The 45,678-nt window shown below is 61.3% G+C and carries 43 protein-coding genes; 20 read left to right on the forward strand and 23 right to left on the reverse strand.

The window, feature by feature from the left end; all coding sequences use genetic code 11:
• From Q7C33_RS28120 to Q7C33_RS28150, 7 genes are all read right to left on the reverse strand, one after another.
• A partial coding sequence (locus Q7C33_RS28120) for an MJ0042-type zinc finger domain-containing protein (RefSeq protein ID WP_407684559.1) occupies positions 1-178 on the reverse strand: 178 nt, incomplete at its 3' end.
• Positions 179-208: 30 nt separating this feature from the next.
• Positions 209-1,087 (reverse strand): 50S ribosomal protein L11 methyltransferase, encoded by an 879-nt coding sequence (prmA, locus tag Q7C33_RS28125; protein ID WP_407684546.1) that lies wholly within the window; start codon positions 1,085-1,087, stop codon positions 209-211.
• Positions 1,088-1,277: 190 nt separating this feature from the next.
• Positions 1,278-2,633 carry an acetyl-CoA carboxylase biotin carboxylase subunit gene (gene accC, locus Q7C33_RS28130; protein ID WP_030138028.1) on the reverse strand — a complete coding sequence of 452 codons (1,356 nt, stop codon included), beginning with the start codon at positions 2,631-2,633 and terminating at the stop codon, positions 1,278-1,280.
• Between the two features lie 17 nt (positions 2,634-2,650).
• A complete protein-coding gene (gene accB / locus Q7C33_RS28135) occupies positions 2,651-3,115 on the reverse strand; it encodes an acetyl-CoA carboxylase biotin carboxyl carrier protein (protein WP_198797868.1) in 465 nt (154 codons plus the stop codon).
• Between the two features lie 48 nt (positions 3,116-3,163).
• The gene (aroQ, locus tag Q7C33_RS28140) at positions 3,164-3,616 is read right to left on the reverse strand and encodes a type II 3-dehydroquinate dehydratase (RefSeq protein WP_018605716.1); all 453 of its coding nucleotides are present in this window, start codon (positions 3,614-3,616) and stop codon (positions 3,164-3,166) included.
• Between the two features lie 324 nt (positions 3,617-3,940).
• A complete protein-coding gene (locus Q7C33_RS28145) occupies positions 3,941-5,887 on the reverse strand; it encodes a methyl-accepting chemotaxis protein (protein WP_407684547.1) in 1,947 nt (648 codons plus the stop codon).
• A 52-nt stretch (positions 5,888-5,939) separates the two neighbouring features.
• Positions 5,940-7,610 carry a diguanylate cyclase gene (locus tag Q7C33_RS28150; RefSeq protein ID WP_407684548.1) on the reverse strand — a complete coding sequence of 557 codons (1,671 nt, stop codon included), beginning with the start codon at positions 7,608-7,610 and terminating at the stop codon, positions 5,940-5,942.
• A 426-nt stretch (positions 7,611-8,036) separates the two neighbouring features.
• Between Q7C33_RS28150 and Q7C33_RS28155 the strand changes: the two genes are divergently transcribed.
• The 6 genes from Q7C33_RS28155 (at position 8,037) to Q7C33_RS28180 (ending at position 14,660) form a co-directional block, all read left to right on the forward strand.
• Positions 8,037-9,104 carry a DUF2333 family protein gene (locus tag Q7C33_RS28155; RefSeq protein ID WP_030138032.1) on the forward strand — a complete coding sequence of 356 codons (1,068 nt, stop codon included), beginning with the start codon at positions 8,037-8,039 and terminating at the stop codon, positions 9,102-9,104.
• 3 nt (positions 9,105-9,107) lie between these two features.
• Positions 9,108-9,665, forward strand: a complete 558-nt coding sequence (locus Q7C33_RS28160) for an NUDIX hydrolase (RefSeq protein ID WP_030138033.1) — start codon at positions 9,108-9,110, stop codon at positions 9,663-9,665.
• A gap of 171 nt (positions 9,666-9,836) precedes the next feature.
• Positions 9,837-10,208 carry a translation initiation factor Sui1 gene (locus Q7C33_RS28165; protein ID WP_334598746.1) on the forward strand — a complete coding sequence of 124 codons (372 nt, stop codon included), beginning with the start codon at positions 9,837-9,839 and terminating at the stop codon, positions 10,206-10,208.
• A 209-nt stretch (positions 10,209-10,417) separates the two neighbouring features.
• Complete coding sequence (speA, locus tag Q7C33_RS28170; RefSeq protein WP_198797871.1) at positions 10,418-12,331, forward strand: arginine decarboxylase; 1,914 nt, start codon at positions 10,418-10,420, stop codon at positions 12,329-12,331.
• A 227-nt stretch (positions 12,332-12,558) separates the two neighbouring features.
• Positions 12,559-13,866 (forward strand): contractile injection system protein, VgrG/Pvc8 family, encoded by a 1,308-nt coding sequence (locus tag Q7C33_RS28175; RefSeq protein ID WP_407684549.1) that lies wholly within the window; start codon positions 12,559-12,561, stop codon positions 13,864-13,866.
• A complete protein-coding gene (locus tag Q7C33_RS28180) occupies positions 13,863-14,660 on the forward strand; it encodes a DUF4123 domain-containing protein (protein WP_030138037.1) in 798 nt (265 codons plus the stop codon). Before Q7C33_RS28175 ends, Q7C33_RS28180 begins: the two co-directional genes overlap by 4 nt.
• Positions 14,661-14,663: 3 nt before the next feature.
• Here Q7C33_RS28180 and Q7C33_RS28185 read toward each other — a convergent pair whose 3' ends face one another.
• Positions 14,664-16,013, reverse strand: a complete 1,350-nt coding sequence (locus Q7C33_RS28185; protein WP_323154801.1) for an MATE family efflux transporter — start codon at positions 16,011-16,013, stop codon at positions 14,664-14,666.
• A gap of 211 nt (positions 16,014-16,224) precedes the next feature.
• Positions 16,225-16,518 (reverse strand): hypothetical protein, encoded by a 294-nt coding sequence (locus Q7C33_RS28190; RefSeq protein ID WP_030138039.1) that lies wholly within the window; start codon positions 16,516-16,518, stop codon positions 16,225-16,227.
• Between the two features lie 164 nt (positions 16,519-16,682).
• On the opposite strand from Q7C33_RS28190, the gene Q7C33_RS28195 reads away from it, so the two are divergent.
• The 4 genes from Q7C33_RS28195 to Q7C33_RS28210 are packed head-to-tail and all read left to right on the forward strand — an operon-like array spanning position 16,683 to position 18,944.
• The gene (locus Q7C33_RS28195; RefSeq protein WP_323154802.1) at positions 16,683-16,991 is read left to right on the forward strand and encodes a MazG-like family protein; all 309 of its coding nucleotides are present in this window, start codon (positions 16,683-16,685) and stop codon (positions 16,989-16,991) included.
• Complete coding sequence (locus Q7C33_RS28200; RefSeq protein ID WP_198797874.1) at positions 16,984-17,733, forward strand: methyltransferase; 750 nt, start codon at positions 16,984-16,986, stop codon at positions 17,731-17,733. The genes Q7C33_RS28195 and Q7C33_RS28200 overlap by 8 nt, the downstream gene beginning before the upstream one ends.
• 24 nt (positions 17,734-17,757) lie before the next feature.
• Complete coding sequence (locus Q7C33_RS28205) at positions 17,758-18,366, forward strand: DUF4136 domain-containing protein (protein ID WP_407684550.1); 609 nt, start codon at positions 17,758-17,760, stop codon at positions 18,364-18,366.
• A 20-nt stretch (positions 18,367-18,386) separates the two neighbouring features.
• Positions 18,387-18,944, forward strand: a complete 558-nt coding sequence (locus Q7C33_RS28210; RefSeq protein ID WP_334598751.1) for a DUF4136 domain-containing protein — start codon at positions 18,387-18,389, stop codon at positions 18,942-18,944.
• A gap of 105 nt (positions 18,945-19,049) precedes the next feature.
• On the opposite strand, the gene Q7C33_RS28215 is transcribed toward Q7C33_RS28210, so the two are convergent.
• Entirely contained in the window at positions 19,050-19,904 is an 855-nt protein-coding gene (locus tag Q7C33_RS28215) for a MaoC family dehydratase (protein WP_407684551.1), read from the reverse strand.
• Positions 19,905-19,906: 2 nt separating this feature from the next.
• Positions 19,907-21,259, reverse strand: a complete 1,353-nt coding sequence (locus Q7C33_RS28220; RefSeq protein ID WP_407684552.1) for a 3-oxoacyl-ACP reductase — start codon at positions 21,257-21,259, stop codon at positions 19,907-19,909.
• 146 nt (positions 21,260-21,405) lie between these two features.
• On the opposite strand from Q7C33_RS28220, the gene Q7C33_RS28225 reads away from it, so the two are divergent.
• Positions 21,406-22,683, forward strand: a complete 1,278-nt coding sequence (locus Q7C33_RS28225) for an acetyl-CoA C-acetyltransferase (protein ID WP_030138046.1) — start codon at positions 21,406-21,408, stop codon at positions 22,681-22,683.
• On the opposite strand, the gene Q7C33_RS28230 is transcribed toward Q7C33_RS28225, so the two are convergent.
• Entirely contained in the window at positions 22,670-23,698 is a 1,029-nt protein-coding gene (locus Q7C33_RS28230; protein WP_198797877.1) for a bile acid:sodium symporter family protein, read from the reverse strand. The two genes, Q7C33_RS28225 and Q7C33_RS28230, sit on opposite strands and share 14 nt — an antisense overlap.
• A gap of 79 nt (positions 23,699-23,777) precedes the next feature.
• Between Q7C33_RS28230 and Q7C33_RS28235 the strand changes: the two genes are divergently transcribed.
• Together Q7C33_RS28235 and Q7C33_RS28240 are read left to right on the forward strand one after the other, a co-directional pair.
• Entirely contained in the window at positions 23,778-24,569 is a 792-nt protein-coding gene (locus Q7C33_RS28235) for an AraC family transcriptional regulator (protein ID WP_407684553.1), read from the forward strand.
• Between the two features lie 209 nt (positions 24,570-24,778).
• On the forward strand, positions 24,779-25,672 hold the full coding sequence (locus Q7C33_RS28240) for a PA4780 family RIO1-like protein kinase (RefSeq protein WP_030138049.1): 894 nt from the start codon (positions 24,779-24,781) through the stop codon (positions 25,670-25,672).
• 284 nt (positions 25,673-25,956) lie between these two features.
• Here the strand turns inward: Q7C33_RS28240 and cueR are convergent, their stop codons facing one another.
• From cueR to Q7C33_RS28255, 3 genes are all read right to left on the reverse strand, one after another.
• Entirely contained in the window at positions 25,957-26,358 is a 402-nt protein-coding gene (cueR, locus tag Q7C33_RS28245) for a Cu(I)-responsive transcriptional regulator (protein WP_407684554.1), read from the reverse strand.
• The gene (locus Q7C33_RS28250) at positions 26,355-28,748 is read right to left on the reverse strand and encodes a heavy metal translocating P-type ATPase (protein WP_407684555.1); all 2,394 of its coding nucleotides are present in this window, start codon (positions 28,746-28,748) and stop codon (positions 26,355-26,357) included. Before Q7C33_RS28250 ends, cueR begins: the two co-directional genes overlap by 4 nt.
• Before the next feature lie 192 nt (positions 28,749-28,940).
• Positions 28,941-29,324, reverse strand: a complete 384-nt coding sequence (locus Q7C33_RS28255; protein WP_030138052.1) for a hypothetical protein — start codon at positions 29,322-29,324, stop codon at positions 28,941-28,943.
• Between the two features lie 147 nt (positions 29,325-29,471).
• Here Q7C33_RS28255 and Q7C33_RS28260 point away from each other — a divergent pair, with 147 nt between their 5' ends.
• Both Q7C33_RS28260 and Q7C33_RS28265 read left to right on the forward strand, forming a co-directional pair.
• The gene (locus Q7C33_RS28260; protein ID WP_030138053.1) at positions 29,472-29,669 is read left to right on the forward strand and encodes a heavy-metal-associated domain-containing protein; all 198 of its coding nucleotides are present in this window, start codon (positions 29,472-29,474) and stop codon (positions 29,667-29,669) included.
• A gap of 94 nt (positions 29,670-29,763) precedes the next feature.
• Entirely contained in the window at positions 29,764-30,966 is a 1,203-nt protein-coding gene (locus Q7C33_RS28265) for a multidrug effflux MFS transporter (RefSeq protein ID WP_407684556.1), read from the forward strand.
• Position 30,967: 1 nt separating this feature from the next.
• Here Q7C33_RS28265 and Q7C33_RS28270 read toward each other — a convergent pair whose 3' ends face one another.
• Together Q7C33_RS28270 and Q7C33_RS28275 are read right to left on the reverse strand one after the other, a co-directional pair.
• Entirely contained in the window at positions 30,968-31,138 is a 171-nt protein-coding gene (locus Q7C33_RS28270; protein ID WP_181287283.1) for a hypothetical protein, read from the reverse strand.
• Between the two features lie 156 nt (positions 31,139-31,294).
• Positions 31,295-32,308, reverse strand: a complete 1,014-nt coding sequence (locus Q7C33_RS28275; RefSeq protein WP_030138055.1) for a zinc-binding alcohol dehydrogenase family protein — start codon at positions 32,306-32,308, stop codon at positions 31,295-31,297.
• A gap of 398 nt (positions 32,309-32,706) precedes the next feature.
• On the opposite strand from Q7C33_RS28275, the gene Q7C33_RS28280 reads away from it, so the two are divergent.
• Together Q7C33_RS28280 and Q7C33_RS28285 are read left to right on the forward strand one after the other, a co-directional pair.
• Positions 32,707-33,441, forward strand: coding sequence for an ArsR/SmtB family transcription factor (locus Q7C33_RS28280; RefSeq protein WP_198797882.1), 735 nt, complete (start codon positions 32,707-32,709; stop codon positions 33,439-33,441).
• 86 nt (positions 33,442-33,527) lie between these two features.
• The gene (locus tag Q7C33_RS28285) at positions 33,528-34,910 is read left to right on the forward strand and encodes an MFS transporter (RefSeq protein WP_198797883.1); all 1,383 of its coding nucleotides are present in this window, start codon (positions 33,528-33,530) and stop codon (positions 34,908-34,910) included.
• A gap of 118 nt (positions 34,911-35,028) precedes the next feature.
• On the opposite strand, the gene Q7C33_RS28290 is transcribed toward Q7C33_RS28285, so the two are convergent.
• Positions 35,029-35,982 (reverse strand): adenosine deaminase, encoded by a 954-nt coding sequence (locus Q7C33_RS28290; RefSeq protein WP_030138058.1) that lies wholly within the window; start codon positions 35,980-35,982, stop codon positions 35,029-35,031.
• A gap of 199 nt (positions 35,983-36,181) precedes the next feature.
• On the opposite strand from Q7C33_RS28290, the gene Q7C33_RS28295 reads away from it, so the two are divergent.
• On the forward strand, positions 36,182-37,273 hold the full coding sequence (locus Q7C33_RS28295) for a calcium:proton antiporter (protein ID WP_334598830.1): 1,092 nt from the start codon (positions 36,182-36,184) through the stop codon (positions 37,271-37,273).
• 115 nt (positions 37,274-37,388) lie between these two features.
• Here the strand turns inward: Q7C33_RS28295 and Q7C33_RS28300 are convergent, their stop codons facing one another.
• The 5 genes from Q7C33_RS28300 to Q7C33_RS28320 form a co-directional block, all read right to left on the reverse strand.
• Positions 37,389-38,747, reverse strand: coding sequence for an 8-oxoguanine deaminase (locus Q7C33_RS28300; RefSeq protein ID WP_407684557.1), 1,359 nt, complete (start codon positions 38,745-38,747; stop codon positions 37,389-37,391).
• A gap of 210 nt (positions 38,748-38,957) precedes the next feature.
• Positions 38,958-39,644: an SDR family oxidoreductase gene (locus tag Q7C33_RS28305; RefSeq protein ID WP_198797885.1), complete on the reverse strand. Its 687-nt coding sequence runs from the start codon at positions 39,642-39,644 to the stop codon at positions 38,958-38,960.
• Positions 39,645-40,073: 429 nt separating this feature from the next.
• On the reverse strand, positions 40,074-40,664 hold the full coding sequence (locus Q7C33_RS28310) for an IMPACT family protein (RefSeq protein WP_198797886.1): 591 nt from the start codon (positions 40,662-40,664) through the stop codon (positions 40,074-40,076).
• Positions 40,665-40,670: 6 nt separating this feature from the next.
• On the reverse strand, positions 40,671-41,321 hold the full coding sequence (locus Q7C33_RS28315) for a TetR/AcrR family transcriptional regulator (RefSeq protein WP_030138063.1): 651 nt from the start codon (positions 41,319-41,321) through the stop codon (positions 40,671-40,673).
• 104 nt (positions 41,322-41,425) lie between these two features.
• On the reverse strand, positions 41,426-42,346 hold the full coding sequence (locus Q7C33_RS28320; protein WP_030138064.1) for a LysR family transcriptional regulator: 921 nt from the start codon (positions 42,344-42,346) through the stop codon (positions 41,426-41,428).
• 122 nt (positions 42,347-42,468) lie between these two features.
• On the opposite strand from Q7C33_RS28320, the gene Q7C33_RS28325 reads away from it, so the two are divergent.
• Both Q7C33_RS28325 and Q7C33_RS28330 read left to right on the forward strand, forming a co-directional pair.
• A complete protein-coding gene (locus Q7C33_RS28325) occupies positions 42,469-43,818 on the forward strand; it encodes an aspartate aminotransferase family protein (protein WP_407684558.1) in 1,350 nt (449 codons plus the stop codon).
• A 61-nt stretch (positions 43,819-43,879) separates the two neighbouring features.
• The gene (locus tag Q7C33_RS28330) at positions 43,880-45,373 is read left to right on the forward strand and encodes a CoA-acylating methylmalonate-semialdehyde dehydrogenase (protein WP_323154812.1); all 1,494 of its coding nucleotides are present in this window, start codon (positions 43,880-43,882) and stop codon (positions 45,371-45,373) included.
• The last annotated feature ends 305 nt before the right edge of the window (positions 45,374-45,678 follow it).

Genomic DNA, 45,678 nt, shown 5'->3' on the forward strand with positions numbered 1-45,678 from the left:
GGGCCAGGGGGGGCGCGCCGTTATTGCCCGTGCGTTGCTCCAGCAGTTGCCGCGCGGCATTGAACACTTGCAGGCACGAGCCACAGCGAACCACCCCGCGGGCCACGCTCAATTGAGCATGGCTGACGCGAAAACTGGTGTGGCAATGCGGGCACTGGGTGACGAAGCTGTCGGTCATGCGGCAATCCGGTTGATACAGGCGGCCATTCTAGCGCCGACGTCCGGTGATGCGCACCCAGCCATCACGATTGGCGATCGGGTCCAGGTCAAAGTCCGCAGCATAAGCGGCGGCGACTTCTTCGCCCTGTTCGGCGAGGATGCCCGACAACGCCAAGCGTCCGCCGGGCTTGACCAGGCCCGACAATTGCGGCGCCAGCGACACCAGCGGGCCAGCGAGAATGTTGGCCACCAGTACGTCGGCCTGCACGTTCGGCAGATCCTGCGGCAGGTACAGCGGGAACAGATCTTCGGCAATGTTGTTGCGCCCGGCGTTGTCGCGGGATGCTTCCAAGGCCTGGACATCGATGTCGGTGCCGACCGCTTCCTTGGCGCCCAGCAGCAGTGCGGCGATGGCCAGGATTCCCGAGCCGCAGCCGAAGTCCAGCACATTGCAGCCCTTGAGGTCCTGGCCGTCGAGCCATTCCAGGCACAGCGCGGTGGTGGGGTGGGTGCCGGTGCCGAACGCCAGGCCCGGGTCCAGCAGCAGGTTCACTGCGTCAGGTTCCGGCGCGGCATGCCAGCTCGGCACGATCCACAGGCGCTGGCCGAAACGCATCGGCTGGAAGTTATCCATCCAGCTGCGTTCCCAATCCTGGTCTTCGATCACTTCGCTGTGATGCTCGGGCAACGGGCTGCCGGTCAGCAGCGCCAGGTGGGCGAGCACGCTGGCCGCCTCGGTGCCGCCTTCGAACAACGCCAGCAAGTGGGTGTGGGACCACAGTGGGGTGGTATTGAGCTCAGGCTCGAAGATCGGCTGGTCTTCGGCGTCCATGAAAGTCACCGACACGGCACCGACTTCAAGGAGCGCATCTTCGTAGGTTTCGGCTTGTTCCGGGCTGATGGCCAGGCGTACTTGCAGCCAAGGCATGGCGGGCACCTTTGAAAAAATCGACAGGGGGCAGCGCGCAGCTGCAAAGGCGCGCAGTGTACGCCAGGTCGTCATCAAAGTGGATAAGCGAGTCGTGTGCTGTCCGAAGGGGTGGATGCGTATCGTGAAGCACACAAAAAAAGACCCCGGGCCAAAACGGACCAGGGTCTTTTTTACATCCTTTGAAACATCAGTGCTGGTTACCCAGCTTGTGTTCCAGGTAATGGATGTTGACGCCACCTTTGCAGAAGCCTTCGTCGCGGACGAGGTCGCGGTGCAGCGGGATGTTGGTCTTGATCCCGTCTACCACGATTTCGTCCAGCGCATTGCGCATGCGCGCCATGGCTTCGTCACGGGTCGCCCCGTAGGTGATCAGCTTGCCGATCAACGAGTCGTAGTTCGGCGGAACCGCATAACCGCTGTACAGGTGCGAATCGACGCGAACGCCGTTGCCGCCTGGGGCATGGAAATGCTTGACCGTGCCTGGGCTTGGCATGAAGGTCTTCGGGTCTTCGGCGTTGATCCGGCACTCCAGCGAGTGACCGCGGATGACCACGTCATCCTGGGTGAACGACAGCTTGTTGCCGGCGGCGATGCTGAGCATCTCCTTGACGATGTCGATACCGGTGACCATTTCCGAAACCGGGTGCTCCACCTGAACACGGGTGTTCATTTCGATGAAATAGAAACGACCGTTTTCGTAGAGGAACTCGAAGGTGCCGGCGCCACGGTAGCCGATGTCGATACAGGCCTTGACGCAGCGAGCCAGGACTTCCTGGCGAGCCTGCTCGTCGATGCCCGGTGCCGGTGCTTCTTCGAGGACCTTCTGGTGACGGCGTTGCAGCGAGCAATCGCGGTCGCCCAGGTGGATGGCATGGCCTTGACCGTCAGACAGTACCTGGACTTCGACGTGACGTGGGTTGGTCAGGAATTTTTCCAGATAGACCATCGGGTTGCCGAACGCCGCGCCTGCTTCGGAGCGGGTCAGTTTGGCCGAGGAAATCAGGTCTTCTTCCTTGTGCACCACACGCATGCCGCGACCACCGCCGCCGCCAGCGGCCTTGATGATCACCGGATAACCGACTTCGCGACCAATGCGCAAAGCAGTTTCTTCGTCTTCAGGCAGCGGACCGTCGGAACCCGGAACGGTCGGTACGCCGGCAGCAATCATGGCGTGCTTGGCCGAAACCTTGTCGCCCATCAGGCGGATGGTGTCGGCTTTCGGACCAATGAAGGCAAAGCCGGAGTTTTCGACCTGTTCGGCGAAGTCGGCGTTTTCCGCGAGGAAACCGTAGCCAGGGTGAATGGCGGTGGCACCGGTCACTTCGGCGGCGGCGATGATCGCCGGGATGTGCAGGTAGGAATGCGCAGCCGACGCCGGACCGATGCAGACGGACTCGTCCGCCAGGCCCAGGTGCATCAGTTCTTTGTCGGCCTTGGAGTAAACGGCGACGGTCTTGATGCCCATCTCTTTGCAGGCACGCAGAATCCGCAGGGCGATCTCACCGCGGTTAGCGATCAGAACTTTTTCCAACTTCGCAGTCATCAAAGGCTCTCCGCGGTTCAAACGATGGTGAACAGCGGTTGGTCGTACTCAACCGGCTGGCCGTCTTCAACGAGGATGGATTCGATCACACCGCTGGTTTCAGCTTCGATGTGGTTCATCATCTTCATGGCTTCGACGATGCACAAGGTGTCGCCTTTCTTCACGGTCTGGCCGACTTCAACGAACGACGGCGAGGATGGCGAAGACTTGCGATAGAACGTACCCACCATTGGTGAACGAGCGACGGTGCCGTTCAGCGCTGGCGCCGCAGGTGCGGCTGGTGCGGCAGCGGCTACTGGCGCGACGGCCGGAGCCGGTGCGGCAGCCGGGGCTTGCATCGGGGCCGGTGCATAGAACTGCTGGGCCGGGGTCTTGCTGTGGCGGCTGATGCGTACGGACTCTTCGCCTTCCTTGATCTCGAGCTCGTCGATGCCGGACTCTTCCAGCAATTCGATCAATTTCTTAACTTTACGGATATCCATGAATCATCAACTCCCAAGGGTCGGTCAGGGGCGTTTAACGCTTGTTGTTCAAGCTGTTGCCTGTTTTTCAAGCTGCTCTAGAGCGGCCTCCAGGGCCAGTCGGTAACCGCTGGCGCCAAGGCCGCAGATCACTCCCACCGCTACATCCGAGAAGTAAGAGTGATGGCGGAAAGGTTCGCGTTTGTGCACGTTGGACAAATGCACTTCGATGAATGGGATGCTCACCGCCAGCAGCGCGTCACGTAATGCGACACTTGTGTGTGTAAAAGCTGCTGGATTGATCAAAATGAAATCCACGCCTTCGCCACGCGCGGCATGGATGCGGTCGATCAGCTCATATTCGGCGTTGCTTTGCAGATAGAGCAAATGGTGGCCGGCATTGCGGGCCCGCTGCTCCAGGTCCTGGTTGATCTGGGCCAGTGTCACCGCGCCGTAGACGCCCGGTTCGCGGGTGCCCAGCAGGTTCAGGTTGGGTCCGTGCAGGACCAAGAGGGTCGCCATCTGCTGTTCCTTGTTATCCGTGAGCAGGTGTCAGAACCCGGAGACTATGCCGCAAAGCCTTAATGACTGTCCAGTTCTCGGCAATAGCCAGCACGTTGACCGATGTTTGCGCGAAATTTATGACCGAGGTTTCTGATCTGGTCATACGGTTGGAAGCCGAACCCACACCGGAATCAATGTGGACATTCACCCTGCGATCAACCGGATTACTGTGGGAGCGAGCTTGCTCGCGAAGACGGCGGTACACCCAACATCAAGGCAAGCTGATCTACCGCTTTCGCGAGCAGGTTCGCTCCCACAATGGATGTGTGGTGTTTGTTGAAGTCACACCCGAAACGCCTGCACCGCGGTATGCAGCCGTCCGCCGAGCACCAGCAGGTTGTCGCCCTGTTCTCGCCCCTGGCCGATGCGCTGCAGATTGTCTCCACCCAGTTGATGTATCCGCTCGCTGTGGTCGCGTATCTCGCTGACGGCGTCGCTTTGCTGGGCGGTGACATCGGCGATGCGCACGGCCGTATCGGCAATGGTCTGGATGGCCCCGACGATGGTGTCCAGCGCGCCGTCGGCCGCTTGTGCCTGGTTAGCGGTGGCTTCGGCGTGTTCGACCTGGGCACGCATGCCGTCCACCGACTGGCGCGCGGCCAGTTGCAAGCGGGCGATCAGCGCCTGGATTTCCGAGGTGGCGCCAGCCGTGCGCTGGGCCAGGGAGCGGACTTCCTCGGCCACCACCGCAAAGCCGCGGCCCATCTCCCCGGCGCGGGCGGCTTCGATGGCGGCGTTGAGGGCCAAGAGGTTGGTCTGGTCGGCAATCGAGCGAATGACCGTCAGCACGCCGCCAATGGTCGCCGATTCCTCGGCCAGTTGTTCGATCATCTGCGCGTTGCCTTGCACCTCGCCCACCAGCGCATGGAGGCCGGCGAGGCTCTGGCCGATGACTTTCTGCCCGTGCTCCACCGCATTCCCGGCGCTGCGACTGGCATCGGCGGCCTGGCTGGCATCGCCGGCCACCTGTTGGATGGTCGCCTCGAGTTCGCTGAGGGAGTCACGAATCAACGCAGTATCGCCCGCCTGGTGTTCGGCGCCGCTGTGCAGCTCGCCGCTCAGTTCGGCCAAGGCCCGGCTGCTGCCGGCCACTTGCTCGGCGTTCTGGCGGATGGCGCCCACCAGGTCCACCAGATAAGCCCGCAGGCGGTTGAGAGAGGCTTCGATATCCTTCAGTTCACGGTTGCTGGCGCCCACGTGGATATCGCCGCTGAAATCTCCTTCTGCCCAGGTCGACAAGGCTGGAGCAAGGCGGGTCAACGTCCGGGCCAGGCGCCGCTGCAGGGTATCGATCAGCAGTGCGATCAGCAGGATCAGGCCGATCATCACGCCCTGGATCATGCGTACCTCGCCCTGGATTCGTCCGTGCTGGGCGCGCACCGCGGGCTCCATGGCATCGATCGCTTGTTGTACATTGGTGGTTTTCAGGTGCGAAGCATCGCTCAGTTCGGTGCGTTTCTGAATCAATTCGCGGGTGCGGGCCAGTTCCGCCGGGTAACGTCCGAGCAGGCTGTTGAGCTCACGCTTGAGCGCGATACCGGCGTCTTCGGTAGCGGCCTTTTCCTGGGACTCCAAACCCATCATGGCGGCGAAATCATCACTGCCCGATTCGCTGCTGGCGGTGACGCCGAGCAATGGCAGGCTATCGAGCTGTTGGGCCTGGGCGCGGATACTGACAAGTTCCCTTTCGACGTCGGCGGCCAATTCGCTACGGCCACTGCTGACGAGTTTGTCTCGGGCGAGGGACAAACGGCCCAGATGCTGCGACGCGGCGAACAGCGGCGGCAGATAAGCGGGCGCGCCGTTGGCGTACTGGGCCAACTGATCGAGGCTGGCGCTCAGTTCCCGTTCGGCTTGCAACAACAGGGCCTGGGGGTCGCCGGCCAATTTGCCGGCGGCCAGCAGGTCGGTCTTGCTGAAGCTGTCGAGGTTCGCCAGGCTCGGGCGCAGGGTCTTGGCCAGGTCCGGGGGGAACTGGTCCAGTTCGTTTTGCAAGCTTTCCAGCGCTTGGGTGGCCGCGCTGAGGCGCAGGGCGTCGCCGCTGGCCAGGTAATCCTCGATATTGCGTGCCACTTCGCCCTGGAACTGCCGCGACAGGCCCAGGTAGCGTTCCATGAGTAGATACGGACGTTCCAAGGCGATCTGCGACCACCAAAGGGTGGCGCCAAGGCCAAGGCACACGGCAACTAAAAGAAGGGTGTTGAGATTGGTCAGCAGCTTCAGGCGCATCAAGGGTCTACCGGGGGCAGAATCGTAAGTGCCTGAAGTTATTGCGTTTACGTTACAAGTTTATGACCGAATCGGTGGATTCCGATGAAAAGGTGGCACTTTGCTTTGATTGCCTGGCGCTCTGTACCCGGTTGCGCCCTGCGTGCTTGGCGCGGTACAGCGCTTCGTCCGCCTGGCTGGCCATCATCAGGCTGTCGGACTCCTCGCTCATCTCCACCACCCCGGCGCTGAAAGTGCACCACAGGTCTTGCGGTTGGGCTGGGTAATGGATTTCGGCAAAACGCTGGCGGATTTCGTCCAGTACCTTGCAGGCCGCATCGATGTCGGTATCGGGCATGACGATGGCGAATTCTTCGCCGCCATAGCGCCCGATGAAATCGGTCTTGCGCAGCCGCTGTTTGAGAAACAGCGCCAGGCTCTTGATCACCCGGTCGCCCATGGGGTGGCCGTGGCTGTCATTGACTCGCTTGAAATGATCGATGTCCAGCATCGCGAAGCTCAGCGGCTTGCCCTCGCGGCGGGCGCGGAAGCTGCAGTCTTCGAGCAATTGCAGGATGTGGGTGTGGTTGTAGAGGCCGGTGAGGCTGTCGCGGACCATCCGCGCCTTGAGATTGCGCGCCCGGGCTGCGCGGTTGCGCACTGTGGTGATCAGGTGCCGGGGCTTGATCGGTTTGGTCAGGAAGTCATCGCCGCCTTCGCTCATGGCGTCGAGCTGCTTGTCCAGATCGTCTTCGGCGGACAGGTAGATGATCGGCACGCTGACATAGCGGTCGTTGTGGCGAATCACCTTGGCCAGTTCCGTGCCGGTGCAGGCGGGCATGTACATGTCGAGAATGATCAGGTCGGGCTGGAAATCCGCCAGTTCGGCCATGGCCTGGATCGGCTCGATGAGTGTGCGGGTGACGATGCCTGCGCTGTTGAGCAGGCGCTCGGTGTGCAAGGCCTGGGCGCGGGAGTCATCGATGATCAGCACTTTATAAGGTTCGTACTGGGCGACGCAGGTCAGCACTTCGATCTTTTCCAACAGGCTCGAGGCTTCGAGCGTGCCGGTGAGAAATTCCTGGCCACCGGCGCGCACCGCTGCCAGGCGGGTGGGTGTGTCGGTTTCGAGCAGGCTGAAGAAAAGCAATGGAATGGCCTGGTCGAGTCCTTCCTGGGCTTGGGCCGCTAAGGTCAGGCCCGCGCCGGGGCCGCTGAAATCCACATCCATGACGATCGCCGCGGGCAGGCGCTCGATCATCGAGGCCCGGAACGCCGCGACACTGTCCAGCGCCTGGGCACTGAGGCCGAAGAATTCCAGTTGCTTGGCCAGCCGTTCGGCGCGGTCGTGGTCTTGCAGCATCACGTAGATCGGCTTGCGCAGCGGCGGCAAGAAGGTCTGCTCGAGCTGGTCGCCGTGGCGCAGGCCGGTGCGGGACAGGCGTTGCATCAAGCGATTGATCTCGGTGATCAAATGGCTGCTGAGGCGCCCACGATTGGCGTCCACCGCCTGCAGCGACTGGCTGATGCCTTGGGCGAGCTGGCAATGCTCGGGCTGTTCGAAACGCTCGGCAAAGCGCAGCAGGCGCAAATTGGCTTCGCTGAGCTCGGACAGGTCGTTACTCGACCACTCGCTGCGTTGCAGGCGCTGCCATATCTCGAGGATCTGGCGAGCCTGGTGAATTACCCGCTGGGCAAAGTGGTGCTTGAGGCGCTCACGGCTGGGGTCTTCTGACTCGGTCATATCCTGACTACTAGTTAGGGGGCATGCTGAGATCGACTGGTGGCTCTATGCTAGCACCTCTTTTCCCTTACATGAGTGTCGTACGTCAATAAACTGCCAAGAGATGCCATTCAGTTTCTGACCGAGCGGTTTTCAATCGGCTGGCCTCTGTCCTTCAATGCCCTGAAATCAACAGGTGCAGCGGTTTTTTGGATCCTATTTGCATGCCTGCTCCGCTGTGTAAAAAGAACCGATCTGCCCGCACGCAGGCGTATGTGGAGATGACCGCCCTGAATTTTCGGCCGGCAGAGTTAAGGGAAACCCTTAGGAGTCACTTGGCTTCCTGGTGGTAATTCTCCGATAAGCCCAACGACGGATGCCGGCCAAGGCACGTTGATGTAAGGTTGTGGTCGAACCGTGAACTCAAGTGATTGAAGGGACATCGCCATGCTGGACTGGAAAAACCGCGCGGGCAGCGCGCCTGAACGCGCCGCCGAGCCGAAATCGGACACCCGCAGCTACCTGGGCGGGCTGTTTTTCAGCCGGGCACTGGCCACGCTCATCGGTCTCTATTTGCTGGTGACCATTGCGGTGGGTTGGTATTGGAGCCAGGAGCCTGCGCTGTTTCCGGTGCAGCAGAATGCCCAGGCAGCGGCCGAGAAGGATGGCAAACAAATGGTGGTCGGCTACACCACCGTCGAAACCCTCAAGACCGTGGCCGGAACTTTGCTGACCAAGCAGGGCGGCTACATCTCCAACGACCGTTTCCCCCCAGGCCTTTGGATGGACAACATGCCGAGTTGGGAATACGGCGTCCTGGTCCAGGTTCGCGACTTGAGTCGCGCCCTGCGCAAGGATTTCGCCCGTTCCCAATCGCAGTCCGCAGAGGACGCCGACCTTGCCAAGGCCGAGCCGCGCTTCAACTTCGACAACCGCAGTTGGGTGCTGCCCTCCAGTGAGTCGGAATACCAGGAAGGCATCAATTCCCTGAGCCGTTATCAGGCGCGTCTCTCCGATCCGGCCCAAAAGAGCGCTTTGTTCTATGCCCGCGCCGACAACCTGAACAACTGGCTGGGCGATGTCGGCACTCGCCTGGGCTCGCTGTCCCAGCGGTTGTCTGCCAGCGTGGGCCGGGTGAAGCTCAACACTTCGCTGAAAACCGAGGTCCCGGCTCCAGGCCAGGTACCGCAGGTGGATGAAGAAGTGGTCGAGACGCCATGGCTGCAAATCGATAACGTGTTCTATGAAGCACGTGGCCAGGCTTGGGCGCTGTCCCATTTGCTGCGCGCCATTGAAGTGGATTTCGCCGATGTATTGGCGAAGAAAAACGCCACGGTCAGTGTGCGGCAGATCATTCGCGAGCTTGAGGCTTCCCAGGAACCGGTCTGGAGCCCGATGATCCTCAACGGCAGCGGTTTCGGTGTGTTGGCAAACCATTCGCTGGTCATGGCCAATTACATCTCCCGCGCCAACGCAGCGGTAATCGACTTGCGGCAATTGCTGAACCAGGGCTGACCGATGGACGAAAGCACCCGGGAGGTCGCTCACCGAGCGGCCTCGGATGCCGAGCTGATCGCTTGGGTCGATGAGCATGACAACCTGCTCGGCAGCCTGGTGCGTTCAGACTTGCGCGAGCGCGGCCTGATCGGACGCGGCACCTACATCATGCTGTTCAATTCGGCCGGTGACTTGTGCGTTCATCGCAGGACGTTGAGCAAAGCCATCTATCCCGGCTATTGGGACGTCGCGGCCGGTGGCATGGTGCAGGCGCACGAGACCTACGCCGAGTCGGCAGCCCGTGAGCTTGAGGAGGAACTGGGTGTAAGCGGGGTGGATCTGGTTGCCCATGACCATTTCTATTTCGAGGACACCGGCAGTCGCTTGTGGTGCTCGGCGTTTTCGGCCGTGTGGGACGGTCCGTTGATCCTGCAGCCGGAAGAAGTGCTGGAGGCGCGTTTTTTGCCCGTCGAACAGGTGCTGGAGGAAATCCGCCACAAGCCTTATTGCCCGGACTCCCTGGCGGCGCTCGGACGTTATTTGCGAGCCCGGGAGGGCGGTGTCGCAAAGAAGCTGTAAATTGGCGCCGATTGGCCCTTAGCAAGTCGCCTTTTTGTCGTTACACTGCGCGACTTTTCAAGCTTGGCCGACATCGTTCGGCCCAGTTGCGCTGCCCCTGCCTGAGTGGGGCTTCGCGGTCGAGGCACTTTCGCCCCTCGACCAGTCTTTGTCCTCCCAAGAGGATTGCCGGTGGCCAAAAAAGCCGCATCCTTCGCCGCCCTGGGCGGCCTGGTATTTTCTACCGACGCCGGTCGTCATTGCCCTGATTGCCGCCAGCCGGTGGATGCCTGCATCTGCAGACAGACCGCCATTCCCGCCGGCGACGGTATCGCGCGCGTGCGCCGCGAAAGCAAAGGTCGCGGTGGCAAGACAGTGACTACGATTACTGGCGTGCCGCTGGCCGAAGACGCCCTCAAGGAACTGGCGACGACGTTGAAGAAACGTTGCGGTACGGGTGGCGCGTTGAAGGACGGCGTCATCGAGATCCAGGGCGATCACGTCGAGCTGCTGTTGGCGGAACTCACCAAACACGGCTTCAAGGCAAGGAAATCCGGCGGCTAGCAGCCTCTGTGAAAACCACCCCGGCTTGATCCGAACCCCGGTTCGCCAGTCGCCCGCATGGTTTTCACAGAGCCTGTTCTGAACGGGTTTTAAACTCAGCGCTGCGGGCAGGGTCTACCTTGCTTACAGGCAAATCGTCATTTCCATTCTCTAGACTGCGCCAGCCTCCGACCGGATGGTGCATTTTGACTTCTTTATAGGGGACTTCGATGTCCGTACGACGCACACGCAAAGACGATGGCAGCCAATGGACAGTTGCGGACAGCCGCAGTGTTTACGGGATCCGCCATTGGGGGGCCGGGTATTTCGCGATCAATGAAGCCGGTCGCGTCGAAGTCCGTCCGAATGGCCCCGACAGCTCGCCTATCGATTTGTACGAGCAAGTCGACCAGCTGCGCCAGAGCGGCCTTTCGCTGCCCTTGCTGGTGCGCTTCCCCGACATCCTGCAAGACCGGGTGCGTCAGCTCACCGGCGCGTTCGACAGCAACATCGCGCGCCTGGAATACCAGAGCCAGTACACCGCGCTCTATCCGATCAAGGTGAACCAGCAGGAAGCGGTGATCGAGAACATCATCGCGACCCAGAACGTCTCCATCGGCCTTGAGGCTGGCTCCAAGCCCGAGCTGTTGGCGGTGCTGGCCCTGGCGCCGAAGGGCGGGACCATCGTCTGCAACGGCTACAAGGACCGTGAGTTCATCCGCCTCGCGCTGATGGGCCAGAAGCTCGGCCACAATGTCTTCATCGTGATTGAAAAAGAATCCGAAGTCGGCCTGGTGATCGAAGAAGCCGCCTCGCTCAAGGTCAAGCCACAGGTGGGCCTGCGGGTGCGCCTGTCGTCCCTGGCGTCGAGCAAATGGGCTGATACCGGTGGTGAAAAATCCAAGTTCGGCTTGTCGGCCGCGCAATTGCTCTCGGTGGTTGAGCGTTTCCGCGACGCCGGCCTGGACCAGGGTATTCGCCTGCTGCATTTCCACATGGGTTCGCAGATCGCCAACTTGGCGGACTACCAGCATGGCTTCAAGGAAGCGATCCGTTACTACGGCGAGCTGCGCAACCTTGGCCTGCCGGTGGATCACATCGACGTCGGCGGTGGCCTGGGCGTGGACTACGACGGTACGCACTCGCGCAACGCCAGCTCGATCAACTACGACATGGACGATTACGCCGGTGTCGTGGTGGGCATGCTCAAGGAGTTCTGCGACGCCCAGAGCCTGCCGCATCCGCACATCTTCTCCGAAAGTGGCCGCTCGCTGACCGCCCACCACGCCATGCTGGTGGTGCAGGTGACCGACGTCGAGAAACATCACGATGACGTGCCGGTGATCGAAAACAAGGAAAGCCTGCCGGAAACCGTGCAATGGCTGGTGGACCTGTTAGGGCCGACCGACATCGAGATGGTCACCGAGACCTACTGGCGCGCCACCCACTACATGAGCGATGTGGCTGCCCAGTACGCCGACGGCAAGCTGACCCTGGCAGAAAAAGCCCTGGCCGAGCAGTGCTACTTTGCTGTGTGCCGCCGCCTGCACAACTCGCTGAAGGCCCGTCAGCGCTCGCACCGCCAGGTGCTGGACGAGCTCAATGACAAGCTGGCCGACAAGTACATCTGCAACTTCTCGGTGTTCCAGAGCCTGCCGGATACTTGGGCCATCGGCCAGGTGTTGCCGATCCTGCCGCTGCATCGCCTTGACGAAGAGCCATTGCGCCGTGCCGTGCTGCAAGACCTGACCTGCGACTCCGACGGCAAGATCAAGCAGTACGTCGACGAACAGAGCATCGAGACCAGCTTGCCGGTCCACTCGCTCAATCCGGGTGAAGACTATCTGCTGGGTATTTTCCTGGTGGGTGCCTACCAGGAAATTCTCGGCGACATGCACAACCTGTTCGGCGACACCGACTCGGTGAACATCTACCAGAACGCCGACGGTAGCGTGTATCACGCCGGTATCGAAACCCACGACACCATCGAAGACATGCTGCGCTACGTGCACCTGTCGCCGGAGGAGCTGATGACGCATTACCGCGACAAGTGCGCCAGTGCCCGTATCACCGCCGCCGAGCGCACGCAATTCCTGGATGCGCTGCGCCTGGGGCTGACGCGTTCGTCCTATCTGTCTTCCTGACAGGGTCGCGCAGCGGTTGCGTTAATGAATATGGCGAGGGAGCGTGCTCCCTCGCCATATTGTTTGCGTGGAAGGATTTTTCTCGCATTCGGCTACGTACTTTGCTGCGTTTGACCGGGCGAGGTCCTTATTTCATGTAGTCCCTTTCCTAATCTGTCCTTGAGCTCTCTACTCGACCAAGGCTCTCAGCGAGAATGCCCGGTCGCCCCTCCTGTAGAGAAACGCCGATGTCCGATCCAGCCTGCGAGCTGTCATTTCGTCTGGAGATAGCCGGTCTGCCTGAACCCTTCGTCGTCGTGGCCTTCACGGGCAGTGAAGCCATCAGCGAGCCGTTCGTTTTTGAGGCGCAGGTGCTGACCGGCGACCCGGCCCTGGATTTGGCGGGTCTGTTGTACCGAAGCGCCTGGTTGAGTTTTGGCCCCCCCGGTCGAGGCATTCACGGGCAGCTTCATGAGCTCGTGCAAGACCGACATGGCATCGGTTGCCGCGTGCGTATCGGGCCGAAGCTGGCATGCCTTGCACTGCGCTTCAGCCAGCGCGTGTTCAGCGCACGCTCGGTACCGCAGATCATCCGCCAGGTGCTCAAGGAGCACGGCATCAACGGCCGCGACGTTTGCCTGGACCTGAGTCGCGACTATCCCGTGCAGGATTTCTGTACCCAATATCGTGAATCCGACCTGCAGTTTCTCCAGCGGGTGTGCGCCCAAGCGGGCATTCATTTTCATTTCGAGCAGGGCCGAGACGGACACGGCGTGGTGTTCGCCGATACCGTGGGCAGCGCTTCTCCTGCTGGCAAGGCTGTTTACAGCAGTGGAATACAGGCTTCGGCAGTGCATGCGTTCAGGGTCGACATCGACGCTTCGAGAGGGCTCGTCGCTCGTGGGAGCAGCGATCTGACACATCTGTACGGCGGCCAGATCCTGTCGTTGACGGCGCATCCCTATAAAGAGTGGAATCAGCGTTGGTTATTGACCGAGGTTGAACATCGTGGACAGGGTGGGGCGTACACCAATCAGTTTCGAGGCGTCCCGTGGGGGTTGCCGTTCGTGGCGGGCAGGGTTCCCGAAAAACCTGTCATGGTGAGTCGGCAACGTGGATGGGTGGTGGAAGTCGAGGCTCCGGCAGAACAGGTGGCCGGGCGGCTGGCGGTGCAGTTCGACTGGGTTTATCAGGGAGAAGGTGCCAGCCCCAGCCATTGCTGGTTGCCCTTGGCGCCGGAGCTGGCAGGGTGTGCGGTGGAGGGCATCCGCGAGGGCACCGAGGTGGTGGTGAGCTTCATCGAGGGTGATCCGGATCGTCCTCTGATCAGTGCTTTCCTCGGTTCCCCCGCCAGCGCGGAGATTGCCTGCGACCCGCTTCCGAGCGAAACGCTGGAGGACATGCGCTTGCCGCCCGGCGTCGATTCGCCGTTGCTCTCCGCGATCCAGAAGGGTGAGCCGCTGGTCCTGCTCTGCCTGCTGCCCGGAGGGGGGCGCTTCAGTCACTGTACCCAGTCGATATGCACCTGCCGCATGGTCACGGACGCGGCGCCATGAATGCCGCCGTCATGCCTGGCCCCGCGCCTCAATGGTTACTGCTCGACGTGTCGGACGCCCCCGACGCCGCGCCGCGTCTGCAGGCGCAATTTGCCGAAGCCCGGCGCTTAGCCCTGTTCGAAGATACCGAATTCCATGGACTGCGGGCACACGGTCCGCTGCTGGTGGATCTGCGGCAGTCGCCTGCGCTGGCCAGCCTGTGTCATCTGGATGCGCGGTCCTGGCCGGGTTTGCTGTTGTTCACCGCCACGCCCGCCGAGCATCTCCTGGTACACCTTCGAAGAATGTTGACGGTGACGCTGGGCCTGCACCACAAAGCCTTGCTGAGTTACTACAACCCCCATACCGCCAGTTATTTCTTCGATGGTTGCGATCCTCGGGAACTCAGTCGCTGGCTGGGGCCGATCAACCAGTTGCGCTGGTTCGGCGGTACCTGGGCTGATCGGTCGACGGGGTGTCAGGGCTGGCAACAACTCTCCAACCCCGGGCTGCCGGTGCCGGCACTGGACAATGAACAGGGTCTCAGCGACAGGCAGCAGGGCAAGTTGCAGGCCTGTCTGCTGGAGCGCCACGTCTGGCGATGGTCGCGCTCCACGGGGCGCGACTATTGGTTGCTCTGGGGGTATTTGCAGCAGGGCTTGGCCCTTGGCTTCAGCGAACAGGCTGTACTCGACGGCTGGCTGTGGCTGCGCTTGCAATACCCTGACGCCCGGCCAGTGTCGAGCTTGCCAGGAGAGTCGCAGCGCGAACGCCTCGATCATCTGCGACGGCTATGGCAGGGCAAGCATCGCTGAACGTCATGTGCTGCGGGGTTCGAGCCAGCCGTCATTGCGTTGCAAACGCCAGGCGACGGTACCCAGGGTCAGGCTGCGCAATGACATGAACAGCAGGAAGGTGATCCACAAGCCGTGATTGCCCAAACCTTGCAAAATCCAGGCGAACGGCAGCGTGAGCAACAACGTCAGGAGCATGCCGTTGCGCATTTCCCGAGCGCGGGTGGCGCCGATGAACAGGCCGTCGAGCAAATAGCTCCAGACCGCAATCAGCGGCAGGGCCGCAAGGTAAGGCAGGTAACGGTAGGCGGTGTCGCGCACATCGGCGATGTCGGTTTGCAGGTCGATGAACAGGTGGCCTGCGAGCAGGAACAGCAGGGCAAACCCCACACTGGCGATCAAGGACCAACCGCAAGCGACCACCAGCGAACGGCGCAAGGCCAGACGATCGCGGGCGCCGATAGCGTGGCCGCACAGCGCTTCGACAGCATGGGCCAGGCCGTCCAGTGCATGGGCGGTCAGCAGCAGGCCGTTCAGCAACAAGGCGTTGGCCGCCACGGTTGCATCCCCCAGGCGCGCGCCCTGCACCGTGATCAGGAAAAACACCGATTGCAGCACCAGGCTGCGAATGAAGATGTCCCGGTTAACCGCCAGCAGCGGCTGCCAGCTTTTCCATAAGCCCAAGGCTGCCCAGGCTATTTGCCCCGGCCAGGCGCGCAGTGTGTTGCGCGCCAGGGCCAGGCCGACTAGCGCACCGGTCCACTCGGCGATTACCGACGCCCGGGCCGAACCGACCACGCCCCAGTCCAGGCCAATCACGAACCAGAGGTTGAGGGCGATGTTCACCAGGTTGGTCACCAACAGGATCGCAAGCGGCGCCCGGGCGTTCTGGGCGCCGAGGAACCATCCGACCAGTGCGTAACTGGCCAGGGCCGCGGGCAAACCGAAGAGGCGGGTGTGGAAGAAGTCCCGGGTCAGTTGATTGAGTTCTACCGACGGCTGCATGAAATGCAGCGCCACATCGCTCAAGGGCACCCCGACAGCCCCGAGCGTCACCGCCAGCCCCATCGCCAGCAGCAATCCTTGCAGCAAGACCTGTCGCAATGCCGCGCCGTCACCCCGACCGGCGGCCTGGGCGGCGAACCCGGTGGAGCCCATGCGCAAGAACCCCATGGCCCACGCCAGGACCGTATACAGACTTGCGCCGACCGCCACCGCGCCCAGTTGATGGGCGTGAGGCAAGTGGCCGATGACGGTGCTGTCGACCAACGCCACCAACGGCACGGAAATGTTGGAGAGAATCATCGGTGCGGCGACCGCCCAGACCCGGCGATGGGTGAAGCGGTCGCGCCAGTCGGCGATCAGGTTGGACATGCGGGCTCCTTGATGGAGCGCGATTGTAGCGGGTTATTGTTTGGTCGTTCCCTGCGGAACTTGGATTCATTGTGGCGAGGGAGCTTGCTCCCGCTGGACTGCGCAGCAGTCCCCCCCAAAAGCAGGGCCGCTGCGCGCTGGAGCGCCAGCCCGGCCCAGCGGGAGCAAGCTCCCTCGCCACAGGGTGTCAGGAAAGGGGACGAAGGAGACTTTAGTGAATGATCCAACTCAACAACCACAACCCGAGCACCAGCCAGATAATGCCCATGACGATCGACGCCCGCATGAAGGCGCGGATCGCCGAGTACAACAGCATCAGCCCGAGGATCAGCGCGACGATGCTGATGATCGAGGTGTCCATGCCCAGCGTGCGGGACAATCCGTCGACAAAATTGCCGCCCGCATTGGCCAAGGTGTTGAACAGGCCGCTGAGCAGGTCGACGATGAAACGGATCACCGAACCGAGCGCCTGGCCGAGCCATTCGAAAAAGCTTTCTGCCTGCATGTGTGCATCCTGATGAAGAGGAATCGAAATCGAGCCGTTGGCTCCTGATTGTAGGAGCTGCGACGGCTGCGATCGTTCGATTATGAGGCAATTCGCCGCTTCGTACCGAGACGCTTGCCTTCCCCCGTCATCCCCCCGAAGCTATGCGCATTCAGGAGAGCCCGATGAACCTTGTTGAACTGACCGAACGCCTGCATGCCATTCGTGACCGTAACGACTGGCGGCAATTCCACAGCCCGAAGAATCTCGCCATGGCCGCCAGCGTGGAGATGGCCGAGCTGGTCGAGATTTTCCAATGGTTGACCGAGGACCAATCGCGGCAGTTGTCGGCGGATAAACTGGCCCACGCGGGTCAGGAGGTGGGTGACATCGTGTTGTACCTGTTGCTGCTGTGCAGTGAGTTGGGCCTGGATATGGACGCCGTGGTGCGCAGCAAATTAGCCGACAGCGAACGGCGGTTCGTCCATGAGTGACCGTCATTTCGATCAGCTCGCCACGCGCTTCGCGGAAAAGATCTATGGCGGGGCCAAGGGGGCGATCCGCCTGGCCGTGCTCCAGGCCGATTTGCTGGAAAGCCTGCCGGAGCGGCCGCTGCGCGTACTGGACATCGGTGCGGGCCTGGGCCATATGTCGCTGTGGCTGGCCGAGCGCGGTCATCAGGTCACCTTGGCCGAGCCGGCCGAACCCATGCTCGAAGGCGCCCGTCAGCGCTTCGCCGAGGCCGGCCGGCACGCAACGTTCATCCAGGCGCCTTGGCAGGATCTGCTTGGCCAGCTCACCGAACCTTACGACCTGGTGCTGTGCCACGCAGTGCTCGAATGGCTGGCCGAGCCCCACGCGATCCTGCCGGTGCTGCATCAGCTCACGAAGCCTGGCGGCTGGTTGTCGCTGGCGTTCTACAACCGCGACGCGCTGGTCTATCGCAACCTGCTCAAAGGGCATTTCCGCAAGCTGCGCAAAAATGACATGGCCGGCGAGAAACAAAGCCTGACGCCGCAACAACCCCTTGATCCGCGGGAATTGGCGGCGCAACTTGAAGACCTGTGGCAGGTCGAAAGCCAGAGTGGCGTGCGGGTTTTCCACGACTACATGCCAGTGGAATTCCAAGGCCGCGTAGAACTTGCGCAGCTGTTGGAAATGGAACTGGCCCACCGTCGCCATCCGGCCTTTGCCGGTTTGGGACGTTATCTACACTGGGTGTGTCGGCCGCTCTGACCTGAAGAACCATCGGAGAGCGAAATGAAAGGTCGTTCAGGATTATTGGCGTTATGCCTCGGGCTCGCAGCCTGCCAGGGCAGCAACCCGTACGTCGCCACGTCCAATCCGTTGCCGCCGGCACCGCCCGAAGCCGCCACGGTGTTCGATCGCAGCGCCTACCCGGCGCCGCCCCGTGACTATGGACGCTATCGCAGTTGGGCCTGGCTCAACGGCCGGCTGCCACCGGGCACCGCCTGGGCGGATTCGGCCCAGGTCGCCGAAGCGGTGAGCGAGGCCTTGGACCAGCGTGGGTTGCGTCCACTGCATGACAACCGCCCAGCGGACCTCTTCGTCAGTGCCGAGCTGCGCCTGGAGACTCGCATCCGCCAGGTCCGGGACGATTACGACTCGGGGTACTACGGCGGCTACAACCGCTACGGACCGGGTTACGGCATGTACAACAGCGTTCCGATGGTACGGACTTACCAGGAGCAAGTGGTGGTGGTTCGAGTGGATCTGTTCGATGCCCGCAACGGCCAGCCGGTGTGGAGCACCAGTGCCGAGACCAGTCAGCGGGGCCATCAGAGCGAGCGCACCGATGCCATTCGTGAGGCCGTGGAAAAGGCCATGTCGGCTTATCCTCCCAGTTGATTACGCAACGGAGAAAAACCATGTTCCGCCGTCTTGTCCCGTTTGCCCTTGTCCTGCTGCTCGGCGCCTGCGCCAATAACCAGGTCAACCATGACTTCGACACCAGTCGGGATTTCGCGGCCTACCGCAGTTGGAGCTGGAAAGAGCCGGCCCTGCAATATCGCCCGGATGACCCGCGTATCAAGAGCGACCTGACCGAGCAGCGGATCCGCCAGGCGGTTGCCGATCAGCTTGACCAGCGCGGCTTGCGCCCGGCGCAGGCGGGGGCTCGGGGCGACGTGCAGGTCCAGGCCTATCTGATCGTCGAAGACCGCCAGCAGCAAGTGACGACAAACTATGGCGGCGGTTGGGGTGGCCCGTGGAATGGCTATTGGGGCGGGCCGATGTACAACGAGACCCGCAACGTCAGCTACAAGGTCGCCACGGTGCAGATCGACCTGCTCGATGGCAAGGACGGCAAGCTGGTGTGGCGTGGCAGCGACGAGCAACTGCTCAGCGATTCGCCCAACCCGGCGGAACGCAGCACGAAGGTGCGTGAGACGGTGGGGCGGATCCTGTCCAATTATCCTCCCCGCTGACGGCGCCATAACTGATGCAAGCTGACCCAGCGCCTTCGCGAGCAAGCCCGCTCCCACAGGTTGGTTAGTTTCTGTGGGAGCGGGCTTGCTCGCGAAGGCGGCCTTTCAGGCAACCGGCTGCCAACTTCCCAGCATATGCTCCAGCGCTCCAGCCCCCTCTAGTCGCAAATGCCCACTGGACCCCGCCGCACTTGCCAGCAACGTCACCTCGCTGGGCAGCCGCACCGGTTTCTTGAAGGTTACGTCGATCTCGATATTGGCCTCGGGCAAATGGTCATCCAGCGCCGCCAGGGCCCGGGCCTTGTTCCACAGCCCATGGGCGATGGCGGTGGGAAAACCGAACAATCGGGCGCTGGCGCCGCTCAGGTGGATCGGGTTGTAGTCGCCGGAAACCTTGGCGTATTGCCGGCCAATGTCCGCGGGCGCTGTCCAACGTGCCACTTCGGTCAGATCGAGGAGCGACGACGGCGGCTCCTCGACGAGCGCACCATCGAGCTGGACACCCTTGCACAGCATCTGGCTCTCGGCTTCCCACAGCGGTCCCAACTGATCTTCGATACGGGTCACCAGATCGAACACCGCACCCTTGGCGTGAGGTTGCAGGTTCTCGACGTTGACGCTGGCTCGCACTTGGCTGACTCCGCCCATGGGCCGCAGCACACGGATGCGGTTGCTCAGGTGAACCAGTCCCAGCAAGGGGAACGGGAACTCCCGGGCGGTCAGCAACTGCATTTGCAGGGCGAAAGCCAGGACATGGGGATAGGTCGGTGGCAGCAACCCGCTTTCGGCGAAGCCACAGACCTTGCGATACGCCGCGAGGCGTTGCGGGTGGACCTGGACCATCTGGCGCAGCCCGATGTCGGGCAAGATTGTGCCGGTTATCTTGCGGCGTGTCGCGGCCTTGGCGTACAGCCCGGACATCGACGGTGCGGTGTTTATCTCATGCCATTGGATCGTCATGCTCACGCCCCCAACAGGCTTTGCCCGCAGACCCGCAGCGCCTGTCCGGTCACGGCGCCCGTACCTGGCTGTGCGAGCCAGGCCACGGCTTCGGCGACATCCTGGGGCAAGCCGCCCTGGCCCAGGGAGCTCATGCGCCGCCCGGCTTCGCGCAGGGCGAAGGGGATGTCGGCGGTCATGCGCGTTTCGATGAAACCTGGCGCCACGGCATTAATGCTGATTCCCCGGGGCTGCAAGGCCGGTGCCCAGGCCTGCGCGAGGCCGATCAGTCCGGCTTTGCTCGCGGCATAGTTGGTCTGGCCGCGATTGCCGGCGATGCCGCTGATGGAGGCCAGCAAGATGACGCGGCCATTGTCCCGCAGGGTGCCGCTGTCGAGCAGCGCCTTGGTCAGCACTTGTGGTGCGTTGAGGTTGACCGCCAGCACGGCGTCCCAGAATTCCGGGGTCATGTTGGCCAGGGTCTTGTCCCGGGTGATGCCCGCGTTATGCACCACGATATCGATACCGTCGGGCAGGTGTTCGGTCAATTGCGCGGCGGCGTCTTCAGCACAGATATCCAGCGTCACGCTGCGCCCGCTCAAGCGTGCGGCCAGCGCGTCCAGGTCGGCCTTGGCCTGTGGAACGTCCAGCAGGATCACGTCGGCGCCGTCCCGGGCGAGGGTTTCGGCAATCGAAGCGCCGATGCCGCGTGCGGCGCCGGTCACCAGTGCCTTGAGCCCGGTGAGCGGTCGCGTCCAATCCTGGACTTGGGCCTCACAGGCCTTGAGGCGAATCACTTGTCCGGAAACGTAGGCGCTCTTGGGCGACAGGAAAAACCGCAGTGCCCCCTCCAGCTGCGTTTCGGCGCCCTCACCGACGTACAGCAACTGCAGCGTGCCACCGTGGCGAAGTTCCTTGGCCAGGGAACGGCTGAAGCCTTCGAGGGCGCGTTGGGCACTGGCGGCGAAGGGATCATCGAAGCTTTCCGGGGCACGGCCGAGAATGACGACATGGGCGCTGTGGTCGAGGTTTTTCATCAGTGGCTGGAAAAATTCGCGCAACTGCTTGAGTTGATCAACCTGCACCAGATGGCTGGCGTCGTACACCAACGCCTTGATTTTCGGGCCATGGCCGGGGATCCACTCGGTCGCCAGCGTCGGTTCGCCGCCGTAGATGAAGATCGCATCGGTCAGGCGCTTGGCAAACGTGCCGACCTGTTCGGTCAGCGGTCCACCGCCCAGAAGCAGGGCACCCTCGATTGGCCGCAACCGCCCGGCTTGCCAGCGCTCCAGGCGCACCGGCGATGGCAAGCCCAGAGCGCCAACCAGACGCAGGCCAATGGGCGAATTGGCAAAGTCTATGTAACGGTCTGACATGGAACACACTCCGGCTGATGAGGTTCCAAGTGTGGACCATGTTTGGCAATCAGTCGTTCGATCGCCGGGATAAAGCCTAAGCTTGTGGCTGGGGTACGTTACAGCAGGCTTATTTCGCATCTTTCGCGCATACAGGGGAGTTCTTCATGGCACAGCTACGCCGCGTTGCGATCATCGGTGGTAACCGCATTCCTTTCGCCCGCTCCAACGGGCCTTATGCCACCGCCAGCAACCAGGCGATGCTGACGGCCGCGCTTGAAGGATTGATCGAGCGCTACAACCTGCACGGTGCACACATCGGCGAAATGGCCGCTGGTGCGGTGCTCAAGTTTTCCCGGGACATGAACCTGACGCGTGAATGCGTGCTGGGCTCGCGCTTGTCGCCAAGCACGCCGGCGTATGACGTACAACAGGCCTGCGGCACGGGTTTGGAAACCGTGCTGCTGGTGGCCAATAAAATCGCCCTGGGGCAAATCGACAGCGCCATCGCCGGCGGCGTCGACACCACCTCCGACGCGCCTATCGCGGTCAACGAAGGGCTGCGCAAGATCCTGCTGCAAGCCAATCGGGCCAGGACCACCGGCGATAAGATCAAGACGTTCCTGCAATTGCGCCCTCGGCACCTGATCCCCGATCTGCCGCGCATCAACGAACCGCGCACGGGCCTGAACATGGGCCAACACTGTGAATTGATGGCGCAGACCTGGCAGATTCCCAGGGAAGAACAGGATCAATTGGCCTTGGAAAGTCATCAGAAAATGGCCGCTTCCTACGCCGAGGGCTGGCATAACGATTTGATGACGCCGTTTCTCGGCCTGACCCGCGATAACAATCTGCGTCCGGACCTGACCCTGGAAAAGCTCGCCTCCCTAAAGCCAGCCTTCGAGAAAAGCGCCAAGGGGACGATGACCGCAGGCAACTCCACGCCGCTGACCGATGGCGCGTCGCTGGTGCTGTTAGGCAGTGAAGAATGGGCCAAGGCTCGCGGGCTGCCGATCCTGGCTTACCTGCGTGACGGTGAAACCGCAGCGGTGGATTTCGTCAACGGTGCCGAAGGTCTGCTGATGGCGCCGGTCTACGCCGTGCCGCGGTTGTTGGCGCGCAACGGCCTGACATTGCAGGACTTCGATTATTACGAGATCCACGAAGCGTTCGCCGCCCAAGTGTTGTGCACGTTGAAGGCGTGGGAGGACCCCGACTACTGCAAGACTCGCCTGGGCCTTGATGCGCCGCTGGGCGCCATCGACCGCAGCCGGTTGAATGTGAAGGGCAGTTCGCTGGCCGCCGGGCATCCATTTGCCGCCACCGGCGGGCGCATTGTCGCCAACCTGGCCAAATTGCTGGATGCGGCGGGGAAGGGCCGGGGGCTGGTTTCCATTTGCGCGGCCGCCGGCCAGGGCGTCACCGTCATTATCGAGCGCTGACGATTGCCTCGTTTTGTCGAGCAACCTGGGCGCGCTGGCGGCTGACGTAGCGTTCGGCAAGGATCGAACAGACGATCAGTTGCAGTGGGTGGTAGATCATGATCGGTAGCAGGATCAGCCCGAGCCCGGGATTGTTGCCGAAAATCAACGCCGCCATCGGCACCCCCGCAGCCAGGGATTTCTTGCTTGCGCAGAACACCGCGGCAATTTCATCGGCGTTGCTGAACCGCAACGCACGAGCGGTGCGGGTGGTCATCCAGAGAATGATCGCCAGTAACACCGCGCTGCCGAGCACGGCGCTGAACAATACGCCATTGCCTTGTTGCTGCCAGATCCCCGAGACCATGGAGTTGCAGAACGCCGCATAGACCAGCAGCAGGATGACCAGTTTGTCGATGACGCTGGTGTAGCGCTTGTACCGGGCGAAAAAGCCGGCCAGCCAGCGCCGCAGAAACTGCCCGAGCACCAGTGGCAGCAGCAACATCAGGCACAGGTCGAGCAGTGTCGAGCCCAGGTCGATGCCGCCGGCGCCGCTGCCCACCACGAAACTGACCAGCAGCGGTGTCAGGAAAATCCCTAGCACACTGGACAAGCTGGCGTTGAGAATCGCTGCCGGCACGTTGCCGCCCGCGCTGCCGGTCAGGGCTACCGATGAAGAAATGGTCGAAGGCAGGGCGCACAGGTAAAAGAACCCCAGCATCAACAACGACGGTACGTGGCTGCCCAGCAACCATTCGCTGATCAGCCAGATCAACGGAAACACCCCAAAGGTAAAACCTTGCACCATCAGGTGCAGCCGCGTGTTCCTCAAGCCATGGCGGATCTGTTCGCCGGACAGGTTGACGCCATGGAGGAAAAACACCACGAAGATGCCGATGTTCACGACCCATTCCGCATGCATTGCGCCACCCGTGGCGCCGAAGCGGGGGAAGAAATACGCCAGCAGCGTGGCGAGCAACATGCCGCACAGGAACCAGTCGGTCACCATGCGTTTGAGGTGTCTGAAAATCTGCATAGGGCACCGCAAGTTGTAAGAAAAGTCGACTTAGCCTAACGTCGCTCAACACAGTCGTCTTGCGATATAAGGCCAATCAATGCCGACTAACGGACACCTGCAGCTCGAGCGACGCATTCCCGACCTGACGGAACTGCCCCGGCCACTCTATGCCCGGGTCGAAAGCTTGAGCGCGGGTTCGTGGACCCAGGCTCATCGCCACGATTGGGTGCAATTCTCCTACGCCATCAGCGGTGTGCTGGGCGTCCACACCGCCGAGGGCAGTTTCTTTGCGCCGCCGCAACGGGGCATCTGGATTCCTGCCGATCTTGAGCATCAGGTCGTGACGTCTACCCGCGCGGAAATGCGCAGTCTTTACGTGCATCGCCAGGCTTGCCAGTGGGCCGAGGCGCGTTGTCGGGTGCTGGAAGTGACCCCGCTGGCGCGAGAGTTGATCAAGGTCTTCTGCCAATTTCCCGCCACCTATCCACAGGGTGATTCCGAGGAGGCGCGCCTGGTCCAGGTACTGCTGGATCAACTGGCAGCGCTGCCGGAGGTGGGTTTTTCCCTTCCGCTGCCCCGACACGCACGCTTGCTTGCGCTGTGCAACGAGTTGATCGCACAGCCCGAAGACAACGTGACGCTACACGCCTGGGCTGCCCGCTTGGGCACTTCGGAGAAAACCGTGATGCGTCTGTTCCAGCGGGAAACCGGCCTGAGTTTTCGCGCCTGGCGCCAGCGTATGCGGCTGCTGTCTTCCCTGGGGTCACTGGAAAAGGGCGACAGTGTGACCAGCGCGGCGTTGTCCTGTGGCTATGATTCGACGTCCGCCTTTATCGCGGCATTCAAGGGCCTGTTCGGTTTCACCCCGGGCGAGTTGTTCAAGCACTGACCGGGGGCCTGCTCGCTTCGCCAAGGCCTGCCGGTTCTACGAGCAGCGTCACATCCAGTCTCGGTTATGATTTGGCTCCACTGAGCTGATCCGGCACATTGTGTGCATTCAGGGTTCATAGGTCGGACCCCCTCCCCGTGAAGGGTGGATTGCCGTATAACGACCTGTCATTCGCGTGTTTGGTAATAAAGGACCCAGAATAAAAGCTGATGAAGACTCCAAAACGCATTGAACCCCTGATCGAAGACGGTCTGGTCGACGAGGTGCTGCGCCCACTCATGAGTGGTAAAGAAGCAGCTGTTTATGTGGTGCGCTGCGGCAACGAGCTGCGTTGCGCCAAGGTCTACAAGGAGGCGAACAAGCGAAGTTTTCGCCAGGCGGCCGAATACCAGGAAGGCCGCAAGGTCCGGAACAGCCGCCAGGCCCGCGCGATGGCGAAAGGCTCGAAGTTCGGGCGCAAGGAAACCGAAGACGCCTGGCAGAACGCTGAAGTCGCTGCGCTGTTTCGGCTGGCTGGCGCTGGTGTTCGAGTGCCCAAGCCGTACGACTTCCTGGAAGGCGTGCTGCTGATGGAGCTGGTGGCCGACGAATACGGCGATGCCGCGCCGCGCCTGAACGATGTGGTTCTGGAGCCGGATCAGGCTCGTGAGTACCACGCCTATCTGATTTCACAGATCGTCTTGATGCTGTGTACCGGTCTGGTGCATGGCGACCTGTCGGAGTTCAATGTCCTGCTCACACCGACGGGCCCGGTCATCATCGATTTGCCGCAAGCGGTGGACGCTGCCGGTAACAACCACGCCTTCAGCATGCTGGAGCGGGATGTTGGCAACATGGCGTCCTACTTCGGTCGGTTTGCGCCGGAGCTGAAACGCACCCGTTACGCCAAGGAGATGTGGGCGTTGTATGAAGCCGGCACCTTGCACCCAGGCAGTCTGTTGACCGGTGAGTTCGACGAGCCGGAAGAACTGGCGGATGTTGGCGGGATCATGCGCGAGATCGAGGCTGCGCGGCTGGACGAAGAACGACGCCAAGCTGTACGCGCCGCCGACGATGCGCCGCCAGGCAAGACCGAGGAGCCGCCTCCGCCTTGGATGCAATGATCGGGTGACCAGAAACCCGGCCCAGGCCGCAATGCTGTTCACTTAAGGCAATCGACAAACCCGTGGCGAGGGAGCTTGCTCCCGCTGGGCCGCGAAGCGGCCCCAAAATCTGCCAATTGCGGCGTATCAGACACACCGCACCCGTCGGTTTACGACTGCTTCGCAGCCGAGCGGGAGCAAGCTCCCTCGCCACAGGGTCATCATTTTTCCTAAGTGAACGGCATTAGGCCCAGGCCGGGTTTTTCACGCCCAGAATCAACCCTGTGGGAGGCCCCCATAGTGCATCAACTCTTACAGCACCCTGACGCCAACTCCTTGAGAATCGGGCAGTCGGGACGATGATCGCCCTGGCAATGTTCCACCAGGTCCTGGAGGGTATCGCGCAGTTCCGCCAGCTCGCGGATTTTCTGGTTCAGCTCGTCGATATGTTGCCGAGCGAGCGCCTTGACGTCGGCGCTGGCGCGTTCGCGGTCCTGCCAGAGCGTCAGCAATTTACTGACCTCTTCCAGTGAAAACCCCAGGTCGCGGGAGCGCTTGATGAAGGCCAGTGTGTGCAGATCGTCCGTGCCGTAGATCCGGTAGCCGCTGTCGGTGCGATGGGCTGCCCTGAGCAGACCGATGGATTCGTAATACCGGATCATCTTCGCGCTAAGGCCGCTCTGGCGGGCCGCTTGGCCGATGTTCATCGCTTGTCCTCCAAGTGCTTGGGTGTCCAGAACTTCAACAATAATGCATTGCTCACCACGCTGACGCTGGACAGCGCCATCGCTGCACCGGCCAGTACCGGATTGAGCCAGCCGAAGGCTGCCAGCGGGATGCCGATCAGGTTGTAGACGAAGGCCCAGAACAGATTCTGGCGGATCTTGGCGTAGGTCTTGCGGCTGATGTCCAATGCCGCTGGAACCAGGCGCGGATCACCGCGCATCAGGGTGATGCCGGCGGCGTGCATTGCCACGTCCGTGCCGCCGCCCATGGCAATGCCGATGTCGGCGGCGGCCAGCGCGGGGGCGTCATTGATGCCGTCGCCGACCATGGCCACCACCGCGTTCTTTTTCAATGCTTGAACAATGGCGGCCTTATCAGCCGGCAACACTTGCGCGTGGACATTGGCGATCCCCAGCGCTTGCGCGACCACCTGGGCACTGCCGCGGTTGTCCCCGGTGAGCAAGTGGCTTGTGATATCGCGTTGATTCAACGCTTGCACGGCGGCGCTGGCGCCGGGCTTCAGGGTATCGCCGAAGGCGAACAGGCCCAGGACCCGTGGGGCGGCACCTTGTTCGATCAGCCAGGAAAGGGTTCGACCTTCGGCTTCCCAGGCTTGGGCCGATTCCCCCAGCGAACCGGAAGTCAGGCCCAGCTCCTCCAGCAGGCGTTGATTGCCCAAGGCCAGGCGACGTCCGTCGAGGCTGCCGGCAATGCCGCGCCCGGTGAGAGACTGGCTTTCGCTGATGTCCGGTACGGTCAAGCCACGCTCGCTGCAGGCGTCCAGCACCGCTTTGGCCAAGGGATGCTCGCTGCCGCGTTGCAAGGCGCCGGCCAGGCTCAGCAGGGTGTCTTCGTTTCCATCAAGGGCGGCCAGGTGAGCGATGCGCGGCGTGCCGGACGTCAGGGTCCCGGTCTTGTCAAAGACCACCGTGCTGACTTCATGAGCGCGTTCCAGCGCCTCGGCATCCTTGATCAGAATTCCATGGCGGGCGGCCACGCCGGTACCGGCCATGATCGCCGTCGGTGTCGCCAGGCCCAGGGCACATGGGCAGGCAATCACCAGCACGGCGACGGCATTGATCAGCGCGGTTTCCAGCGGTGCCCCGTACAGCCACCAGCCGATCAACGTGGCGAGGGCCAGGATCAATACGACCGGCACGAACACTTGGCTGATTTTATCCACCAGTTTCTGGATAGGTGCCTTGGCTGCCTGGGCGTCTTCCACGAGCCGGATGATGCGCGCCAGGACCGTCTCGGCGCCCAGGGCCTGGGTGCGCACCAGCAAGCGGCCCTCACCGTTGATCGCGCCGCCGGTGATTTTATCGCCGGGCTGCTTGGGCACGGGCAGGCTTTCGCCGCTGATAAGCGCCTCGTCGGCATGGCTCTGGCCTTCGATCACCTCACCGTCCACCGGGAAACGTTCGCCGGGCTTGACCAACACCAGGTCATCCAAGCGCAGGGCGCTGATGGCCACGTCCCGTTCTTCGCCGTCAATCACTTGGGTTGCCCGCTCCGGCCGCAAGGCTTCGAGGGCGCGAATGGCGCTGGCGGTCTGTCGTTTGGCGCGGCTTTCCAGGTATTTGCCGAGCAATACCAGGGCGATCACTACGGCTGAGGCTTCGAAATACAAATGTGGCATGCTGCCGGGCTGGGCAATCGCCCATTCATAGAGGCTCAGCCCGTAACCGGCGCTGGTCCCCAGGGCGACCAGCAGGTCCATGTTCCCGGCTCCGGCGCGTACCGCTTTGAAAGCTGCGATGTAAAAACGCGCCCCGAAAATGAATTGCACTGGCGTCGCCAAGGTGAATTGCACCCAGGCCGGCAGCATCCAGTGGACGCCGAACGGCTGTAACAGCATCGGCAACACCAACGGGACGGACAGCAGGATCGCCATCAGCAAGGCCAGGCGTTCGCGGCGCAGGTGATCGGTTTGGTTTTTTTGAGGCGTCTCGGCCTGCCACACGCTGGCGTCGTAACCGGCGCGCTTGACCGCATCGATGAGCGTTTGCGGATCAACCTGGCCGAGCAGTTCGAGGTGCGCCCGCTCGTTGGCGAGGTTGACGCTGACCCGGTTCACTCCGACGACTTTACCCAACGCTCGTTCGATGCGCCCGACGCAGGACGCGCACGTCATGCCTTCGATGCTCAATTCCAGGGTGTGGACAGGGACGCTGTAGCCGGCCTGTTCGACGGCTCGCATCAGCGCCGGCAAGCTGTCCGCCGGGGCCTGGATTCGCGCCTGCTCGGTCGCCAGGTTGACACTGACGGCACTGGCGCCGGCGACTTTGCTCAAGGCTCGCTCGACCCGCCCGGCACAGCTGGCGCAGGTCATGCCGGAGATCGGCAGATCGAAGGTAGTGGATTCGGACATGGGTCACGCTCCCTGTAGTGGATGACCACAGGATCAACCTTGCCATGTTGGCAAGGTCAAGCGCCATCGAGAAATCAGAAACAATCATGTGGGAGCGAGCTTGCTCGCGATAGCGGTGTACCCGTCAACAAATCTGTCGCCTGATCTATTGCTATCGCGAGCAAGCTCGCTCCCACAGGGGCAATCAGAAAATCAGTAACCGAGCCCGGCCTGCTTGAGATACATGCCTTGTTCATTCATGGCGATGCGGTATTTCAGAATGTCGCCGGCCTTGAGCGTAATCTCCTGCGACCCGGGGGCGAGCATGCCTGGGTTACAACCCGGCGCCTGGCCTGGCAACAACTTGAGTCGCAAGGAGAACCGACCCGGCGGCAGATTGAAAGACGTGCTGGCCTCCTGGAACAGCCGGGCGGTGAGTTGGTCCTGGATATAGATGCCGATTTCGCAGGACGTCGCCACTTCCAGGCGCTCGCGGGAAATGATCAGCACGCCGTAATCTTCTCCGGCAGCCGATGCCTGGGGGGCCATTGCTGAAAGACCGAGCATGCAAAACAGGCTGAACGCTGACCAGCGCATGGCTGAACCTCCGGTGTGAGATCTTCAATAAGTGCAGCTTGGCCGAGCTCGGCGCCGATTGCCAGCCCGGCAGTTTTTGGCAAAACTTGACCTTGCCATGATGGCAAGCTTGAGACTGTGGGCAACCCAATCCCAAGGAGTCATTTCATGCAGATTTTCAAGGTTCAAGGGATGTCTTGCGGACATTGCGTCAAAGCCATCACCCAGGCGCTCCACGCCAAAGATTCGAAAGCGGAGGTAGAAATCGATCTCGGCAGCAAGACCGTCAAGGTCGAAAGTGCGGTGCCGGCCGATACCCTGATCGAGGCTATCAGGGAAGAGGGGTACGAGGTCAGTCCTGCCTGAAGTTTTTAATCGTTAGCGACCTATCGGAATGTTCAAGCGCGCGCAGCCCGGCTAGACTGTCGGGCTGCCGACTGACGCTTGAACTGGACGCCCGATGAACCTTCGTACCATTCTGATTCTTGGCGCCTTGAGCGCTTTCGGTCCCTTGGCGATCGATTTCTATTTGCCCGCCTTCCCGACAATGGCCACGGCCTTCGGCACCGACGAAAAACATATCCAGTTGACCTTGGCGGCCTATTTTCTAGGGCTGTCCCTCGGACAATTGGCCTACGGGCCGGTGGCGGATCGCTTCGGACGGCGCATCCCGCTGCTGACGGGGGTCGGCTTGTTTACCGTGGCGTCCCTGGCCTGCGCCTATGCGCCGAGCCTCGAATGGCTGATCGGCGCCCGCTTCGTCCAGGCCCTGGGCGGTTGTGCCGGAATGGTGATCTCCCGGGCGGTGGTCAGCGACAAATGCGACGCAGTGGGTTCGGCCAAGGTGTTCTCGCAATTGATGTTGGTGATGGGGCTCGCGCCAATCCTCGCACCGATGCTGGGCGGCTTGCTGGTGAACCTGTACGGATGGCAGTCGATATTCGTGGGCCTGACGTTATTCAGCGCGCTGGCGGCGACCGCGGTTGCCTTGTGGTTGCCTGAAAGCCTGCCTGACCACGTGCCCCGCCAACCGTTATCCGGCGCGTTGCGCCAATACGGGCGTCTTCTGACAGACTCGGTCTTCCTCGGTCATGCCCTGACGGGAGGCATCGCGATCGCCGGGATGTTCGCCTACATCGCGGGTTCACCGTTCGTCTTCATCAAGCTCTACGGCGTCCCCGCCGAGCATTTCGGCTGGCTGTTCGGCACGAACGCGGCGGGCTTCATATTGGTAGCGCAGGTCAATGCCCGGTTGCTGTCCAAACGCGGCCCGGCATTCCTGCTGGCTCGTGCGGTATGGGTGTATTGGCTTGCCGGGCTCGGTCTGTTGGCGGTCAGCGCCTTGCAGCCGGAGCGCTTGTGGCCGTTGTTGATTCCGTTGTTCATCTGCATCGCCAGCCTGGGTTGCATCATTCCCAATGCCTCGGCCTGCGCCATGAACGGGCAGGGCGCCCGGGCGGGGAGTGCTTCGGCCATGTTGGGTTGCCTGCAGTTTTCCGTCGCCGCGGGGGCCGCCGCGCTGGTGGCGGCATTGCATGACGGCACGGCGGTGCCGATGGCAATCGTCATCAGCCTGTGTGGGTTATTGGTGGTGAGCGCCGCGATGCTGACCCGCCGTCTGCAAAACGCCCGGGCGCTTGCTCAGGCGGGTCGGCAGGAATGATTCATCCAGCCGCGCGCTGCTGATATTCGGGGAAATGATGCGGTGCGTGAATACGCGCTTGCAGGGTGGTGGCGAAAGCCTGGGCTTCGGCCTCGGTGCGAAAAGTCACGACGTGCTGGTCAAGGCGCACTTGCCATTGCGATTTTGCCACTTCTTTTATCAGGATCTTCATTGCTGACCTCCTCACGTAAAAGACTGCGTTGCAAAGGCCTCGAGTGTAGACCGGAATGCAAGCGCAATTGTGACAACGGTCAATTGTCGGACTGACGGTGCAGCTTTTTTGTGACGAGGGAGCAAATCCCTCGCCACGGTCGACAAGCCAGGTTGATCAGAACCCTTCGAGCACGATCTTGCCCTTGGCCTTTCCACTTTCAAGCAAGGCGTGAGCCCGGCGCAGGTTGGTGGCATTGATGGTGCCGAAGTGCTCGCCAACCGTTGTCTTCAGCGTGCCTGCGTCGATCAGTTCGGCCACTCGATTGAGCAATTTGTGCTGTTCAAGCATGTCAGCCGTCTCGAACAGGGAACGGGTGTACATGAACTCCCAATGCAAAGACAGGCTCTTGCGCTTGAGCTTGGTCACGTCCAGCGACTGCGGATCATCGATCAGCGCCAGTTTGCCTTGCGGCGCCAGGGCCTCGACCAGTTGATCCAGATGCTGGTCGGTCTGGGTCAGGCTGGCCACATGGGTCACTTGGGGCTGTCCCGCTTTTTTGAGGGCCTCGCTCAGTGGCTGACTGTGGTCAATCACCAGGTCGGCACCGAGGCCGCGCACCCATTCCTGCGTCTGCGGCCGGGAGGCGGTGCCAATGACTTTCAAGCCGGTGAGCTGGCTGGCCAGTTGCGTCAGGATCGAACCCACGCCACCGGCGGCGCCGACGATCAGGAGGCTCTGGTCCTGGTTGCTATGGCCTTGCTTGACTTGCAGGCGATCGAAGAGCAATTCCCAAGCGGTGATGGCGGTCAACGGCAGCGCGGCCGCTTCGGCGAAACCGAGGGTCTTTGGCATGTGGCCCACGATGCGCTCATCCACCACATGCAATTCGCTGTTGCCGCCTGCCCGGGCGATCGAGCCTGCGTAGAACACCTTGTCACCCGCCTTGAACAAGGTGACTTCGCTGCCAACCGCCGTGACCACACCGGCCACGTCCCAGCCCAGCACCTTGGCGGCCCCGCCTTCGGGTTGTACGTTCTGGCGGACCTTGGTGTCGACGGGGTTGACGGAAATGGCTTTGACTTCCACCAGCAAATCCCGGGGGCCGGCGATGGGGGCGGGCAGGTCGATGTCCTGCAGCGATGTTGGATCGGTGATGGACAACGATTGGTAATACGCGATGGCTTTCATGGGGCGGCTCCGTGATTGAATTCGATGGCGCTCATGTTTAGCGATTAATGGCCTTGATAAAAGCGCCTGGAACAACAGGCTCTTTCAATGATTTTTTGATAATCAAGGCTGCTGTTTTCACTCAAGGAATGGTGCCGGGCAATAGTCGCTGGCAAATAGAGATTTTTCCCTCAGGAACTATCGCCTCCAAAGGTTTCCGGAGGACAGGAAACCGTGCGCCGCACGCTTATACTAGCGGCCGCACGTATCGGTGCGGTTTCAACGGTCTTGGATCCTGCCGACTGCGCTGATACATGGCTGCGGCACAAGCGGGCATGCCGTTCGTTCGGGCAGTACTTGAGGTCCGGAGTCACTATGCCCCAGAGCGGTAGACGAATGATTCAACAGGGAGTGAATACATGGAACATGCACCTTGCATCAGCCAGATCGCCACGCTGCTGGCTGACCCCAAGCGCAGCGCAATGATGTGGGCATTAATGGACGGTACGGCCCGACAGGCTGATGAGTTGGCATTGCTGGCCGGATTGTCGCCATCCTCGGCCAATGCCCATCTGGGGCGGCTGTGCTCCGGTGGGCTGTTGAAGGTCGAGACCCGGGGCCGCAAACGGTTTTTCCGCCTGGCGGCCCCCGAGATCGGTGCTGCCGTCGAGGCCTTGGCGAGCGCAACCCTGGCAAGTACACCGCGTCAGGTTCCAGAGGTTCTCAAACGCGGTCTCATGCCGACCAAAGCGCCGACGGCCCCCGCCTCGCTGATGCGGGCAAGGCTTTGCGATGACCATCTGGGTGGCCTGTTGGCGGCGGACTTGTATCAGCGACTGTTGGATTCCGGTTGGCTCGAGCAATGCGAGCAGCGCGTGATCGTTACCCACAAGGGCTCCAATGAGTTCGCCGGGCGCGGCTTGTTCATCCAGGCGCTGGCCCATCGCAACGCTCGCATCGCGTGCGCCTGCCCCGACTGGAGTGAGCGTCGCCCGCACTTGGGGGGAGCCTTGGGGGCCGGATTGCTGCAACTTTTCATGCAGTCGGGCTGGCTGAGCTTGCCTAATGATTCCAGGGCTTTGCAGGTGACGGCTCTAGGTCAGCAGGAAATTCATCGTTTCGCCAGGCAGGAAGACTTGGAAATGGCGCTCTAGAGCTAAGACAGGTCGCAATCAGCAATCGTCGCCAGCGTGGTTCGCGCACACTCGGTCCGGGGATCTATCGGATTGGGGGAAGGCAAATGGACACTCACGTCTACAGTGCGGCAGAGCGCCTGGAGCGGCTGCCCATCAGCGGCTATCACCGGCTCATTTTCATCATCATTGCCCTGGCGTTTTTCTTTGACTCCATGGACCTGGCCATGATGACGTTCCTGCTGGGCTCGATCAAAACCGAGTTCGGCTTGAGCACCGCCCAGGCCGGGTTGCTGGCCAGTTCCAGTTTCTTCGGCATGGTGCTGGGGGCGTCGCTGTCAGGCATGCTGGCCGATCGTTTCGGCCGCAAGCCGGTGTTCCAGTGGAGCATCGTGTTGTGGGGACTTGCCAGTTATCTCTGCTCCACCGCCCAGGACATCGAAGCACTGATACTGTTTCGCATACTGCTGGGCATCGGCATGGGCATGGAGTTCCCGATTGCCCAATCCATGCTTTCGGAGCTGATCCCGGCAAAGCGTCGCGGGCGCTACATTGCCTTGATGGACGGCTTCTGGCCCTTGGGTTTCGTGGCCGCGGGTGTGCTGTCTTACTTCTTGCTCCCGGTGATCGGCTGGCGTGACATCTTCCTGGTGCTGGCCGTGCCGGCCGTCTTCGTCCTGGTGATTCGCTTTTTCATTCCAGAGTCGCCGCGTTGGCTTGAACAGGCCGGTCGAGGCGATGAAGCGGATGCCGTGCTCCAACGGATCGAAGAGAAGGTCCGGGCCTCGCTGGGGCGTCGAGATCTGCCCGAGCCCGTACGCCTGCCGAGGCTGGCGACCCAACCGGGCAATTTCTTTTCCGCCCTGGCGCAGATCTGGTCTCCTCTATATCGCCAACGCACGGTGATGATCTGGAGCGTCTGGTTCTTTGCGTTGCTTGGGTTCTATGGCTTGACGTCCTGGCTCAGTGCATTGCTGCAGCAATCCGGGTTCGCGGTGACGCAGTCGGTCTACTACACCGTGCTGATTTCCCTGGGCGGGATTCCCGGTTTCCTGATGGCGGCCTGGCTGGTGGAGCGCTGGGGGCGCAAGCCGGTATGCGTCATCACTTTGCTCGGCGGGGGAGGCATGGCGTTTCTGTATGGCCAGAGCGCGGTATTTGGCGGCAACGTTGGCCTGCTGGTCGGCACCGGGCTACTGATGCAGTTTTTCCTGTTCGGCATGTGGGCAGTGCTCTACACCTATACGCCGGAGTTGTATCCCACCTCGGCGCGGGCCACGGGATCGGGCTTTGCCTCGGCGGTCGGTCGCATCGGTTCGCTGTTGGGGCCTCTGGTCACCGGGCTGGTTTTTCCCATCACCGGCCAGGGTGGCGTGTTCGCCCTGGGCGCCTTGTGCTTTGCCGTGGCGGCGGGCGTGGTCTGGCTGTTTGGAATGGAGACGCGGGGCAAGACGCTGGAGGAGTTGAGCGAAGGCGCAGTCGCTGATTGAACACGATCCCTTGTGGGAGCGAGCTTGCTCGCGATAGCGGTCTGACATTCACCATTGATGTCGACTGGTAGACCACCATCGCGAGCAAGCTCGCTCCCACACGGGGGTAACACCGGGCTTAAGGTTTTACCAGCCGCGCATCCAGGCTGTTTTGCGCGAGCCGCTTGGCCTGGTCCTGGGTCATGCCCAGATGCGTGTGTAGCGCGTGGAAGTTCTCGGTGACGTAGCCGCCGAAATAAGCAGGATCATCGGAGTTCACCGTGACCTTCACGCCGCGTTCCAGCATGTCGAGGATGTTGTGCTGCGACATGTCGTCGAACACGCACAGCTTGGTGTTGGACAGCGGGCACACCGTCAGCGGGATCTGCTCGTCAATGATCCGTTGCATCAATCGCTCATCCTCGATGGCGCGCACGCCGTGGTCGATGCGTTGGATCTTCAGCAGGTCGAGGGCTTCCCAGATGTACTCGGGCGGGCCTTCCTCGCCCGCGTGGGCGACGGTCAGGAAGCCTTCGTTGCGAGCGCGGTCGAACACGCGCTGGAACTTGCTCGGTGGGTGGCCCATTTCGGAACTGTCCAGGCCGACGGCGACGAATGCGTCGCGGAACGGCAGCGCCTGGTCGAGGGTTTTTTCGGCTTGTTCTTCGCTCAGGTGACGCAGGAAACTCAGGATCAGGCCGCTGGTGATGCCCAGTTGCTGCTCACCGTCCTTGAGCGCGGCGGCGATGCCGTTGAGCACCACTTCGAATGGAATCCCGCGATCGGTGTGGGTCTGCGGATCGAAGAACGGCTCGGTGTGGATGACGTTCTGCGCCTTGCAGCGCAGCAAGTAAGCCCAGGTCAGGTCATAAAAATCCTGGGAAGTGCGCAGCACATCGGCACCCTGGTAATACAGGTCGAGAAATTCCTGCAGATTGTTGAAGGCGTAGGCCTGGCGCAGGGTGTCCACGTCATTCCACGGCAGGGCGATCTTGTTGCGTTCAGCCAGGGCGAACAGCAGTTCGGGCTCCAGCGAACCTTCCAGGTGCAGATGCAGTTCGGCCTTGGGCAAGGCGTTCAGCCAGTCGTACATGTTCTTTTCTCATCAGCGAATCGATGGCGGCATTCTACAGGGGCGGGCGCCGATGTCTGAGTAAAACCTGACCGGCTAATCCACTACCGCCTCGTCCCGGCAATCATCCTCAGACAACGGCTACGCCACATTCGGACGAAACGTTCCCGGTCCGTCACAGTCTAGTAGCTCATGACCCGTCCATGGTTATAGGCTCGCGATGCTCTCGTTGATCAAGCAAGAAAAACTGCTATTGCTGGCGCTGCTCGCTGCATTTGCCGCCTACCCACTTGAGCATTGGCTGCTGGGCAGCGGGCAGGTCGTTGCGCTGATGGGCGGGTTGGTGCTGATTGGTTTTATCGTCTCGGCCTCCATGCGTGTGGCCCATCACGCGGAATTGCTCGCGGAAAAAGTGGGCGATCCCTACGGCACCATGATCCTGACTTTGTCGGCGGTGCTGGTGGAAGTCGTGATCCTGGCGATCATGATGAGCAACGAGGCGTCGCCGACCCTGGTACGTGACACGATTTATTCGGCGGTCATGCTCGACATCAACGGTATTCTCGGGCTCGCGGCGCTGATGGGCGGGCTCAAGCATGGCGAGCAGGTTTACAACGACGATTCGGCGCGGACCTACAGTGTGATGATCCTCACGGCCATGGGGGTGTCGATGGTGGTGCCGGAGTTCATTCCCCGGGAAAGCTGGAAAACCTACTCGGCGTTTACCATCGGCGCGATGATGGTGCTGTACGCTTTGTTCCTGCGCATGCAGGTGGGCCCCCACAGTTATTTCTTCAGCTACAGCTACCCGGAAAAGCGCCGCAGGAAAGAGCCGGTGGAAACCGAGCCAAAACCCATCAGCCTGGCCTTTTCAATCGGTGCGCTGGTATTTGGTGTGATCGTGATCGGTGCGCTCGCCGAGATCATGTCCAAGGCCATCGACTTGGGGCTGGAGGGTTCCGGCGCGCCGCCGGTCGTCACGGCGATCCTGGTGGCCGCCATCTCCGCTGCGCCGGAAATTCTCACTGCGCTGCGGGCAGCCCTGGCCAACCGCATGCAGTCGGTGGTCAACATCGCACTGGGTGCGTCGCTGTCCACGGTGATTCTGACCGTGCCGGTGATGGAAGCGATGGCGCTTTACACCGGCCAGCCATTCCAGATGGCAATGACGCCAGTCCAGACGGTGATGATCTTCATCACGTTGATCGTCAGCGCCATCAACCTCAACGATGGCGAAACCAACGCCATCGAGGGCATGACCCACTTCGTGTTGTTTTCGACGTTTGTGACGTTGTCGTTGCTGGGTCTTTAATTTTTCATAGTCTTTGTGGGAGCGAGCTTGCTCGCGATAGCGCCGGGTCAGTCAACATCGATGTTGAATGTTAGGCCGATATCGCGAGCAAGCTCGCTCCCACATGGTGGTTTGATCAGGAGGCTGCTATCAACTCCCGCGCCGCCTGGCTGTGATCGGCGATCAACCCTTTCAGGTCAAGGCCTTCGACCTGTCCGTCAATCACTCGCCACTCACCGGCGATCATCACCCGATCCGCCCGATCAGCGCCGCACAGCAGCAGGGCGGAGATCGGGTCATGGCTGCCGGAGAAGCGCAACTCATCAAGCTTGAACAGCGCCAGGTCGGCCTGTTTGCCCACCGCCAGTTCACCGATGTCGCTGCGTCCCAGCAGTTGCGCCGACCCTCGGGTTGCCCAGCCCAGCACCCGTTCCGGGGTGATCGCTTGGGCGCCGTAGCGCAGGCGTTGGATGTAGAGCGCCTGGCGGGTTTCGAGAATCATGTTCGAAGCGTCGTTGGACGCCGAGCCGTCCACGCCCAGGCCAAGCGGTGCGCCGGCGGCCGTCAATTCAAGCGTCGGGCAAATGCCCGAGGCCAGGCGCATGTTCGAACTCGGGCAGTGGCAGATGCCGGTACCGGCGGCGCCGAGGCGGCTGATTTCATCCGGGTTGAAGTGAATGCCGTGGGCCAACCAGGTGCGAGGGCCGAGCCAACCGACACTGTCCAGGTAGTCCACGGTGCGCAGGCCGAATCGTTGCAGGCAGAAATCTTCTTCATCGAGGGTTTCGGCGAGGTGTGTGTGCAGGCGCACATCGAGCTCTTCGGCGAGTTCGGCGCTGGCGCTCATGATTTCGGTCGTGACCGAAAACGGTGAACACGGCGCCAGGGCGATCTGGATTTGCGCGCCCGCACCGCGTTCGTGGTATCGAGCGATCAGCCGCTGGCTGTCATCGAGAATCACCTGCCCCTGCTGCACGGTCTGCTGCGGCGGCAAGCCTCCGTCGGCCTCGCCCAGGCTCATCGAGCCGCGGGTCAACATCGCGCGCATGCCCAGTTCGCGGACACTTTGCACCTGCACGTCGATGGCGTTTTCCAGCCCTTGCGGAAACAGGTAGTGGTGGTCGGCCGCCGTGGTGCAGCCCGACAGCAGCAGTTCGGCGAGTGCCACTTTGCTGGCCAGGGCGAGTTTTTCCGGTGTGAGTCGCGCCCATATCGGGTAAAGCGTCTTCAGCCATGGGAATAGCGGCTGGTTGACCACAGGCGCCCAGGCGCGGGTCAGGGTCTGATAGAAGTGATGATGGGTGTTGATCAGCCCAGGCAGGATGACGTGCTCGCGGGCATCGAAAATCTTGTCGCAGGGCCGGGCAGGTTGCTGGCCGGCTCCCAGCAGCTCGACGATCACGCCGTCCTGCAGCACGAGGCCACCACGGGCATCAAGCTCGTTGGCGGTAAAAATGGCGAGGGGGTTTTTCAACCAGGTACGGGTCGCAGGCATGATGGCCGGCTCCTCTGAAAATGGGTTCAGGTTAGCCAGCTCAGTGATGCCCTGTCTGCTGATCCAGGGGCGCCGTGGGAGGGCGCGGTTCGGAGTTTACTCAGGTTGCCGGACGCATTTCCAGTGCCCGCTGAGAATCCAGGTGTGGGAGCGAGCCTGCTCGCGAAAGCTCGCTTCCACAGGTATTGGTGTGCAGCACAGATCGGCGGGTTACCAGGGAATCGTCTCGCCTCTGTAATTGACGAAGTGATGTCCGCCCTTGCCGGCGAAGGCATTGACCTGATCGATCAGTCCGCGGGTGCTGGTCTCCACATCGATTTGCGCATCTTCCCCGCCCATATCGGTTTTCACCCAACCCGGATGCAGCGACAGTACGGTCAATGATTGCCCGTCCAGTTGGCTGACAAAACTGTTGGTCATCGAATTGAGCGCGGCTTTGCTTGCCTTATACAGCGCCAACTCCGGCGCGTCGGGCATGGTGACGCTGCCCAGCACGGAGCTCATGAAGGCCAGTACGCCGCTGCCTTCGCGGATTTGCCCGACGAAACGCTGAGCCAGGTTGATCGGGGCCACGGCATTGGTGAAAAACAATTGGCCGACCTCAGCCAGCGTTGCGCCGCCCGGGCTTTGGTTCGCGGGGCCCTTGACCCCTGCGTTGACGAAAAGCAGATCAAAGGTTTCGCCTTTGAGCTGCTGGCTCAAGGCGATGACGGCTTGCTGGTCGTCCATGTCGAGCTTCTCGACGTGTACCGGCCCCAGCGCTTTCAAGGACTCTGCACCCTGCGGGTTGCGCACGGTGGCGGTTACGTGCCAGCCATCACTCAGAAGCGTCTTCACCAAGCCAAGGCCCAGGCCCCGGGAGGCGCCGATGATCAATGCTTTTTTTACCGAATTCATGAGTGCTTCCTTGAGAAGAAAAAGTCACGGATTTAATGGACAGCGTTTCTTGAGCCGTTGTTTCAACGCGTGACGCCACGCGTCGGATTTGGCCGTGCTGCCCCGTAACGCCTGGTTAAAAAATGAACAAGCGGCTACGAGCCATGCTGCTCTTGGGGATGCTGGAGCCATGAACGGGTTATCCACAGGTTGCTCCACAGTAATTGTGCGCAAGCGTTATCGTCAGGCATAAGCCCTGTACGGCTGTCTCCTAAAGGTGATAAAGCGCCGCAACCGCTTGTTTTTGGTGTGGATTCGAACAATCTTGATTTCCCTGTACGAAAAATGAACAAACCTCTGGAAGCCGCATGACAGAAGGGTTACAGCGTGATGCGCCCAGGTTATCCACAAGCGGGTGCACAGCGCATGTGGGCAAGTCTGGGACGTACGTCATGGGGTTTCGCGCTCCAGGCGTATCTGCCCGCGGCTCAAGTCGGCCAGCCGCGCCTGCAATGTTTCGATGTGTTCTTCGCCTACCGCTAATTGAAGTTCCACACCATTGGCAGTGAAGCGCTCGGCATTCACCACGCCACCGCATTCGGCTGTGCGCAGTTTTACCAGGGCCAGCTCCGCGAACCCGCAAACACACTGCAGCGACACGCGGCTGATCAATTCAACTTTCTCAGCGTTTTGCAGGCATTTGTTTGCTCCGCCGCCGTAGGCCCGGGCCAACCCGCCGGTACCCAGTTGGATTCCGCCGTACCAGCGAATGACCAGCACCACGACCTGGTCGCAGGCCTGGGCCTGGATGGCTGCCAGGATCGGACGCCCGGCGGTGCCGCCAGGTTCGCCGTCGTCGCTGCTGCGATACTGCTCACCCAGTTTCCATGCCCAGCAATTGTGGGTGGCATCGTGGTCGCTGTGCTGCTCGATAAAGGCCAGGGCTTCGGCAGGGCTGGTGATGGGGGCGGCGAGGGTAATGAAACGGCTTTTGCGAATCTCTTCTCGGTATTCGCAAAAACCGACGAGGGTATAAGGCATGTAATCCTAGAGATCAGGTGTCAGGCCGCAGCCTTTGAGAATGATACGGATGAGGTTGTCGCCGGCGTCGATCATGTCTTGCTTGGTCAGCTTGCTGCGACCGGTCACGCGACAGATCTGGGTGGCGAAATCTGCGTAATGTTGAGTGCTGCCCCAGAGCAGGAAAATGAGGTGCACTGGATCGACCGGGTCCATTTTGCCCGCATCGATCCAGGCCTGGAAAACAGCCGCCCGGCCCTTGAACCAGGCGCGATAGTCCTGGTTGAAATACTCGCTCAGGCACTCGCCTCCGCTGATCACTTCCATGGCGAAGATCCGCGACGCCTGGGGTTGGCGGCGCGAGAACTCCATCTTGGCGCGAATATACCGGGTCAATGCCTCTGCCGGATCGTCTTCGGCGGTCAGGGAATTGAACGTGCTGTCCCATAGCTCGATGATATTGCTCAGCACCGCCACATAGAGCCCGAGCTTGTTGGTGAAGTAGTAATGCAAGTTCGCCTTGGGCAATCCGGCCTTCAGGGCGATGGTATTCATGCTGGTGCCCTTGAAACCGTGACGGGCGAACTCATCCTCGGCGGCCCTGAGGATGGTCTCTTCGTTCTGTTGACGAATGCGGCCGGTAGGCTTGCCACCATGGGCGGGAACTTCAAAGGTCATGGACATTTCCGGGCTGGGTCTGTGGGGGCGGGCAAATGCGTTCATAGCGCACCGGCGCGGATCCGACAAGTGTTGCGGCGATAAAAGCCATGCGAGGCGGAGAATCAGCGCGTTGCCGCCAGGCTTTCGAGAAAACTTTCCAGCACCAGATGAGGACGACGCCCCTTTCGCGTCACCGACGCCAGGCTCAGGTCGTAGAAACGCGCCAAGGGCTTGAGGGCTCGCAGCCGTCCTTGCTGGACCCAGAGATTGGCATAGTGGTCCGGCAGATAACCGATATAACGCCCGGTCAGGATCAAGAACGCCATGCCTTCGCGATCCGATGCGCTGGCGGTGCAGTTCAACGCCTGGTAATGGGCCTGGATGTCGGCCGGCAAACGGAACGTCGGCGCGATGGCGTCCTGGCTATTAAGGCGAGCGTCCTCGAGTTGCTGGTCATCCACATAAAACAGCGGGTGCCCCACGGCGCAATACAGCAACGAACGCTCACTGTAGAGCGGTTGGTACTCAAGCCCGGAAAGTACACTGGCCTGGGGAACCACACCGACATGCAGGCGACCATCCAGCACGCCTTGCTCGACTTCGTTGGGGGCGATCATGCGAATCTGGATCTGCACGTCCGGCCCGCGTTCTTTCAACTGGGCAAGGGCGTGGGTGATGCGCATGTGGGGCAGGGTGACGAGGTTGTCCGTCAGGCCTATGGTCAGTTCTCCGCGCAGATGCTGGTGAAGACCGTTGACTTCGGTGCGGAAACTTTCCAGCGCACTCAATAGTTGCAGGGCCGATTGATAGACCTCACGGCCTTCTTCGGTCAGTGAAAATCCCGCGCGGCCACGCTGGCACAAGCGCAGCCCAAGGCGTTGTTCCAGATCGTTCATCTGTTGGCTGATGGCCGAGCGACCGATGCCAAGCACCGTTTCGGCGGCGGAAAATCCACCGCATTCCACCACGCTGCGAAAGATCCGCAGCAAGCGAATATCGAAGTCGCTGACCTGGGCCAGCGGATCGGGACGGCGAATGCTCATAGTTTAGTGATCCGCTGACTGAAGGTTAGAAAAGCTGGATTTCACCGACTTTATCGCCGTGGCAACTTAGCCGCAAGAACGCTTCTGATTTCATACCGTTTATGTCTTGCGAGGTTTTGTCGATGAACATGCCCGAACACGCTGTCGGTTCCCTGGCCAGCCAGCTCAAGCTGGATGCCCACTGGATGCCTTACACAGCCAATCGCAATTTCCAGCGCGACCCCCGGCTGATCGTCGCGGCCGAAGGCAGTTGGCTGACGGATGACAAGGGGCGCAAGGTCTACGATTCGCTGTCGGGATTGTGGACATGCGGCGCCGGGCACACCCGCAAAGAGATCCAGGAGGCGGTCGCCAAGCAACTGGGCACCCTCGATTATTCGCCGGGATTCCAATATGGGCATCCACTGTCGTTCCAGTTGGCGGAAAAAATCACCAGCCTGACCCCGGGCAATCTCAACCATGTGTTCTTCACCGACTCCGGGTCCGAATGCGCCGATACCGCTGTGAAAATGGTTCGCGCTTACTGGCGCCTCAAGGGGCAGGCCACCAAGACCAAGATGATCGGACGGGCCCGCGGTTATCACGGCGTGAACATCGCCGGCACCAGCCTGGGCGGCGTCAGCGGTAACCGCAAATTGTTCGGCCAGGCCATGATGGACGTCGATCATTTGCCCCACACCCTGCTTGCCGGCAATGCGTTCTCCCGTGGCATGCCGAAGGAGGGGGGGATCGCCTTGGCCGATGAACTGTTGAAGCTGATCGAGTTGCACGACGCTTCGAATATCGCCGCGGTGTTTGTCGAACCTATGGCAGGGTCCGCCGGTGTCCTGGTGCCGCCAGAGGGATACCTCAAGCGCCTGCGGGAAATCTGCGATCAGCACAACATCCTGCTGGTGTTTGACGAAGTGATTACGGGTTTTGGTCGTACCGGCTCGATGTTTGGCGCCGACAGTTTTGGTGTAACGCCGGACCTGATGTGCATGGCCAAGCAAGTCACTAATGGCGCGATTCCCATGGGGGCTGTGATCGCCAGTTCCGAAATCTATCAGACCTTCATGAGCCAGCCGACGCCCGAATATGCCGTGGAATTTCCCCATGGCTATACGTATTCGGCGCATCCGGTGGCGTGCGCAGCAGGCTTGGCGGCCCTGGACCTGTTGCAGAAGGAAAACTTGGTACAGAGCGTGGCCGAGGTCGCGCCGCATTTTGAAAAAGCCTTGCATGGTTTGAAGGGCTCGAAAAACGTCATCGACATTCGCAACTTTGGCCTTGCGGGGGCGATCCAGATCGCACCGCGCGATGGCGACGCGATCGTTCGCCCATTCGAGGCGGGCATGGCACTGTGGAAGGCTGGCTTCTATGTGCGATTCGGTGGTGACACGCTGCAGTTCGGGCCAACGTTCAACAGCAAGCCCCAGGACCTTGATCGACTGTTCGATGCGGTTGGCGAAGTGCTGAACAAAGTCGACTGATTCCTCTTTATATAAGGACGCTCCTCCGGGGCGTCCGCTGTCCGATTCGTCTGGAGTCCCCATGAGTCTCATTCCGCATTTGATCAATGGCGAGTTGTTGAGCGACAACGCGCGCACCGCCGACGTGTTCAACCCATCCACCGGGCAGGCGATCCGTAAAGTACCGCTGGCGGATCGCGCAACCATTCAACACGCCATCGACGCTGCCAAGGCGGCTTTCCCGGCCTGGCGCAATACGCCGGCGGCGAAGCGCGCCCAGGTCATGTTTCGTTTCAAGCAGTTGCTGGAGCAGAACGAGTCGCGCATCGCGCAGTTGATCAGCGAAGAACATGGCAAGACTCTGGAAGATGCCGCCGGTGAGCTCAAGCGCGGTATTGAAAACGTCGAGTTTGCCTGTGCCGCGCCGGAAATCCTGAAGGGCGAATACAGTCGCAACGTAGGACCCAATATTGACGCTTGGTCAGACTTCCAGCCTTTGGGGGTTGTGGCGGGTATCACGCCGTTCAACTTCCCGGCGATGGTGCCGTTGTGGATGTACCCACTGGCTATCGTCTGTGGCAACTGCTTCATCCTCAAGCCTTCCGAGCGCGATCCGAGTTCGACACTGCTAATCGCCCAGCTGTTGCTGGAGGCCGGTTTGCCCAAGGGAGTTCTGAGCGTGGTCCACGGTGACAAGGCCGCGGTGGATGCATTGATCGAGGCACCGGAAGTGAAGGCGCTGAGTTTTGTCGGATCGACGCCGATTGCCGAATACATCTATGCCGAGGGTACTCGCCGCGGCAAGCGTGTGCAGGCATTGGGCGGGGCGAAGAACCATGCGGTGCTGATGCCTGATGCTGACCTGGACAATGCCGTCAGCGCGTTGATGGGTGCCGCGTACGGTTCGTGCGGCGAGCGTTGCATGGCGATTTCGGTGGCGGTGTGTGTCGGCGATCAGGTGGCGGATGCGCTGGTGGCCAAGCTGGTGCCGCAGATCAAGGCGCTGAAGATCGGCGCGGGGACTTCGTGTGGGCTGGACATGGGGCCGCTTGTTACTGGTCAGCATCGCGACAAGGTCAGTGGCTATATAGAAGAAGGCGTATCGGCGGGGGCCTCGCTGGTTGTCGACGGTCGCGGCTTGAGTGTGGCAGGGCATGAAGAGGGCTTCTTCCTCGGCGGTTGCCTCTTCGATCGCGTGACGCCCGAGATGCGTATCTATAAGGAAGAGATCTTCGGACCGGTGCTGTGTCTCGTCAGGGTCAATAGCCTCGAAGAGGCGATGCAACTGATCAACGATCACGAGTATGGCAACGGCACCTGTATCTTCACCCGTGACGGCGAAGCTGCGCGGCTGTTCTGTGATGAGATTGAAGTCGGCATGGTAGGCGTCAACGTACCGTTGCCGGTGCCTGTTGCTTATCACAGCTTTGGTGGTTGGAAGCGTTCGCTGTTTGGCGACCTGCATGCCTATGGCCCGGATGGCGTGCGCTTCTATACCCGTCGCAAGGCGATTACCCAGCGCTGGCCGCAGCGTGCCAGCCACGAGGCTTCACAATTCGCATTTCCCAGCCTGTAATTGATAAGTGAAGAAGCCGGCACCTTTGGGTGTCGGCTTCTGCGTTTAAGGGCTTTTTTGACTGATATGACAGAATTATGAAAATAACGGTTGACGGCAGATTCCAGGTGTCTATAATTCGCCCCACTTCCGGCGCAGTCGAAACGGAAAACTTCTTGAGTTTCAATGAGTTAAGTAAGTTTCGATAGGTCAGGCGCTTCAGTTCATCGAAGCGTTGAAGGAGTTGATAGAGTGGTGTTGTTTGGCTCTATTGGCGATTCGATCCTCTCGGTCGAAAGCGGTGAAAAAGAGGTGTTGACAGCAGC

The organism is Pseudomonas sp. BP11-1-1 (assembly GCF_052112105.1).
In the GTDB taxonomy this organism is placed as follows: domain Bacteria; phylum Pseudomonadota; class Gammaproteobacteria; order Pseudomonadales; family Pseudomonadaceae; genus Aquipseudomonas; species Aquipseudomonas alvandae.

What these genes read in the sequence shown, in the direction of transcription:
- prmA (WP_407684546.1), bottom strand. Translation starts at nt 1,087, where the DNA reads ATGCCTTGGCTGCAAGTACGCCTGGCCATCAGCCCGGAACAAGCCGAA.
- accC (WP_030138028.1), bottom strand. Translation starts at nt 2,633, where the DNA reads ATGACTGCGAAGTTGGAAAAAGTTCTGATCGCTAACCGCGGTGAGATC.
- accB (WP_198797868.1), bottom strand. Translation starts at nt 3,115, where the DNA reads ATGGATATCCGTAAAGTTAAGAAATTGATCGAATTGCTGGAAGAGTCC.
- aroQ (WP_018605716.1), bottom strand. Translation starts at nt 3,616, where the DNA reads ATGGCGACCCTCTTGGTCCTGCACGGACCCAACCTGAACCTGCTGGGC.
- Q7C33_RS28145 (WP_407684547.1), bottom strand. Translation starts at nt 5,887, where the DNA reads ATGCGCCTGAAGCTGCTGACCAATCTCAACACCCTTCTTTTAGTTGCC.
- Q7C33_RS28150 (WP_407684548.1), bottom strand. Translation starts at nt 7,610, where the DNA reads ATGACCGAGTCAGAAGACCCCAGCCGTGAGCGCCTCAAGCACCACTTT.
- Q7C33_RS28155 (WP_030138032.1), top strand. Translation starts at nt 8,037, where the DNA reads ATGCTGGACTGGAAAAACCGCGCGGGCAGCGCGCCTGAACGCGCCGCC.
- Q7C33_RS28160 (WP_030138033.1), top strand. Translation starts at nt 9,108, where the DNA reads ATGGACGAAAGCACCCGGGAGGTCGCTCACCGAGCGGCCTCGGATGCC.
- speA (WP_198797871.1), top strand. Translation starts at nt 10,418, where the DNA reads ATGTCCGTACGACGCACACGCAAAGACGATGGCAGCCAATGGACAGTT.
- Q7C33_RS28175 (WP_407684549.1), top strand. Translation starts at nt 12,559, where the DNA reads ATGTCCGATCCAGCCTGCGAGCTGTCATTTCGTCTGGAGATAGCCGGT.
- Q7C33_RS28180 (WP_030138037.1), top strand. Translation starts at nt 13,863, where the DNA reads ATGAATGCCGCCGTCATGCCTGGCCCCGCGCCTCAATGGTTACTGCTC.
- Q7C33_RS28185 (WP_323154801.1), bottom strand. Translation starts at nt 16,013, where the DNA reads ATGTCCAACCTGATCGCCGACTGGCGCGACCGCTTCACCCATCGCCGG.
- Q7C33_RS28190 (WP_030138039.1), bottom strand. Translation starts at nt 16,518, where the DNA reads ATGCAGGCAGAAAGCTTTTTCGAATGGCTCGGCCAGGCGCTCGGTTCG.
- Q7C33_RS28195 (WP_323154802.1), top strand. Translation starts at nt 16,683, where the DNA reads ATGAACCTTGTTGAACTGACCGAACGCCTGCATGCCATTCGTGACCGT.
- Q7C33_RS28200 (WP_198797874.1), top strand. Translation starts at nt 16,984, where the DNA reads ATGAGTGACCGTCATTTCGATCAGCTCGCCACGCGCTTCGCGGAAAAG.
- Q7C33_RS28205 (WP_407684550.1), top strand. Translation starts at nt 17,758, where the DNA reads ATGAAAGGTCGTTCAGGATTATTGGCGTTATGCCTCGGGCTCGCAGCC.
- Q7C33_RS28210 (WP_334598751.1), top strand. Translation starts at nt 18,387, where the DNA reads ATGTTCCGCCGTCTTGTCCCGTTTGCCCTTGTCCTGCTGCTCGGCGCC.
- Q7C33_RS28215 (WP_407684551.1), bottom strand. Translation starts at nt 19,904, where the DNA reads ATGACGATCCAATGGCATGAGATAAACACCGCACCGTCGATGTCCGGG.
- Q7C33_RS28220 (WP_407684552.1), bottom strand. Translation starts at nt 21,259, where the DNA reads ATGTCAGACCGTTACATAGACTTTGCCAATTCGCCCATTGGCCTGCGT.
- Q7C33_RS28225 (WP_030138046.1), top strand. Translation starts at nt 21,406, where the DNA reads ATGGCACAGCTACGCCGCGTTGCGATCATCGGTGGTAACCGCATTCCT.
- Q7C33_RS28230 (WP_198797877.1), bottom strand. Translation starts at nt 23,698, where the DNA reads ATGCAGATTTTCAGACACCTCAAACGCATGGTGACCGACTGGTTCCTG.
- Q7C33_RS28235 (WP_407684553.1), top strand. Translation starts at nt 23,778, where the DNA reads ATGCCGACTAACGGACACCTGCAGCTCGAGCGACGCATTCCCGACCTG.
- Q7C33_RS28240 (WP_030138049.1), top strand. Translation starts at nt 24,779, where the DNA reads ATGAAGACTCCAAAACGCATTGAACCCCTGATCGAAGACGGTCTGGTC.
- cueR (WP_407684554.1), bottom strand. Translation starts at nt 26,358, where the DNA reads ATGAACATCGGCCAAGCGGCCCGCCAGAGCGGCCTTAGCGCGAAGATG.
- Q7C33_RS28250 (WP_407684555.1), bottom strand. Translation starts at nt 28,748, where the DNA reads ATGTCCGAATCCACTACCTTCGATCTGCCGATCTCCGGCATGACCTGC.
- Q7C33_RS28255 (WP_030138052.1), bottom strand. Translation starts at nt 29,324, where the DNA reads ATGCGCTGGTCAGCGTTCAGCCTGTTTTGCATGCTCGGTCTTTCAGCA.
- Q7C33_RS28260 (WP_030138053.1), top strand. Translation starts at nt 29,472, where the DNA reads ATGCAGATTTTCAAGGTTCAAGGGATGTCTTGCGGACATTGCGTCAAA.
- Q7C33_RS28265 (WP_407684556.1), top strand. Translation starts at nt 29,764, where the DNA reads ATGAACCTTCGTACCATTCTGATTCTTGGCGCCTTGAGCGCTTTCGGT.
- Q7C33_RS28270 (WP_181287283.1), bottom strand. Translation starts at nt 31,138, where the DNA reads ATGAAGATCCTGATAAAAGAAGTGGCAAAATCGCAATGGCAAGTGCGC.
- Q7C33_RS28275 (WP_030138055.1), bottom strand. Translation starts at nt 32,308, where the DNA reads ATGAAAGCCATCGCGTATTACCAATCGTTGTCCATCACCGATCCAACA.
- Q7C33_RS28280 (WP_198797882.1), top strand. Translation starts at nt 32,707, where the DNA reads ATGGAACATGCACCTTGCATCAGCCAGATCGCCACGCTGCTGGCTGAC.
- Q7C33_RS28285 (WP_198797883.1), top strand. Translation starts at nt 33,528, where the DNA reads ATGGACACTCACGTCTACAGTGCGGCAGAGCGCCTGGAGCGGCTGCCC.
- Q7C33_RS28290 (WP_030138058.1), bottom strand. Translation starts at nt 35,982, where the DNA reads ATGTACGACTGGCTGAACGCCTTGCCCAAGGCCGAACTGCATCTGCAC.
- Q7C33_RS28295 (WP_334598830.1), top strand. Translation starts at nt 36,182, where the DNA reads ATGCTCTCGTTGATCAAGCAAGAAAAACTGCTATTGCTGGCGCTGCTC.
- Q7C33_RS28300 (WP_407684557.1), bottom strand. Translation starts at nt 38,747, where the DNA reads ATGCCTGCGACCCGTACCTGGTTGAAAAACCCCCTCGCCATTTTTACC.
- Q7C33_RS28305 (WP_198797885.1), bottom strand. Translation starts at nt 39,644, where the DNA reads ATGAATTCGGTAAAAAAAGCATTGATCATCGGCGCCTCCCGGGGCCTG.
- Q7C33_RS28310 (WP_198797886.1), bottom strand. Translation starts at nt 40,664, where the DNA reads ATGCCTTATACCCTCGTCGGTTTTTGCGAATACCGAGAAGAGATTCGC.
- Q7C33_RS28315 (WP_030138063.1), bottom strand. Translation starts at nt 41,321, where the DNA reads ATGACCTTTGAAGTTCCCGCCCATGGTGGCAAGCCTACCGGCCGCATT.
- Q7C33_RS28320 (WP_030138064.1), bottom strand. Translation starts at nt 42,346, where the DNA reads ATGAGCATTCGCCGTCCCGATCCGCTGGCCCAGGTCAGCGACTTCGAT.
- Q7C33_RS28325 (WP_407684558.1), top strand. Translation starts at nt 42,469, where the DNA reads ATGAACATGCCCGAACACGCTGTCGGTTCCCTGGCCAGCCAGCTCAAG.
- Q7C33_RS28330 (WP_323154812.1), top strand. Translation starts at nt 43,880, where the DNA reads ATGAGTCTCATTCCGCATTTGATCAATGGCGAGTTGTTGAGCGACAAC.